At 51.5% G+C, this 56331-nt stretch carries 63 protein-coding genes (1 of these 63 only partly in view); 10 read left to right on the top strand and 53 right to left on the bottom strand.

The window, feature by feature from the left end:
- Window positions 1–222 precede the first annotated feature (222 nt).
- Window positions 223–372, top strand: a complete 150-nt coding sequence (locus tag KXU80_RS01810; RefSeq protein WP_219839286.1) for a hypothetical protein — start codon at window positions 223–225, stop codon at window positions 370–372.
- Window positions 373–652: 280 nt separating this feature from the next.
- On the opposite strand, the gene KXU80_RS01805 is transcribed toward KXU80_RS01810, so the two are convergent.
- Together KXU80_RS01805 and KXU80_RS01800 are read right to left on the bottom strand one after the other, a co-directional pair.
- Window positions 653–832, bottom strand: coding sequence for a hypothetical protein (locus KXU80_RS01805; protein ID WP_219836606.1), 180 nt, complete (start codon window positions 830–832; stop codon window positions 653–655).
- A gap of 220 nt (window positions 833–1052) precedes the next feature.
- Window positions 1053–1394 (bottom strand): DUF2512 family protein, encoded by a 342-nt coding sequence (locus KXU80_RS01800; protein WP_219836605.1) that lies wholly within the window; start codon window positions 1392–1394, stop codon window positions 1053–1055.
- 152 nt (window positions 1395–1546) lie between these two features.
- Here KXU80_RS01800 and KXU80_RS01795 point away from each other — a divergent pair, with 152 nt between their 5' ends.
- Window positions 1547–1693: a YjcZ family sporulation protein gene (locus KXU80_RS01795; RefSeq protein ID WP_219836604.1), complete on the top strand. Its 147-nt coding sequence runs from the start codon at window positions 1547–1549 to the stop codon at window positions 1691–1693.
- A gap of 196 nt (window positions 1694–1889) precedes the next feature.
- Window positions 1890–2240, top strand: coding sequence for an AMP-dependent synthetase and ligase (locus KXU80_RS01790; protein WP_219836603.1), 351 nt, complete (start codon window positions 1890–1892; stop codon window positions 2238–2240).
- Between the two features lie 111 nt (window positions 2241–2351).
- Here the strand turns inward: KXU80_RS01790 and KXU80_RS01785 are convergent, their stop codons facing one another.
- From KXU80_RS01785 to KXU80_RS01775, 3 genes are all read right to left on the bottom strand, one after another.
- A complete protein-coding gene (locus tag KXU80_RS01785) occupies window positions 2352–2870 on the bottom strand; it encodes a DUF3231 family protein (RefSeq protein WP_219836602.1) in 519 nt (172 codons plus the stop codon).
- A 130-nt stretch (window positions 2871–3000) separates the two neighbouring features.
- A complete protein-coding gene (locus KXU80_RS01780) occupies window positions 3001–3303 on the bottom strand; it encodes a WGxxGxxG family protein (protein WP_258171203.1) in 303 nt (100 codons plus the stop codon).
- A 90-nt stretch (window positions 3304–3393) separates the two neighbouring features.
- A complete protein-coding gene (locus KXU80_RS01775) occupies window positions 3394–4248 on the bottom strand; it encodes a manganese catalase family protein (RefSeq protein WP_219836601.1) in 855 nt (284 codons plus the stop codon).
- 182 nt (window positions 4249–4430) lie between these two features.
- On the opposite strand from KXU80_RS01775, the gene KXU80_RS01770 reads away from it, so the two are divergent.
- From KXU80_RS01770 to KXU80_RS01760, 3 genes are read left to right on the top strand one after another with little or no spacing between them, the layout of a single operon-like run.
- Window positions 4431–6107: a ribonuclease J gene (locus KXU80_RS01770; RefSeq protein WP_219836600.1), complete on the top strand. Its 1677-nt coding sequence runs from the start codon at window positions 4431–4433 to the stop codon at window positions 6105–6107.
- Window positions 6108–6159: 52 nt separating this feature from the next.
- Window positions 6160–7407, top strand: a complete 1248-nt coding sequence (locus tag KXU80_RS01765) for an MFS transporter (RefSeq protein ID WP_219836599.1) — start codon at window positions 6160–6162, stop codon at window positions 7405–7407.
- Window positions 7404–8165: an MBL fold metallo-hydrolase gene (locus KXU80_RS01760; RefSeq protein WP_219836598.1), complete on the top strand. Its 762-nt coding sequence runs from the start codon at window positions 7404–7406 to the stop codon at window positions 8163–8165. Before KXU80_RS01765 ends, KXU80_RS01760 begins: the two co-directional genes overlap by 4 nt.
- Before the next feature lie 120 nt (window positions 8166–8285).
- On the opposite strand, the gene KXU80_RS01755 is transcribed toward KXU80_RS01760, so the two are convergent.
- The 3 genes from KXU80_RS01755 to KXU80_RS01745 form a co-directional block, all read right to left on the bottom strand.
- Window positions 8286–9422, bottom strand: coding sequence for an alpha/beta fold hydrolase (locus KXU80_RS01755; protein WP_219836597.1), 1137 nt, complete (start codon window positions 9420–9422; stop codon window positions 8286–8288).
- Window positions 9423–9489: 67 nt separating this feature from the next.
- Entirely contained in the window at window positions 9490–9828 is a 339-nt protein-coding gene (gene ytxJ / locus KXU80_RS01750) for a bacillithiol system redox-active protein YtxJ (RefSeq protein ID WP_219836596.1), read from the bottom strand.
- A 27-nt stretch (window positions 9829–9855) separates the two neighbouring features.
- Window positions 9856–10326: a DinB family protein gene (locus tag KXU80_RS01745; protein WP_219836595.1), complete on the bottom strand. Its 471-nt coding sequence runs from the start codon at window positions 10324–10326 to the stop codon at window positions 9856–9858.
- A 390-nt stretch (window positions 10327–10716) separates the two neighbouring features.
- Here KXU80_RS01745 and KXU80_RS27750 point away from each other — a divergent pair, with 390 nt between their 5' ends.
- Complete coding sequence (locus tag KXU80_RS27750) at window positions 10717–11298, top strand: CGNR zinc finger domain-containing protein (RefSeq protein ID WP_258171202.1); 582 nt, start codon at window positions 10717–10719, stop codon at window positions 11296–11298.
- Between the two features lie 28 nt (window positions 11299–11326).
- Here the strand turns inward: KXU80_RS27750 and KXU80_RS01735 are convergent, their stop codons facing one another.
- The 8 genes from KXU80_RS01735 to KXU80_RS01700 form a co-directional block, all read right to left on the bottom strand.
- Entirely contained in the window at window positions 11327–12496 is a 1170-nt protein-coding gene (locus tag KXU80_RS01735; RefSeq protein ID WP_219836594.1) for an MFS transporter, read from the bottom strand.
- A 90-nt stretch (window positions 12497–12586) separates the two neighbouring features.
- Window positions 12587–13465: an alpha/beta fold hydrolase gene (locus KXU80_RS01730; RefSeq protein ID WP_219836593.1), complete on the bottom strand. Its 879-nt coding sequence runs from the start codon at window positions 13463–13465 to the stop codon at window positions 12587–12589.
- A 299-nt stretch (window positions 13466–13764) separates the two neighbouring features.
- The gene (locus tag KXU80_RS01725; protein WP_219836592.1) at window positions 13765–13968 is read right to left on the bottom strand and encodes a hypothetical protein; all 204 of its coding nucleotides are present in this window, start codon (window positions 13966–13968) and stop codon (window positions 13765–13767) included.
- 5 nt (window positions 13969–13973) lie between these two features.
- Entirely contained in the window at window positions 13974–14741 is a 768-nt protein-coding gene (locus KXU80_RS01720) for a GerAB/ArcD/ProY family transporter (RefSeq protein ID WP_219836591.1), read from the bottom strand.
- A gap of 149 nt (window positions 14742–14890) precedes the next feature.
- Entirely contained in the window at window positions 14891–16120 is a 1230-nt protein-coding gene (locus KXU80_RS01715; RefSeq protein ID WP_219836590.1) for a Ger(x)C family spore germination protein, read from the bottom strand.
- A 6-nt stretch (window positions 16121–16126) separates the two neighbouring features.
- Window positions 16127–17566: a spore germination protein gene (locus tag KXU80_RS01710; protein ID WP_219836589.1), complete on the bottom strand. Its 1440-nt coding sequence runs from the start codon at window positions 17564–17566 to the stop codon at window positions 16127–16129.
- Between the two features lie 453 nt (window positions 17567–18019).
- Window positions 18020–18496, bottom strand: a complete 477-nt coding sequence (locus KXU80_RS01705; RefSeq protein WP_219836588.1) for a MarR family winged helix-turn-helix transcriptional regulator — start codon at window positions 18494–18496, stop codon at window positions 18020–18022.
- Between the two features lie 257 nt (window positions 18497–18753).
- Complete coding sequence (locus KXU80_RS01700; RefSeq protein ID WP_219836587.1) at window positions 18754–18900, bottom strand: YjcZ family sporulation protein; 147 nt, start codon at window positions 18898–18900, stop codon at window positions 18754–18756.
- Window positions 18901–19172: 272 nt separating this feature from the next.
- On the opposite strand from KXU80_RS01700, the gene KXU80_RS01695 reads away from it, so the two are divergent.
- Window positions 19173–19367: a hypothetical protein gene (locus KXU80_RS01695; protein WP_219836586.1), complete on the top strand. Its 195-nt coding sequence runs from the start codon at window positions 19173–19175 to the stop codon at window positions 19365–19367.
- Window positions 19368–19608: 241 nt separating this feature from the next.
- On the opposite strand, the gene KXU80_RS01690 is transcribed toward KXU80_RS01695, so the two are convergent.
- From KXU80_RS01690 to KXU80_RS01680, 3 genes are all read right to left on the bottom strand, one after another.
- The gene (locus tag KXU80_RS01690; protein ID WP_219836585.1) at window positions 19609–19806 is read right to left on the bottom strand and encodes a hypothetical protein; all 198 of its coding nucleotides are present in this window, start codon (window positions 19804–19806) and stop codon (window positions 19609–19611) included.
- Window positions 19807–19944: 138 nt separating this feature from the next.
- Window positions 19945–20940, bottom strand: a complete 996-nt coding sequence (locus KXU80_RS01685) for a glycosyltransferase (RefSeq protein WP_219836584.1) — start codon at window positions 20938–20940, stop codon at window positions 19945–19947.
- Window positions 20941–21092: 152 nt separating this feature from the next.
- Window positions 21093–21860, bottom strand: a complete 768-nt coding sequence (locus tag KXU80_RS01680) for a glycoside hydrolase family 73 protein (protein WP_219836583.1) — start codon at window positions 21858–21860, stop codon at window positions 21093–21095.
- A gap of 189 nt (window positions 21861–22049) precedes the next feature.
- Between KXU80_RS01680 and KXU80_RS01675 the strand changes: the two genes are divergently transcribed.
- Window positions 22050–23447 carry a hypothetical protein gene (locus KXU80_RS01675; RefSeq protein ID WP_374987735.1) on the top strand — a complete coding sequence of 466 codons (1398 nt, stop codon included), beginning with the start codon at window positions 22050–22052 and terminating at the stop codon, window positions 23445–23447.
- A 215-nt stretch (window positions 23448–23662) separates the two neighbouring features.
- Here the strand turns inward: KXU80_RS01675 and KXU80_RS01670 are convergent, their stop codons facing one another.
- The 25 genes from KXU80_RS01670 to KXU80_RS01550 form a co-directional block, all read right to left on the bottom strand.
- Complete coding sequence (locus KXU80_RS01670; protein WP_219836582.1) at window positions 23663–24640, bottom strand: aldo/keto reductase; 978 nt, start codon at window positions 24638–24640, stop codon at window positions 23663–23665.
- A gap of 147 nt (window positions 24641–24787) precedes the next feature.
- Window positions 24788–25150 (bottom strand): hypothetical protein, encoded by a 363-nt coding sequence (locus KXU80_RS01665; protein WP_219836581.1) that lies wholly within the window; start codon window positions 25148–25150, stop codon window positions 24788–24790.
- Window positions 25151–25172: 22 nt separating this feature from the next.
- Entirely contained in the window at window positions 25173–26177 is a 1005-nt protein-coding gene (locus tag KXU80_RS01660) for an ROK family transcriptional regulator (RefSeq protein WP_219836580.1), read from the bottom strand.
- A gap of 205 nt (window positions 26178–26382) precedes the next feature.
- The gene (locus KXU80_RS01655; RefSeq protein ID WP_219836579.1) at window positions 26383–27093 is read right to left on the bottom strand and encodes a DnaD domain protein; all 711 of its coding nucleotides are present in this window, start codon (window positions 27091–27093) and stop codon (window positions 26383–26385) included.
- Window positions 27094–27145: 52 nt separating this feature from the next.
- A complete protein-coding gene (asnS, locus tag KXU80_RS01650; RefSeq protein WP_219836578.1) occupies window positions 27146–28441 on the bottom strand; it encodes an asparagine--tRNA ligase in 1296 nt (431 codons plus the stop codon).
- 51 nt (window positions 28442–28492) lie between these two features.
- On the bottom strand, window positions 28493–29692 hold the full coding sequence (locus tag KXU80_RS01645) for an acetate kinase (RefSeq protein ID WP_219836577.1): 1200 nt from the start codon (window positions 29690–29692) through the stop codon (window positions 28493–28495).
- Window positions 29689–30522, bottom strand: coding sequence for a 3-hydroxyacyl-CoA dehydrogenase family protein (locus KXU80_RS01640; RefSeq protein WP_219838813.1), 834 nt, complete (start codon window positions 30520–30522; stop codon window positions 29689–29691). Before KXU80_RS01640 ends, KXU80_RS01645 begins: the two co-directional genes overlap by 4 nt.
- A gap of 127 nt (window positions 30523–30649) precedes the next feature.
- Window positions 30650–32167, bottom strand: a complete 1518-nt coding sequence (locus KXU80_RS01635) for an AAA family ATPase (RefSeq protein ID WP_219836576.1) — start codon at window positions 32165–32167, stop codon at window positions 30650–30652.
- On the bottom strand, window positions 32160–32696 hold the full coding sequence (locus KXU80_RS01630; protein ID WP_219836575.1) for a hypothetical protein: 537 nt from the start codon (window positions 32694–32696) through the stop codon (window positions 32160–32162). The genes KXU80_RS01635 and KXU80_RS01630 overlap by 8 nt, the downstream gene beginning before the upstream one ends.
- 149 nt (window positions 32697–32845) lie before the next feature.
- Window positions 32846–33367, bottom strand: coding sequence for a cell wall elongation regulator TseB-like domain-containing protein (locus KXU80_RS01625; RefSeq protein WP_219836574.1), 522 nt, complete (start codon window positions 33365–33367; stop codon window positions 32846–32848).
- On the bottom strand, window positions 33367–34668 hold the full coding sequence (locus tag KXU80_RS01620; RefSeq protein WP_219836573.1) for an amidohydrolase: 1302 nt from the start codon (window positions 34666–34668) through the stop codon (window positions 33367–33369). The genes KXU80_RS01625 and KXU80_RS01620 overlap by 1 nt, the downstream gene beginning before the upstream one ends.
- Window positions 34649–35305 (bottom strand): redox-sensing transcriptional repressor Rex, encoded by a 657-nt coding sequence (locus KXU80_RS01615; protein WP_219836572.1) that lies wholly within the window; start codon window positions 35303–35305, stop codon window positions 34649–34651. Before KXU80_RS01615 ends, KXU80_RS01620 begins: the two co-directional genes overlap by 20 nt.
- Complete coding sequence (dinG, locus tag KXU80_RS01610; RefSeq protein WP_219836571.1) at window positions 35302–38199, bottom strand: ATP-dependent DNA helicase DinG; 2898 nt, start codon at window positions 38197–38199, stop codon at window positions 35302–35304. Before dinG ends, KXU80_RS01615 begins: the two co-directional genes overlap by 4 nt.
- 24 nt (window positions 38200–38223) lie before the next feature.
- Entirely contained in the window at window positions 38224–38982 is a 759-nt protein-coding gene (locus tag KXU80_RS01605) for a hypothetical protein (RefSeq protein ID WP_219836570.1), read from the bottom strand.
- Window positions 38983–39116: 134 nt separating this feature from the next.
- Window positions 39117–39500: an aspartate 1-decarboxylase gene (gene panD, locus KXU80_RS01600; RefSeq protein ID WP_219836569.1), complete on the bottom strand. Its 384-nt coding sequence runs from the start codon at window positions 39498–39500 to the stop codon at window positions 39117–39119.
- Window positions 39493–40383, bottom strand: coding sequence for a pantoate--beta-alanine ligase (gene panC, locus KXU80_RS01595; RefSeq protein WP_219836568.1), 891 nt, complete (start codon window positions 40381–40383; stop codon window positions 39493–39495). The genes panD and panC overlap by 8 nt, the downstream gene beginning before the upstream one ends.
- Entirely contained in the window at window positions 40380–41312 is a 933-nt protein-coding gene (panB, locus tag KXU80_RS01590) for a 3-methyl-2-oxobutanoate hydroxymethyltransferase (protein WP_219836567.1), read from the bottom strand. Before panB ends, panC begins: the two co-directional genes overlap by 4 nt.
- A 354-nt stretch (window positions 41313–41666) precedes the next feature.
- Window positions 41667–42650, bottom strand: coding sequence for a biotin--[acetyl-CoA-carboxylase] ligase (locus KXU80_RS01585; protein ID WP_219836566.1), 984 nt, complete (start codon window positions 42648–42650; stop codon window positions 41667–41669).
- A gap of 26 nt (window positions 42651–42676) precedes the next feature.
- Complete coding sequence (locus tag KXU80_RS01580) at window positions 42677–44092, bottom strand: CCA tRNA nucleotidyltransferase (RefSeq protein ID WP_219836565.1); 1416 nt, start codon at window positions 44090–44092, stop codon at window positions 42677–42679.
- A gap of 26 nt (window positions 44093–44118) precedes the next feature.
- On the bottom strand, window positions 44119–45279 hold the full coding sequence (gene bshA, locus KXU80_RS01575; RefSeq protein WP_219836564.1) for an N-acetyl-alpha-D-glucosaminyl L-malate synthase BshA: 1161 nt from the start codon (window positions 45277–45279) through the stop codon (window positions 44119–44121).
- A gap of 88 nt (window positions 45280–45367) precedes the next feature.
- Window positions 45368–46066, bottom strand: a complete 699-nt coding sequence (gene bshB1 / locus KXU80_RS01570; protein WP_219836563.1) for a bacillithiol biosynthesis deacetylase BshB1 — start codon at window positions 46064–46066, stop codon at window positions 45368–45370.
- Entirely contained in the window at window positions 46066–46440 is a 375-nt protein-coding gene (locus KXU80_RS01565) for a methylglyoxal synthase (protein WP_258171397.1), read from the bottom strand. The genes bshB1 and KXU80_RS01565 overlap by 1 nt, the downstream gene beginning before the upstream one ends.
- Window positions 46441–46554: 114 nt before the next feature.
- Window positions 46555–47361, bottom strand: coding sequence for a 4-hydroxy-tetrahydrodipicolinate reductase (dapB, locus tag KXU80_RS01560; protein ID WP_219836561.1), 807 nt, complete (start codon window positions 47359–47361; stop codon window positions 46555–46557).
- Between the two features lie 5 nt (window positions 47362–47366).
- Window positions 47367–47912: a tetratricopeptide repeat protein gene (locus KXU80_RS01555; protein WP_219836560.1), complete on the bottom strand. Its 546-nt coding sequence runs from the start codon at window positions 47910–47912 to the stop codon at window positions 47367–47369.
- 54 nt (window positions 47913–47966) lie between these two features.
- Window positions 47967–48302 (bottom strand): nucleotide pyrophosphohydrolase, encoded by a 336-nt coding sequence (locus tag KXU80_RS01550; protein ID WP_258171201.1) that lies wholly within the window; start codon window positions 48300–48302, stop codon window positions 47967–47969.
- Window positions 48303–48453: 151 nt separating this feature from the next.
- Here KXU80_RS01550 and KXU80_RS01545 point away from each other — a divergent pair, with 151 nt between their 5' ends.
- A complete protein-coding gene (locus KXU80_RS01545; protein WP_219836558.1) occupies window positions 48454–49320 on the top strand; it encodes a YitT family protein in 867 nt (288 codons plus the stop codon).
- Window positions 49321–49346: 26 nt separating this feature from the next.
- On the opposite strand, the gene KXU80_RS01540 is transcribed toward KXU80_RS01545, so the two are convergent.
- From KXU80_RS01540 to KXU80_RS01500, 9 genes are all read right to left on the bottom strand, one after another.
- Complete coding sequence (locus tag KXU80_RS01540; RefSeq protein ID WP_219836557.1) at window positions 49347–50267, bottom strand: sporulation protein YpjB; 921 nt, start codon at window positions 50265–50267, stop codon at window positions 49347–49349.
- 42 nt (window positions 50268–50309) lie between these two features.
- Complete coding sequence (locus tag KXU80_RS01535) at window positions 50310–50945, bottom strand: DUF1405 domain-containing protein (RefSeq protein ID WP_219836556.1); 636 nt, start codon at window positions 50943–50945, stop codon at window positions 50310–50312.
- A 116-nt stretch (window positions 50946–51061) separates the two neighbouring features.
- Complete coding sequence (locus tag KXU80_RS01530) at window positions 51062–51943, bottom strand: menaquinol-cytochrome c reductase cytochrome b/c subunit (protein WP_219836555.1); 882 nt, start codon at window positions 51941–51943, stop codon at window positions 51062–51064.
- A 22-nt stretch (window positions 51944–51965) separates the two neighbouring features.
- Entirely contained in the window at window positions 51966–52637 is a 672-nt protein-coding gene (gene qcrB / locus KXU80_RS01525) for a menaquinol-cytochrome c reductase cytochrome b subunit (protein ID WP_090637800.1), read from the bottom strand.
- A gap of 16 nt (window positions 52638–52653) precedes the next feature.
- Window positions 52654–53184, bottom strand: a complete 531-nt coding sequence (locus tag KXU80_RS01520) for a Rieske (2Fe-2S) protein (protein ID WP_219836554.1) — start codon at window positions 53182–53184, stop codon at window positions 52654–52656.
- A 251-nt stretch (window positions 53185–53435) separates the two neighbouring features.
- Window positions 53436–53855: a DUF2487 family protein gene (locus KXU80_RS01515; protein ID WP_219838812.1), complete on the bottom strand. Its 420-nt coding sequence runs from the start codon at window positions 53853–53855 to the stop codon at window positions 53436–53438.
- Between the two features lie 163 nt (window positions 53856–54018).
- Window positions 54019–54201, bottom strand: a complete 183-nt coding sequence (locus KXU80_RS01510; RefSeq protein ID WP_219836553.1) for an IDEAL domain-containing protein — start codon at window positions 54199–54201, stop codon at window positions 54019–54021.
- 297 nt (window positions 54202–54498) lie between these two features.
- Window positions 54499–55746 (bottom strand): hypothetical protein, encoded by a 1248-nt coding sequence (locus KXU80_RS01505; RefSeq protein WP_219836552.1) that lies wholly within the window; start codon window positions 55744–55746, stop codon window positions 54499–54501.
- 141 nt (window positions 55747–55887) lie between these two features.
- A protein-coding gene (locus tag KXU80_RS01500) for a histidine phosphatase family protein (RefSeq protein ID WP_219836551.1) crosses the window boundary here: on the bottom strand, window positions 55888–56331 show its 3' portion. Its footprint extends 144 nt past the window's final position; 444 of the gene's 588 nt are visible here — the last part of the coding sequence; the start codon falls outside the window, past its right edge; it ends in the stop codon at window positions 55888–55890.

Raw genomic sequence — 56331 nt, 5'->3', positions numbered from 1 at the left:
AAGCGTTGCTTCTTGCGCGTTCATTCTGGTCAACGTGTATTATGATTATTCTGCCATCTGGAAAATGACCGTGGGGGTGACTTCCAAATGAAGTGCGTTTATTGTGAAAACATTCAGCAAATCAAGGGAATGAAACATAAATGCTACATTTGCTCAATTATTAATCGTTAAGAGCGTGACTTCGGACACCTAAATCCTCATCAATTTAAGGAGATGATATCATTGAAAGAATGTGAAAAGGAAGAACCTACAATCGCACCCGGAATGAACACTCACGACCCGCTTGAGAAGAAGGCTACGGAAGAAGAAATTGAAAAAGGCGACTATACTTCGGTAACGCGACTTTTCCTGGATCGAACACTAGAAGAATAAACAGGTGTCGATTGATGTTCTTGACCTCCTCATCCATGGATGAGGAAACTACATAATTCCCTCGTGGTTGACAATGAAAAAGGAGTCATCTGTTAAGATGATCTTGACGTTGTTAATCGAGGGGATTTTTTGTCTAAAGAGAAACGGAAAAACAAAATGTAAGCCGAGGAGTTAAACGCTGCGGCGGTGAGGTTGCAAACTAAAACGACCGCTCCCCGGTAGAATACCGGGAAGCAGCCGCTGCTTAGAAGCCTATTTATGGGTGGTTGTTTACTGACAGCTAGGCAATCTGGGTTGGTTTCTTTCGTATGCTCGTGAGCTCGAAAGCCTCTTTAGGAATCCCTAGTTCTTGGGCCTTCTTCTTCTTAATAACCATGGCCTGTTGTAAGCTAGTGGCTTGAAATTCAATGGTGGTGCCCGAAGGATCCTCAAATGCGTAGTAGCTTTTTTTATTCGACATTAAACAAGCGCCTCTCCATCTTATTCTCGAATGATTTTATGCGGCCATGTTCTTGAGTTGAGCGCATTTAGATCAAAAGTAAACCCGTACCACGGTGGCCAATAATGGTACGGGTGTTAAGAGGTTGCGGATGCAGATCTTTTTACCTCTTGCGAGAATTTTGCCCATTTGTGGATTCGCTATTCGTCATTAAAAGAAGTTGCAGAAAATTTTTCGCTAATCACTTTGCCCTAACAGATAACTCTTCCTGAAAAACATATCGATGAATAAACCATTCTGCAATTCCCAGGATAACCGCAATAACCAAAATTTCGCCGCCGTTTAAATCCCAGTCCATTTGATCCGCTGCAAACCATAAAATCAGATAAGCCAGCACGAAATCCGCTAGTGTCGCCACCATGTTATTGGTTGATCGCAAAATAAGCTGATCACCCACAAAATAAGCAATTAACGTCAATGCCGTGGCAGTAATGGCTGCATTCCAAAAGGAGACATCCGCGTAATACATGAGCAGAGACACGACGATTACGCCATTGACCAGCCACTTTAAAATAAATTTCATTATTGTCACCTCCATTTTGAGTCAGATATTAATGTTTACTTACGTGAATATAAATATTCAAATGGACATATGCCCCTTTATGAGAATAGCCCATGCAAAATAGACCAATTGACATATACTGCGGTGTACCTAAACTTGAAGGAGATGAACACATGGGTTACGGAATGAGTAACGTTGGTGGTGTAGGTCAAGGTTATGGCCCTGGTTGCGGCGGCGGTTATGGTGCTGGCTTCGGTGCCGGAGGAATACTTGTACTGTTCATATTATTGGTAATCATCACTCGTTCCTGGCTGTTCTAAGAATAATCGCAGCAACTTAATCAGTTGGAACTAGCCTCCCAGTTCCATAATGTGCATATAAAGAAGGACCTGCTAACCGGACGGCAGGTCCTTTGCATTATTTCATCCAGTGTTAAACTTTATTTGAATAAGTTTCAAGGTACGTCTACATACTACGTTTGTTAGAAAAATACAAAATTAGGAGGCACAAAAAAGTATGCAATCGAATTACACTAACTTTACGCAGCCGAACCAGGTCCTCGCACAGTGCGAACGTTTGATTCAGCAATTAACTAATCAGACGCAGCAAGCATCCATGCAGTATGAACAGCTAATGAGACAGGAACAAGAAAACGCCATGCAGCTGGAACAACTTGCCCAACGGGAAAAACAAGCCGCCCATATTATTCAAACCGCATTGCAAGGCCATCAAATGGCGATTCAACAGCTGCATCAAATTTCGAATGCTTGTAATCAATTAGTAAATACGTCGAATACCTTCGCTACGAATATGATATCGCAGCAGCAAAATAATCAAACGAATGATTTTCTTAGAACTCAACATTAGAACACAACGTCAAGAGCCCTTTTGAACGAGCTTGGCATCATTCGTTCGAGCAGATGTTTTCCATGACAAAAAAAAAACCGTCGACATATCGACGGTTTTTTAAATGGGAAGTTAAGCATGCACGGGTTCGGGTCTCTTGATCTGCAGAGGAGGAGGAATGAGCCAACCTTTTTCTTTATTCATTTTCAGTATTTTAAGTCCAATTGCTGTCAACGTCATATGGTACTTAGCGAATAAAGCACCAATATCTTCTCTGACGGACATTCCAATCGCTTGACTGCATGCAACTAACCCTAATGACACGTCTGCCGCTATTTTTGCAGCCATTTCGGGATCAGTGAATCTGGCGCCGACAGGTATATCTTCTAGCTTTACTGGCGGTCTCTCTGGCATTACTGGCGCTGGCGCTATTCCATTCTCAACGAGGATTTTATCCAACTCTGCAATTTCAAGCTCGGCTTGATTAATTAGGTCGCCAAGCACTTTTTGTAACTCTTTGTCTCCAGAATGGTTCAAGTACGTTTGGTAACAAGACACAGTACCTTTTGCCATTGAAGATGCCGTCCATACAGTAAATATTTCACCGTAATGCATGGGTTCTTCTTTTGATTTACCGCTTAAAATACCCATTTAAAAAGCCTCCTTCAATTTTCAACTTAACGACTTATTTATTTTGTCCAAACGTATATCATTAAAGTACATTGCAACTCTGGAAAATTTAACATAAAAAAAGTCCCTCCCGAGGGACTTTTTTTTGTATTTAAGCACGGTCACGGTCTTGGTTACGCGAGCGATTCCTCGCACCAGCTAATCCGATCAAACCTAAAAGGCCCAGCCAGCCCCAATCGAAGTCATTATCATTATCATTAGCTGCCGTTGCCCTGTAGTTTCCTCCTCCAGTGGTTGAGGTCGCATTGTAACTATTCGTCGAACGGTTGTCATAAGACTGGTTACTTTGGGTTGAAGGTGAAGTCATGTTGCCTGCTGCACTCAACATTCCTTCGCTCATCATTATCGACAAGCAACTTAGCGACAGTATTGCTAGTGTTCTCAGTTTTTTCAAGTTGTTCAAACCCCTTCACTAGTAAATTGCAAGCATATATGGTTTTCCCCCTGAGGATATAAAATATGCGTATGGCCAACTTTGGCTATATTATTGCATCATATCGACTAAGCCTGGGCTGTGCTCATTAGGCATATCCGGGAGCTGAGGCACCATATATCCAACGGGTGGAGGCGTTACAGTGAACTCTTGACCATTGCGGCTAGGTGACTTGCCATGAAGCACTTCGCCGATACGGGTCTGATCCAGCCTGAAATTAAACTGAACATTATGAAAACCCATGTCTACGTATTTGCGGCATTCCGGATATTTGTTGATGTCGTAATTCGGTACCGGAAACAATTTGCCCCAATCTACCCCTAATGTCTCCAACGCTTTGGCGAAAGCATTCTGATGCGCGTTGTCACGGACGATCAGGAAACCTAGCGTTTCTCGGAACGTTTTGTTTGCGCTCATTTCATAAATCCTTGTTTTCTGCAGCACACCCGTTGATTCTAGAACAACGTTGTTCAGCATATCGCTGATTAAGTTGCCATGACTGTACACCCAAGAACCATTCCATGGATTGCCCCCGGCATCCACCGGAAGTGAGCTTTTCGCCCCCATAATGAAATGATGCGGGTTCGCATGCTTAATCGCTTCGTCCAGCGGCGCGGCATCCACACCTGCGTTCCCCGGCGCAGATTCCCCCGCTCCGTTCAGCAGTTGGTTAATCGTGTTTTGAACGAGCTCGACATGTGCGATCTCCTCCAGGAAAACACCTCGCAGTAAATCACGAAATTGTTTCTCTTTCCCTCTAAAATTGGAGCTTTGGAAAAAATATTGCATCATCGTTCGCATCTCGCCAAACTGACCGCCAAGGGTTTCTTGCAATACTTTCGCTGCTGCAGGATCGGGTTGGTCCACTTCGATTTTGTTGATTAATTCTTCTTTGTAATAATACATATCAAGATTGTCCTCCTAATGGGTGGTTGTCCTTCTCTTTACATTTTCCTGCATCTGAATCCACTATTCGGAGGGTTTATACATTTTTGTTCCAAAATTGTAATGGATAATTCCCACTATCACGAGCAACATTATACTCGTTCTTGCAAGTTCTAAAACTTGTTGCATCAGGGGGTTAACTTGTGAACGTTAGGGCAGATCAAATCTCAATCGCTGCACTAGGTGGCGTGAATGAAGTTGGCAAAAATATGTACCTGGTTCAATTTAACGATGACATCATTGTCGTGGACTGCGGATCGAAATTTCCGGATGAAAGCTTGCTTGGTATAGATATCATTATTCCGGACATTACCTTTTTGATCGAAAACCAAAACAAAATTCGGGGTTTGGTTATTACCCATGGGCACGAAGATCATATTGGCGGAGTCCCTTACATTATAAAACAGCTGAACATGCCGGTTTATGCAACTCGTCTAACGCTTGGTCTGATTAAAGGAAAACTTAGGGAGCATGGGTTAATTGGCACCACAGAACTCCATGAAATCGATTCGAATTCTGAACTTACGCTTGGGTCGATGCAAGTACAATTCTTTCGTACGAATCACAGCATTCCCGATTGCCTTGGGATTGCTTTTCAAACGCCGCTAGGAACGGTTGTTCATACCGGAGATTTTAAATTTGACTTGACCCCGGTAAATGAACAATATGCAGATATTCATAAGATGGCCGAAATTGGGAAGAACGGCGTTCTGGCGTTATTATCGGAGAGCACGAATGCGGAACGACCCGGGTTTACCCCTTCCGAACGGCAAGTAGGCGAACATATCGAGGAGGCTTTCAAGAAGGCTAGAGGAAAAATATTCCTCTCCACCTTTGCATCCAATGTACATCGGGTACAGCAGGTTATCGACGCTGCCGAGAAGACGAACCGCAAATTAGTTCTGCTTGGCAGAAGTATGGTCAACGTTGTCGACATTGCCTCGTCCCTCGGTTACTTGAGATTGCCGAACGGGATGCTTGTAGAAGCCTCAGAAAGCAAAAACTTTGCGCCGCACGAATTGGTCATACTATGCACAGGAAGCCAAGGGGAACCCATGGCTGCATTAGCACGGCTAGCGAACGGAACCCATAGACAAATTCACGTGGATGCTGGTGACACTGTTATTCTTGCCTCATCCCCCATTCCAGGCAACGAACGCAACGTAGGGCATATCGTGGATAATTTGTTCGAAAAAAAAGCACTGGTTATCTACGGGTCAGGCACTGTGACGGGGATGCACGTGTCAGGACATGCCAGCCAAGAAGAATTAAAACTCATGCTTACATTAATGAAGCCAAAATACTTTATTCCGATACATGGAGAATATCGCATGCTTCACCAACATCGCCAACTGGCAGAAGCAGTAGGTGTGGAACCCAGCCATATTTTCATCATCAATAATGGGGATGTCGTAGACATTCAGGCTTCCGAGGCTCGCAAGAATCGCAGAATTCCAAACGGGAATACACTCGTTGACGGTTTAGGAATCGGAGATGTTGGTCATATCGTCTTGCGAGACCGTAAAGTGTTATCGGAGGACGGAATTCTGATCATCGTCGTGACCATTGCCAAATCGGATAACAAAATCGTTAATGGCCCTGATATTATTTCTCGCGGTTTTGTCTATGTACGGGAATCAGAAGGTCTTATGGGAGAAGTACAGCGAGTAGCGCGTTCTACCATTACTCAGCTTCAAAGTACAAAATCAAATGCCAATTGGAATGACTATAAGCAAACGCTTAAAGAATCAATCGGAAAGTTTGTGTATGCTCATACGAAGAGAAGGCCCATGATTCTTACGATTATCATTCAAGTTTGAAATCGTTTGAAATTACTCGGTTTAGCAGAAGCTGCATGAAGGAGCGCCAATAATGAAAGAGAAAAAGAAATTGGATCTGGCAGCGTTGTCGTCCATACCCTTAATTATGACGCTTGCGAATTCCATGCTGATACCGATTCTTCCTTTGATGCAGCGGGAGTTGAAAATTTCCGACTTGCAGACGAGCTTAATTATAACGGTGTATGCTGCCGTGTCGATCGTATGTATTCCGATTGCCGGGTATTTATCGGATCGCTTTGGCCGGAAACGCATTATTGTCATTAGCTTAATCGTTGTTGCGGTCGGCGGATTGGTCTCGGGACTGGCTGCATGGTTAATGAGTATGCACAGCAGTTATTATGTTATTTTGCTGGGGCGGTTCATCCAAGGCGTAGGAGCCGCCGGAGCTTTTCCGATTGTAATCCCCTTGGTCGGAGACATGTTTGACAGCAAAGAAGAAGTGAGCAGCGGGCTCGGCATGATCGAAACCTCCAATACGTTTGGCAAAGTAATAAGTCCCGTATTGGGCTCGGCCCTTGCTTTGGTTTTATGGTTTCTGCCGCTCGCCGTTATTCCGTTGATTTCGATCTTCTCGATCCTGGCTGTGATCTTCTTCGTGAAAGCCCCCGAACCTGGCGATTCCGCTGCTGAACAGGATTCGAACACGGATAACCGCTTCCGGTCATTTGTGCATCATACCGTTTCATTATTAGCCGAGAAAGGACATTGGCTTTATGCGATTTTCGCTATCGGCTGCCTTGGCATGTTCATCATGTTTGGTTTTCTATACTATCTTTCTTCTGTACTTGAACATCATTACCATATCGACGGCATAAAGAAAGGTCTCTTGTTGGCAATTCCGCTGAGCGCTATCTGTCTAGCCTCTTATATCACGGGCAAAATCGTGGGCGAAAATAAGCTCCGTATGAAGGTATTCAGCGCGATCGGGCTTATCGTACTAACTGCTGCCATGGTGACCTGCGGCCTAGCCAACACGAAAGGTTTGTGGTTTCTCATCTCGCTCATGTTCGTTAGCGGCGGCGGAATCGGTTTGGTCCTCCCAAGCCTTGATGCACTGATTACGGAAGGCATCGAGAAGAAGCAGCGCGGGACGATTACTTCTTTGTATAGCAGTGCCCGGTTCATTGGGGTTGCATTAGGTCCCCTGATTGCATCGGTCATGTTAAAGAGCGAGGCGTGGTTATTCTACTTATTCGCCGGTTGCGCGTTACTCTGTTCCATTCTTGCTCTGTTTACAATCAAGCCTAATAAAGAAAAAAAGGAGCACTTGAAATCATGAACCGATTACCTGAGGATATTGATTACTTACGGACAGCAATTGCAAATGTCGTGTTTGTCGGTGTTCCGGGCAGCAGCGATTGGGTATTAATTGATGCAGGTATCATGACCTATGGGGACAATATCAGAACTGCAGCCGCCGAACGATTCGGTCCGAATAAGCCTCGCGCCATTATTTTGACACATGGACATTTCGACCATGTTGGCTCTTTGAAAGATCTGCTTGAACACTGGGACGTTCCGGTTTACGCACATCCGCTTGAAATGCCTTATCTGAATGGGCAGGAAGATTACCCGCCTGCTGATCCTTCCGTCGGAGGCGGACTAATGGCCGCATTTTCCCCGGTGTATCCGCATAAGGGAATTGATATTCACCAGTTTGTGAAGGAACTGCCGAACGATGGATCGATTACCGAGCTTCCGGAATGGCGGTGGATCCATACGCCAGGGCATACAAAAGGACATATTTCCTTATACCGCGATCGCGATCGCATGATCATTGCCGGAGACGCATTTATAACGGTCAAGCAGGAATCGGCTTGGGCTGTGATAACCCAGGAAGAGGAAATTCACGGCCCGCCTGCTTACTTTACATTCGACTGGCAGCACGCTTGGGCTTCGGTGAGAACAATCGCTGAACTGAATCCGCGGTCAGCTATCACCGGGCACGGCCATCCAATGTACGGAAACGAACTGCAGATCGGCTTAAGGCGCTTGGCTGAGCAGTTTGATCAGTTGGCTATACCGGTTAAAGCATGAGCTGCATCAACTCATGCGTACCGACCACAACGAAGGCTGAAAAAGCTGCTTCCGGTAGCAGAAGCAGCTTTTAGCATAGGTTTATTGGTTTATTTCATTGCCACATAAGGGCCATTGGGATTAGCGGAAAAATGCCTTGAACAGTTTAATGGTTTCCTGCGGATTCTGCTCTGCGATCCAATGTCCGGTTTTATCGAGCTTGACCATCTTTACGTCAGTCGCATATTGATGCAGGAACAGATCAAGCGTATGCGTCGTAGACTTATGGCCGCCAATGCCAAGTACAGGCATGGACAGCTTTTTGTACGTTTTCAAATCCTCGATATCTTGGCCGAACGTATTATACCACCCGCTGCTGGCGCGAATCGCTTCAGGGGTTGCATACGCTGAATAATAAACTTCTTTTTCCTCTTTAGTCATCGGCGCTTTGTCATAAGCTAAATAATCGAAGAGCCAATTTTGATAAGTGCTCATCTGTTTGCCCTGCAGCAATTGCTCCGGTAATCCGGGCACGGAGTTGAGTGCGAACCACCACGGGAAAATCGGACGACCTTCTTTATCGCTCGAATCGTACGTGCCCGGAGGCGCCAAGAGCGGAATATGCAGGAAGCCTTCAAACGGATGCGGAACGTCCAGCACGGCCAGCTTTTTCGTCGCGTCCGGGTATCCGGCCGCGTAAGCATAAGCAACTTGAGCTCCGATATCATGGCCAGCCATGTTGACTTGCTTATAGCCAAGCTGTTTGACCAAGGCGTGGATATCCGCGGCCATCGTTTTCTTATCATAGCCAGTCTGCGGCTTGCTGGAAGTGCCCATACCGCGGTAATCTACAACGTAAACGTGATAGTTCTTGGCCAGCTCCGGCATGATTTTGTGGAACGCATACCAGTTTTCCGGCCAGCCTGGAAGCAGGAACAGCGGTTCGCCCTTGCCGCCCTCAACATAGTGCAGCGTGACGCCGTTTACTTTTTTGAAGCCGTTTTTGAAGCCTGGCAGCTTCTTGACGAGTGCATCATCGGAATACGGTTTAAGCGTACCCGCATTTGCCGTTTGGACCGCCCCTTGGCTTACCTTGTAATCTGCCGTTTGAAGCCCAATCGGGTTGGATGCTTGGCTCGTCTGCACCGCTGCGTTCCGGGTGTTATCGGATACATTGCGCTGATCGGCGGTGCTTGCTCCGCAAGCAGATACGAGAAGCGTAAACGCGGCAATCGCCGTAACCGAGCTCAATTTGACGAATTTTGATTTACGAGACAATACATATCCCTCCATGGTGAATATTCATAGTTGTGTTTTCATAGGGGTACCTGATTAGTAAGCTGTGTTAATCAAGTACGGCCGTCATGTGCGCTTTCGTGACCGACCAGTGCGTTGCCGCCCAATATTTGGACTTGTTCTGGATATAAATCATTTGCGGCGATTCGTGTTTGACATTCAAATCTGCGGCAATCTTGTCCGATACCGGGCGGGATTCGATGACTTTGACAAGCGTGTAATCGATATCTGGATTCGGTTCGGCTTCCAAATACGCCTCGTATTCAAGGAGTGCGTTTGTGCTGACCGGGCATGTCGAGCTGTATTTTAAAATCACTTGTCCGCGTTCCGACGATTTATCCATGATTGCATGCCACTCTTCAAGCGTCGTGATTTCATTCCAATTCATCGAGGTTTGCCTCCCTTGTCCAGCTGATTATTTTTGCAGTACTTGCAGCATGGCGGCTACGACCCCGTTATGATTGGACAAATGCGCGCCCGTCGTCAGAATCAATTCGCCGAAGCTCTCGGCTTTCTTGAAGTTCTCCGGCACGGCCTCTTCCAGGCGGTCCTTTAACGTGTTATAGATCCGTTCGCGCTGTTCCTTCAACTGTTCAATCAAAGTATCCCACGCCGGCAGCTGCGCCAGCTGCTCTTCCGTCCAGCCCTTCGCGCTCGTTCCGTAGTGGAACAGGTCCTTATATTTTTCCGGAAGCGACATCGTTTGCTGCGACAGTCCGTACACATGGAATTCCGTGATCCGCACTACATGACCCAAATGCCAGTACAGGCTGGTGTTAAATCCTTCAGGGATAGCCGTACGTTTATCCTCCGGGCATTTGGCGAGCAGCTTCATAAAATTATCATGCTCTACGTTGTACAGATGAAATACGAATTCTTTTCTCATTTTTGTTGGTCTCCTTAGATTTATTTTTCATGAATATCCAATATTAGCCGAGGCTTGCGGCCTCTATGGTTGTCAACGATACGATATCCGATGCCCTCTTGCGAATTGAAGCTCCGCGCTTCTTCCCGCATGCCCCAATCCTGCGGCGATTGCATCGTACATGTTTTAACACCTCCTAGTGTTGTCCCATCCATAAGGCAATGTCCCGATTAGGTTCATTCCCTCCCGCCCAATAAGTAACTGTCTAAATGTTATTTAACTCGTTACATGAGGCATTGTATCATGCGATTTTTTCCCCGTCAAGCGATTTCATGATACTAGCTATTGGCAATTTTGAGTGTTACAATAAAGGCATCTTTTCGGACACGATAGTAAAGGAGATAGGGCGCCATGTTATGGGATTCATTTCTTAGAAGCAACTATTACTACGGGAAAAGCATGACGAATCCCGAGGATCGTATAGATAATCCAGTCTGGCTGGACGAATGGCTGGCTGAACAAAAGCTGCCCCATCCGGGCGCTCCGTCAGCGAAAGAAATGGAATCGTTGAAGCGATTGCGGGGGCATATGCGTCATATCGTCCTTAAGCTGTCGGCAGGCGAGTCCGCGGACCCTGCCGATCTCGAAGGGATTAACCGGGCGCTGCTCGACGGACCTATGATCCTGCGCATTGAACAATCGGATTCGGGCTATCATATGGCTTCCATGCCGGCACAAGTCGCCTGGTCCGGAACCGCAGCCGCCGTAGCCGCTTCCTTCGGACACGTCCTCGCGGAGGGCGACCCCTCCCGCTTTCGCATATGCGAAAACACGGAGTGCATGTCGGCTTACTACGATGAAACCCGAAACCGCTCCAAACGGTTCTGCCATGAGAAATATTGCGGCAACCTGATGAAGGTGCGCAGGTTCCGGGCACGCCAAAAAGCCGCTGATTCCAGCGGCTCTTCGACGCACGGCGACTCTGAAATTTGATTCTCAGCGCGCGTATGGTTATGACTTATTACTGCGATGTCAACTTCGCATAGTAACGTTGAAACGAAACGGAATAGATCAACACGTAGATCACGATCAGTGCGGCAAACAAATTGATGATGACCAGCGACACATTCAAACTAAAGAACAGCGTCAGCACGCCCACGGCAACCGGGGGAGCGATAAACCCGGCGTACGCGCACATATAAAACGCCGAAATGACGCGCGGACGTTCTTCCGGCTTGGGCAGCTGGCCTGCAAACCGCAGCGCGACTTGGAACGTCCAGCCTGCGCCAATGCCTTGAATGAAAATACCTGCCCAAAGCAAAGACAAGCTCTCTGTCTGACCTGAGAAAACAATGAGCCATGAGCCGGCGGCAAGCGCGAGAATGCTAATGCGCATCCGCGTAACGGGATGACGCGGCCATGGGAAAAACTGCATGAGAGCCCCTCCCCCCAGAAGCAGCAATATCAACAGTCCCGATATCGATAGATTGCTGGTATGAAGCACATTTTTCACGAAAGATGGAATAAGCGAGAACACAATTCCGCCTAACGTAAATAGGGTGAAGATCGGAAGACCGATAAACGACCAGAATGGCGTGCGCATATTGTGCGGAATGCCAAGCGAAATCTTATGCTTCTGCGCGTTCGGATCCTCGTGCTTCGGAAGCAATTCCAGCACGATCAAGGCTATCAATAACATGCCCAGCAGGATCCAAAACGGCAGACGAAGCGGCTGCACATGCAGGTATTGCAAGATCAAACCCGAGATGGCCGGTCCCAAGCCAAATCCGATGTTGACCGTTACCCCGGATAATTTAAGTGCCGTTCCAACTTTATCGTGAGCGGTTTGTTTGAGCAGAAAAGCACTTGCAACGCCTGTGAAGGCGCCGTACGCGATGCCTTCCAATATCCTAGACGCATAGAGCATCCATATGTTGGTGCTGAAAATAAAGAGCAGCGTCGACGCAATGGAGATCCAAATACTGTACCGAACCACCTTTTTCAATCCCCAGTAGCTTCCTCTCGCTCCAACGACCAGCAACGTTGGCAGCAGAACCGCGGCATACACGGCGAATAAAATCGTAATTTCCAAACTGCTGAGCTTATAATGCTCCCCATAGACCGGGAACAACGAAGAAATATACGTAGCCCCGCAGGACATCAACAGTACAATCAACAGCATTCTTCTCATGCAAGATCCTCCTTTTCAATTGAGCTTCATTCGTCAACTTTAACCGGAGCGCCAATTACTGCCGCTCCGGTCGGTAAGGATATAATGAACTTATACCTTTTCTAACATCACTTTAGCGACTTGGTCCGGGATATCGACTTGCAGCCAATGACCGGCCGGCAGCACGTGCAAGTGAGGTTTTTTCAACAGCGTTGCAAGATGCCGTGCGATGCCATAGTTGAGGTACGGGTCGGTTTCGCCCCATATCAGTTTGACCGGAACGTTCAGCTGCCACATCTTGTTGATGCGTTTCGTGTTTCTGGCAAGCTCATCGAAGTGCTGCGCCGTCATTTGCGCGAACGCCGGACCGGAGCTCGGCTGTTGGCGGAAGTTGGCATCGATGATCGGTCCCAGGAACTTCGAATAGTATTCCTTTTGCTCCTCCGTCAGATGAGATTGGAATTGATTCCGTTGGAAGTTGAGCACCCAAGCGAAATGCTCCGGGCTGCGCAATATGGCCGTCGTGAGTGCCTTCAAGCTCGTCGTCGCGAACAGCTCGATGAACTCCGGGTATTTCGCCGTCGGCGATTCCATATAGAAGGCGTTGAGTACGCAGACGGAATCGACGTGCTGCGGATACTCGATCGCATAGTTGATGGCTGCCGGACCGGAGGAATCATGTCCCACCGGAATGATTTTATCCAGACCCAAGCCTTGGACTACTGCGTGGAGATCGCCCAATTGCTGCTCGAAGCTGTATTTTGCGCCTGCCGGCTTGTCGGAAGCGCCGAAGCCGAGGAAATCGAATACAACGACTCTTCGACCGCCTGCTATAAGGTGAGGAACCAAATCGTCGTAAATATGCAAGTTGTCGGGATAGCCGTGCATGAGCACGAAGGCCGGACCCGTGCCTGCGTAATCACGGACGTAGATGCTGCCTTGACCGCGGTCGATGCGATGCTCGTGGAAGTTCGTGTTCGTTTCTGTCATTGTTTAACCCATCCTTTTTGGTTGTATTATTTTGCTTTAGTATGTCCTACTTAATCGACGAAACATCACATAAACAGTCTTATATGCCCCTATTAGTTATAGGCAGATCGACGATGCCGAAATCACCGTCGATCTTCGGCAAATCAGTTTCTTCAGTCCCGTCCCCCGTCTCTGCCAGGCAGGTATCATGGAGGCGCAAAATATGACGTTGTGCGCGGTGAATCATCTTGCTAAATCAATTTTAGTCTCATATGCCCCTAAATGCAAGTGGGAAAATTTTCCTTATCTCGTCGGCAATTTCACGGCTTGGAGGCTTCAATTAGCATGGCAATGTAATGCGGCAGACTGAAAGGCTTGTTCACTAGAATGGAGATCCAGATGAACAGACCTATTGTTGTTAGCAGCACATAACCGATCTTCTCTTGTTTTGTACTTTTTAATTGATGCTTAAGCACCAACGGTGCCGCTATGGTGAGCATGTACACAACGATGACGCCAACCATGCCGGTCACCCGCCTTTTCGAAGTTGTTTCATTTTCGTTGCCCCGAGCAGCAGAATCGGGATGAGAATGGCGAAGAACTGCATGTAGATAAACATATAGTGCTGGTCCCACTCCCAATAATCGATGTAGCTCTTATGGCTGGATAGCGCCAATCCAGAGATCACCCAGATGAGGGGGATGGCGATCATGGGCTTGTTTGATAACTTGAATAGAGTACTGATTCCCAGCACGATGCCATAGAACACGATGCAAAGCTTTAAGAACTCGATATACAGCCAAGCAATAGAAACAACGGCTTCAACATGCTCAATATAGGTATAGATGCGCACCTCTTGAAAAATCGTGAATAATGGAAAGGTCAAATGAGATGCCCGGGTTACCCCAAGCGCGCCGATCATGATAAATAGCAGCAGGCTCGTAAGAAAAGCCGTCGCCGCAATGCCGCCGAACACCGACTTTAGTTTCGAAGACGTACTCAGAATCGGGAAAAGCATGGCCAAACTAATGGAAATATCCATGAACGGAAACGCAAGGACATTGGTCGTTTTGCTCATCGTTTTCACGACATCCATTCGAAAGGACGGTATGAACCGTTCCCAGTTCCATTCTTTGATGATCGCGGCATACGTCAGCCAAAACAAGAGAAACATGAGCGGAGCCATCAGCTCGTTGACCCTGGCGATGGTTTTCCCGAAGACCCGCGTATTGATTTCGACCAGATTAAGGCCCTTGTGCAAATACGACAAGTACATCCAGAGCGCCGCAACGATCATTCCGAAGATCCCCGCCCATAAAGGAATGATCCAAGCATCCTGCTTCCCGGCATCCACCAATAGGGTCGGTCATTGAAAAAAAGTAACGGCGCTGGTATACGACAAAACCAGCAGAAAGGTTTGCCAGCCTGTTAAGCGTTGCTGCACGCCTACTCCTCCTTGTAATGCAATAAATACGGTTTCGTCAGCATTCCTCCTGTAACCAGGTTCGACTGCACCTTAACCTCGTATCGGGTCTTCGTCCATAAGGCCGGATCCTTCGCCAAAGCCTTCTTCCACGCCGCAGCTCTCTTATAAGCGATTTGATCTTGAAGGCCCAATACGTCCCAGCGCTTCGCAGCAGCCATGTTGATGAAAGCTACGGCTTCTTTCTCCGCTGTTTCATTGAACGCCTTTTCGATCAGATGAAGCGTATCCTTACCCATCTGCCTGGGCAGATTGTTGCTGCGCATTCTTAATTCAGCGGTAATATGGAAGTCAAGCGCCGGAGCTCCGTTCGCAAGCTTGAAAGACTTCTTCACCTTGACATGGCCGGCTTCTACTTCGATCGAATAACCCTCCGGCGCAAGCGGTTGGAGAAAGGCATCCGCGTTTCCCGTCAGGAAGGCGTACCACTTGATGTCGTTGATGGACATCTTCCCGACCATTCGATCCTTGACGAAAACAGCTCCCCCGTCCAAAACAAAGCTCTGCCGGTAGGCGTCGATCTTCTCCAAATTCTTCGTCGTACGATCTGTTTTCGGATCATACACGCGGATGGCATTAATGACGGTTGCCTTCGTGCTTGCGGTATGTTCGATCAAGTCTTTGAACCTGGAGCGTTGGACCGCCCGTGCAGAGCCCTTCGCTTGAATGTCAATGATTTGCGTTAGCGATTTTCCCGGAATTTTCTCAAAAGGAACGTAGGTATTCATTACGGAGCTCATCGGCGAATTCGTGATGACCAAGTCGACGTTTGCCCGGCGATTCATCTGCAGCTCGTACGAATTCAGCAATACCGTCATTCTCTTTGGATTGCGGGCGAAGGTTTCCGAAAGGACGATCGCCTGCAAATGTTCGGGAAACACTTGCCTTGGAAGAATGTCCGATACCTCGTAGGTTGAACTCGCGTGAGGGACCTTTCCTACGACTTTATAGGTATAGACGGGCGAAATCGTTCCCCCGCCCTGCTTCGACCCGAATCCGGAAGGATTAATGGTCTGGTAATAATACTCGAGCGTCGGGTCATCCGGATGCTTGTCGATGCCGAGCATGTTGATAATAGCCAGCTGGTTCATTTCCTTCTGATCCCAGCAGCCGCTAAGCCCGATCAGAATCCCTAAACATACGGCAATTGCCGTTCCCGTGCGAACGCGAATTCGCCCGAACCTCCTGCGCATCGAAGATCACCTGTTTTTCCGTTTGGTTTGCATCGCAGCCGGGAACGTGCGCATCCGCTGCAGAGGGGCACGAATCAGCGTATCTTTCCAGTCGGAGACCGTCGTCGGCGCGAAAGGAGACAAATACGGGACGGAGAAGGAATGCAGCGAAGCAAGATAAAGCAGCACGAATAGGACGCCGCATAAGATGCCGAACAAGCCCATGAATCCGGCAAGAAGCATGAACCCGAACTGAATCAATCGCTGCGCAATGCCGAACGTATAAATCGGCGTCACGAAATTCGCGATGGCCGTTAGCGAGACGACGATTACCATCGCTGCGGACACAAGCCCGGCTTCGACTGCGGCTTGTCCGATGACCAAGGCGCCGACGATCGAGATGGCCTGCCCCGCAATCCTCGGCATCCTCAGCCCCGCTTCGCGCAGAATTTCGAATACAAGCTGCATGAGCAGCGCCTCCACAAAGCCGGGAAACGGTACGCCTTCTCGTTGCGCGGACAAGCTAATGAGCAAGGATGTCGGAAGCAAAGCTTGGTGAAACGTAATCACCGCAATATACAGCGCCGGCGTAAAGCACGCGAGTAGAAACGAGACAAATCGCACGAAACGGATTAAGGTGGCGATGCCTGCTTTTTGATAATAATCCTCGGGCGAGCTGAAAAATTGAAAAAAGGTAACCGGCCCGATGAGCACCATCGGTGTACCGTCCGTAAAAACGGCAATGCGTCCCTCGAGTATGTTGGCCGCCACGATATCCGGCCTCTCGGTATTCAGCATCGTAGGAAACGGGCTGGCGTCGCCGCCTTGCATCCATTCCTCTAGATAGGCGCTTTCCAGGATGCTGTCGGTATGTATGGATTGAATGCGTGTTCGAAATTCGCCGACAATGTCGTTCGACGCGAGATTCTCGAGATAGAGCAGGACGACTTGGGTTGAGGTACTCTCACCGATTTGATAGGATTCCAGACGCAGCGCTGGATTTTTTATACGCTTTCGCACCAGTGAAATATTAATCATCAACGCTTCCGTAAACCCTTCCCGCGGTCCACGGATGGTTGCTTCGGTTTTCGGTTCGGAGATGCTTCGGTGATTGACCTTCAGAACGTCCAGCAGGAAACAGGCATTTGACGCTTCCCCAAACGTGAGCAGGCATTGTCCGTTCAGCAGTCCGTTAATGCATGCGTCAGTGTCTTTAGCTTCAGTAATGTCGGGGATCGGGATCAAATTCTTGATTCCTGCCAAATCGAGCTTCGGCTGAGACTGTTCGCCAGTGCGGTTCGCTGCAAGAAGCGAACGAAGAATAAGACGTTCAATCTTGTCTCTGTCCACAAGCGTTTCAATAAAGAGGCAAACCGCGGATTCTCCATATTGGGGCGGCAGCTGATACACAACGAGATCGGTTGGATTTCCCAAGGCAAGAACGACGTCCTGGTAACAGTCCTGCATGAAATCGGCCCCCATGGGAACAAGATGAACACTCTGTAGTCGTCTGCTTCTTCCGGGAAATGCTCCTGAGGCCAGACTACCATAAGCCAAAGTATAGACAAAATTCGCCATATCCATACAAATACATCACGCCGAACAAGCCTTCCGTTCGGTGTTATTGGCAAGATTATGCCATTTGGAAATGACTAATCTTTTGCGTGTTTTCGATGAGAATGATATCACGTTGTTTATGGGAATTAGCGTATGCGGAGTTTTCTCGTGAAAAGTTCAGGCTGCTCCCACGCGGTGAAGCGGCCGCCTTTGTCGAGCGCGGAGTCTTGGGGGCGGCGGGTTTCCTGCCTTAAGTGCGTCAGCAATATCAGAAGGAACCGTACCAGGCAAGTTGGTGTGCTTGCTCTTGCATTCACGCAATACGCCTTATGCCTGAAGAAGATCGACGATGACGACGACTCATCATCGTTCTTCGGCAGACCAGCCGGTTCGTGAGTCGGTAAAGGAAAGGCTAACGACATCGTCCATCATATCCCTCATTGACTTTGCTTGTTCAGCGCCGAACTGCCTTTCGAATTCAGCTTGAGCTCGGTCCCATCCAGGCCTTCCGATTTCGACCCGTCTAAGACCTTCATCGGTAATGGATACGATACGGGCGCGCCGATCGGAATCGCTCACTTGAATACGTACCAATCCATCACGCTCGAGCGGCCGGAGATTATGTCCGATCGTGGCACGATCCATGGTCATCAGCTCTGCGAGTTCCACCATCGTCCTCGGTCCCTCTTGTTTGAGATAACCCAAGATGGAGAATTGAGTTCCCTTCAGCCCCGCCCCCGTCTCTGCAAGGCAAGTATCATAGAGGCGCGAAATATGACGTTGAGCCCGTCTCAATTTCGTAGAGTTGCATATCGCCGGAATATTGATGTCTTGGGCCATGGTTTCTTCACCTCCATAACTTCAGCCTTATTGTGCGCGGCGGATCATCTTGTTAAACCGATTTTAGTCTCGCATGCCCTTAAATGCAAGCGGGAAAATTTTCTTAACTCGAATGGCAATATTACGGCTTGGAGGCTTCACGTTCATCTATTCGCATGTAAAAAAGACCTGCTGTCCAGTCCAGAGCAGGCCTTCTTAAATCACACTATTGGAACCAGGAGGGCAGCGCCTAGAGGGATAACAGTTCTCCGATTATTCTAGAACAGGACGGAACGCGTAATGATTACCAATAAAATGAACAATACGAGAATACCCCCTGCGCCAAATCCAGCACCGTACCCGCCACCGTAACCAGGGCCGCAACCTTGACCTGCACCGCCTACATTACCCATTCCGTAACCCATGTGTTCATCTCCCTTAAGTTTAGGTACACCGCAGTATATGTCAGTTCGTCTATAATGCATGGGCTTTTGTCAGAAAGGGGCATATAACCATGAAGTCTATTAGCCTGTGGATTCAGCAAGTGAACCCTATGGCATCCAATAGAAGAAATGTATGAGCCACTCAAATTTCTCTTCGATAAAACCAGATAAACGATCATGGCTATGTTCCGTCATCCATTAAGAAAACATTAACTTTAGTTCCTGAATATAATGTCTGCGAGGAGGCGCAGGAGATGAACGAGAAGCTGATTATTTCGGCGCGCAAGAAGAGGGAGATCGCAAGCGGCAATAACCGAGCTGTATATGACCTCTCACATAATTCGGTTCTGAAGCTGGCTCTTTCCAAGAGCGGTGTCAAGAGCAATAAAACCGAAGTGAAGATTTATAAATACGCCCGCAAGCTCAGAAAGTATCTAGGCGAGATCTAGAAGTATGATTCGAAGTACCGATGGCTGGTCATGAAGAAGTACAAGTCCAAGTTCCGAAAAACGAAGAGCAATGAGCGAAACTTGAAACGGTTAATTAAAAAGTTTAGAAAACACAAAATTAAAGCATTTGACCCGATGTCTAAGAAAGGGAAAATGAATCGAAGAAATTTAGCCGTCACTAGGAAGAAACGAATCATCGTCATCGATTACGGCAAGTTCAAAATCCGCCGCTAACAAGGAATTAACCCGCATGCCGCTTCAAGCGCTCCACTGCAAGAATATGATCAGCTTTAAAGACGCGAGGGGCCCGCTTCTCCAGGTCGAACGCCTTCACGATACCTTCCTGCACGGCATCAATGCGAATCCGTCGCTGCGAGAACCGCCCCTTATTATCCATGTAAATGATACTCACCGTCTGCCCGATATCCTTATCCGTCATGGCAATCCACTCCTCTGTTCGGTTAGTTTGAGTATAATATGGAACACTTGTTCGTATCAATATCAATTTATGCCAGCAGCAAAAAAGCCGTGACCATCAAGCGCCCGGCTTTCATACGTAATCCTATCGATGATGCACTTAAAGCCAATTCTCAAAAAACCGTTCATACCCCTGCTTCATTACCGTGTTCGAGAACATATGGAACGCATGCTCCCTGTTATCGTCCGAAGTGACCGTAGAGGAGGCCAGCGCCATATTAACGATCTCGGGCCAGTTCTTCTCGTTCCCTGCAAATGTGTGGCTGGAGGAAATATGCCCATAGCAGGGATGCTCCGGCTTTACGACAATCTTACCCATTGCCATCGCCTCGGACAGCGGCATCGCGAACGTATCGAAGACGGAGCTGCTCCAATACACCTTCGCCGAGTTCATCAGCTCGAAGATCTCGGGCCGGCTGAGTGCAAAATGCATCTTCACGTTAGAAGGAATCTCGTATTTCTTCATGCTCTCCTTGTACCGCATTCCTCCGAAGACCATGACGACTTCGACATCGGGATTGCTGCGCGCATAGGCGAGCGGCAAATCCGGTCTCCGATTCGGCTCATCCCGGCCGATCCAGAGCACACGGTTCCCCACGACCTGAGAAGGATCGTAATGCTCCAAGGCAAGACGCTCCTCGAATCCAATCGGAATAACATCTACATCCGTCACGTTGAAATCATCACGGAAGCTCTGCTTTAAGTAGTCCGTATGCACGATGGCTTTATCGACAATATCGTAGAATGGGCGCATCATCTCATGTCCTGTCAGGCTTGGATTCGGGTAGGAATGAGGAAACAGCACGCTCTTCTCGAAAAACAGCTTCAGGAACGAAAACCCGGAAACCGTATAAATGACATGCTCAATCTTCTCTTGCTGCAGCTTCTCGATGACGACGTCGTAATTGCACAGATCGCCTTTCTCATACTCGAAGCCCTTCTCCTGATCGTAATCGCTGACGTAACGGTCCGGCGAAATGAAGACAACTTCCACGCCCAGCTCGCGGCCGATCGTCTGCAGACGCTCTGCGAATACGCGGGGACCTTGCGCCTCAGCAAATTGAATCTTTCTCATAACAAGTCCTATTTTTTTCAAAACTCCCAATCTCCTGCCCCGTAGAAATCGATATATTACGAAATTTGTCGAAAAAGATATTCATAGTGTACACCTCATCTCCGGGCAGGACAATAACAGTTAACCCCAAAATCTGTCGCATGCCACCCGCAAGGATGGACAAGAGCGGCCGTTTACAGCAATTTGGCCCGATGCAGCACGGTCATCATTCGGTAAAAATCATAGCTGCCGTTCTTCGGCGAGTCGAGCAGATGCTTGCTCACCGCGGAGTCCATCGCTTCCTTCGCCCAAGCCGGAATCACGTCCAGCTTATGGAGCGCCTCCAGTTGAATCGCTTGCACCTGCAGCGCTTGGATCGTAATCAATTGGCTATCCAGGTCGCTTCTCAGTGCTTCATTGTCCGCTGCCAAGCTGCTTACCGCCGCTTTTAATTCGTCAAAAGCTTTTTTCTCGTCTGCCGTCATTGGCTCCTCCTCCTCCGCACGTAAGTCATAACGCATCAATCCGCTTGCATTTAAAATCTGAATGATTTTATCGGCATAATCCGGATCTGTCGCATAGCCGCTGGCTTGAAGCATGCGCGCCTGCTCCACCGGCGTTCCCGCCGATCTTACCGCTGCATAGCGTTTGCCTGCAAACAACAGGTCCTGGTCCTTGTAAAAATCGTAGATGCTGTCGTACGCACGAAAGGCCGTCACGACTGTAATACGCTTACCGTCGATGACTTCCCACGTCCTTTTGTTCACGACCGTGCCTTTCCAGTACCCGTTCGGCACGCCGCTTCCCGGCTTATATCCCCCCAGGTTGTTCCAATACGGAATGTTCCCTCCGGTTTCCAGCCAGCTTTGCGCGAGCCGCACGGAAGGAAAGAGCGGCGAACCTTCAGCTTGAAGCTGCTTGACGATCGGAATCAGCATCTCGAAAAAGGCCTGTCTGTTCATCTCCCTCCACCTCCTCTGCTGACATCATGGTGAGACGAGCTGCCCCCTTGTATATATATGAATCCAGCCCGCGATCGGCTACCTGCAATTTTACCCCGCACTTGCGCGGATACGCGGCGAACGCCTACTCTCCGGCCCGCATATGATGCATAACCATAGATGTATTCTATGCCAAAGGGAGGGTTTCAAGTGGAATTTCAACTCGTTCCGCTGCACTGGGTTTACCTTGCTTTTATCGTCCTAATCCTAGGGGTATTGATAAAGCGAAGAGATACGACGCTCGTCTGCGTGGTCGGCATCTTCGCGCTTGGATGGCTGGCGACGGAGAGCTTGAGCGGTTCGGTCAGCGGCATATTCAACAGCTTTATCTACGCGACGAAAGAGCTGATCGGTACGATATTCATCATTTCCATCATCGTGGCGATGAGCCGGGTTCTCATCAAGACAGGCATCAATGAAATGATGGTCGCGCCCCTAACGCGCTTCATGCGGACGCCGACACTCGCTTTCTGGGGCATTGGCCTGATCATGATGGTTACGTCCTGGTTCTTCTGGCCGTCGCCCGGCGTCGCGCTGATCGGCGCAGTGCTGCTTCCCGTCGCTGTACGCGTCGGTTTGCCTGCACTTGGCGCCGCCATGGCCATGAATCTGTTCGGACACGGCATTGCGCTGTCCGGCGATTATATTATCCAAGGCGCGCCTAAGCTGACAGCCGATGCGGCAGGATTGCCTGTATCCGCCGTCATGGAAGCGAGCGTTCCGCTCGTCATCGTGATGGGCGTCGTCACGACCGCAACCGCCTTCTGGATGATGCGCCGAGACATGGCAAAGGGCAAATGGCGCGACGGTCTGGTCACGGAAGCGAGCCCAGTAACCGCAATGGAGGAAGCGCGCATCGAGCTGCCTTTCCTATGGAAGCGCGTCCTTGCCGTGCTCATTCCGCTGCTGTTCGTCGTCGACGTTGTCGCCATGTTCGTCTTGAACCTGCAAGGCGGCGATGCTACGGCGCTTGTCGGCGGAACGGCCGTCTTCATTCTTCTGCTCGTGACCATGCTCGCGCATCGCAATCAAGGCTTAGAGCAGACGACCACCTATCTGATTGAAGGCTTCCAGTTCGGATTCAGGGTGTTCGGTCCGGTCATTCCGATCGCTGCCTTCTTCTACCTCGGCGATTCTGCCTTCACGGAGCTGTTCGGCAAGGTACTTCCCGAAGGCTCCCACGGCATCGTTAACGATCTCGGCGTGGCGCTGGCCAATCACGTTCCGCTGAATCAAGCGATCGGTGCCGTAACCTTGACCGTAACCGGTGCCATAACAGGCTTGGACGGCTCCGGCTTCTCCGGCATCTCGCTGGCGGGCTCCATTGCCCAGCTCTTCGCATCCGCCATCGGCACAGGCGCAGCGACGTTGACCGCTCTGGGTCAGGTTGCCGCAATCTGGGTCGGAGGCGGCACCTTGATCCCGTGGGCGCTTATACCAGCCGCAGCCATTTGCGGCGTCAGCCCGTTCGAGCTGGCGCGCCGCAACCTCAAGCCCGTCTTAATCGGCCTGAGTGTTACGACCGTCGTGGCGATGTTTATCATCTGACACGCGCTTCACTTGATCGCAATAGCGTCGGCAGCAGCCTAGCTGATACCGGCGCTATTCGTCATGATTACGGAACACTTCTAACGCTGACTCCCCGCGAATAGTGCTGCTTGGATGTACTCCCTTGCTGACAGCCCCTTCCCGCCGCTTTGGACTGTCGAATTAATGAAGAAGCGTCCATTTCAAAGAACTGAAATGGACGCTTCTCGCTAATCTTAAGAGCCTTGTATGATGCTGCGAATGAAGGCCGTTTCTTCGGCGCTCAGCGGGTTGCCGGCACCTTTTGCGTTAGACTCGACCTGTCTTTCGTTCTTGAAGCCGGGGATGACGCAAGCATTCGGCGATTGGGCGATGGCAAATTGAATTGCGACCCTCACCAGATCCTGCACCTCCGCGCCGAACCGTTCCTTAATCGGCCCTAGCTTGCGGCGAATCTCCAGCAGCCGCTCCTTTGTATACGCGGTGTTCGTTGCCCGGATATCGCCTTCGCCGAATTTCGGCGGATGCTCCGGATCGAATTTGTCCAGCAGCAGCCCTTGGGCAAGCGGTCCGAACAGCACGATTCCCAGATTCTGATCATCCGCCCACCGGAACAAATTCGTACCTGGCTGATCGAAGGCATTACCGAACGCGTTATAGTGGAATTGCAGCACATCAGGGCGCGTAACGGGACAGACACGAAGAAAATCCTGATAGCCGTAGCCCGATTGCCCGATTACGCGAACTTTGCCTTCTTGCTGCAGTTGGCGCATCATGTCGGCCGCTTCCTCCAAATAAACGTCGTTCGGTCCGAAATTCGTATTATGGAAATAATGAAGATCCAAATAATCCGTACCTAAATTCATCAACGATTGCTCCAGCTGATGCCGGATATGGATCGGCTGCATGGCATTAGGCGCCGTTCCGCGGAACCAGCCGACTTTGGAAGCAATCACGACTTTATCGCGAGGCACTTCCTTCAGGAAGCGTCCGATAACGCGCTCCGAATGCCCGTCTCCATATACATCCGCCGTATCAAAGTGATTAATGCCCAGCTCAAATGCGCGTTTCAAGCCGGTAACGGATTCGTTATCGTCATTGCCCGTCCAACCGACCGGTTCGCCGTCGCGCCATGAAGGCCCGCCGATCGCCCAACAGCCCAAGCTTACCTCGCTTACCCGTAATCCGGAACGTCCAAGCACTCTGTATTCCACTGCGACCACTCCTTCAATTTGTACATGATAGCGTCTGCATATGAAACTATAACCAATAATAGAGCGGTTTGGAAGTACGCAATTTAAGATTACCTACTTACCTGCATGTAACTATTGTCTTGATGCACGGCTTTGGCGTCTTCCTGCTCAGCCCGTCACGGCATCGCCGCTCGACCACTCGACCGCGCCGTTCGCGCCGACAGGTCCGGCAAACACTTTCAAATAAGAAGTGTGATCGAAGACCACGTAAATCCATTCTTTCGCGTCGGGATCAGGAATAACCATCTCTTTGGGCGGCATTCGGTAACCCTTGGCCGCAATGAGCTTCCCGCTCTGGTTGCCGCCGGCGAGAGAAATCCGGCTGTACTGCCTGGCATAGTCGTCCACCTTCGCAACCAGCTCTTCGTTCCGTGATACGGCTAGAAGCACCTCGCAGTTAAGCGTCGTTTGGAAGAGCGCTTTGACTTCCTCATGTGCGGCAAACCATTTCATTTCATGATGCTGAAGCATTCGTGTTACCTCCCCTGTGCGATCATTTTACGCTTCCTGAAGCAAGCATGTTGCGAACCGTCAAGCACTGCAAACCATGCAAATAATCCGGCTCCCACTCGCTGGGCTCAAGCTTGGGCAGAATCGAACGAGGTACATAATGCCCGCTTCGCGTGACAATGTCTTCCAAGCTGAGCCCGTCCATTTGCTCGCCGGAGAAAATGACGCGCGACGGATTAATAGTTGCGACCATGATGGCAACGAGACGGCTTAGCGCATCCACGATCAAGGACGGCTCACGGACCGCCTGCAGCAGGCTTTTCTCATCATAGAGCGGCAGAAGCGAGATTTCGCCCGAGAAGAACGTGCTTCCGCGCACGATCTCGCCATTCAACAGGATGCCTGCACCAAGCGCTCGCCTGCCGAAATACACATAGACAATGGATTCGTTCTTGCCCGCTTGAAGCAGGTCCTGATAGCCCACTACCGCTGCATTCACGTCATTCTCCACAAGCACATGCTTGTTGAAATGGCCTTCATAATAGGATTTGAAATCAAAATCCTTGAACGCGGCAAAGGATGGAATATAGAACGATCGGCCTTCGTTGACCGCACCCGGAACGCCGAACGTCAGCGTGTGCAGATTCTCATACCTCTGCACGAACGGAGCGATTTGAGCCGTTAAGGCATCCGGGCCCTCTGTCATCACGCCGGGCAGCCGCTGCCGCTCTATCAATTGGCCGTTATAGTTAATGACGGAATAGACAATGAAATCCTTCTCCAGATAGACGGTCAAGCCGATTCGGTATTCCGGATTCAGCGCATAGGTTTTCGGCCGCCTGCCGCCGCTTGACGTCGCAAGCCCGGTTAGCAGCACTTCATGCTGCTCGTTCATTTCATCGATTGTTTTGCTGATTGTCGGAAAACTAACGCCGGTCATGCTGGCAATCTCGGCCGTCGTGGAACCGGGCTTGGCGTGAAGCGCGGTGCGGATCTGCCTGCGAATCGCCTCTCCCATCGATTTGGGCGTTACAAAAGGAATATCCATCGGAAATGCCTCCGATACTTTTTGAATTTCTTTTTAAGGTACTTTAATTAGTACTCAGCTTATCATAATTTGCCGCCCGCGTACATAGCCAAACAGAGAGACCGCAGCACAAAAAGACGCCTCCCCCGTGGCCGTGGAAGACGTCTTTTTGCTACCCTATAGACTGCGGCTGCGGCTCTCTTACGAACTGACGCCCGCCGTTCCTTTACGAACTGCGCCCGCCGCGAAATTTCTGCGTATGCGCTTTGGCCTCGTCGGTATTCGTCACCCGGTTGCGGCTCCATTCAATCAAGATCCGGTCAATGTAGCGAAAATGCAGCTTGCCTGCGAACACCGCTTCCTTCAATGCGAAGCGAATGAGCTCATCGGGATAGCGGTCTTGATCCACCCAGGCGCTGATGGTTTCACATTCCATCGGAGACAGCGGCCGGCCGAACTCCTGCTCGAACGCCGTAAACAAATCGCTTGCTCTCTCGGCCGGCTGTGCCGCTGCTGCGCGCGGAACAGCATGCTGCGGCTTCGCGCGTTCTTCTTCGACAGACTTCCGTGCTTCCTCGGCGAGCCACTCCGCGCTGCGGATCATAAAGCCGGTCCAATTGTACCGTTCTACGCGCATGGCGCTTTCCGCATCGATTTCCTCATCGATGGTCAGCAGCCCTTCCTTCATCAGGCGCCCGAGCAGCTGATGCGCGGCGTTTGGCAGTATGCCAAGCCGCTCTGCCAATTGCTCCGGCGTCGGAAACGCCGTCTCTTCCACCTGCCGAAACAGCATAAGCTGCATAAGCAGCATCATTTCGGTATCGCTGAGGCCAATGTTTCGGTAAGCGCGCAGCAGACCGGCCGGGACAACGACGCTGCCGCCATTCATCGCAGCCGCCATCCCGCGCGCATAAGATTTCCACATTTCGTTTTTCACCGGTCAGTTCTCCCCTCTGCCTGGCTACTTCCCAGGCCTTTCCTGACCAACCTTACGGATACAAGCGATACAGCAGACGCGGGAACGGAATCGTCTCCCGGACATGCTCCAATCCGCAAATCCATGCAACCGTCCGCTCCAAGCCCAATCCGAAGCCGGAATGCGGGACCGTACCGTACTTACGCAGGTCGAGATACCACTGATAAGCCTCGGTGGAGAGCTCATGCTCTTGGAACCGTTCAGCCAGCAGCTCCGGATCGTCGATCCGCTGCGACCCGCCGATAATTTCCCCATAGCCTTCCGGCGCGATCATATCTGCGCACAGCACGACTTCCGGGCGATTGGGATCAGGCTTCATGTAGAAAGCTTTAAACGAAGCGGGATAATGCGTAATGAACACGGGACGGTCATAGCTCTCGGCTATCGCTGTCTCATGCGGCGCTCCGAAGTCTTCGCCCCACTGAATTTCATGCTGCCGCTCCTGCAGGAACGCGATCGCCTCATCGTATGTAATACGAGGGAACGGCGCCTGAATCGCTTCAAGCTTGCTAATATCGCGGCCGATCGTTTCCAGCTCTTTGCGGCAGTTCGCGACCACGTTCTGCACGACGAAGGAAACGAAACGTTCCTGCACGCGCAGGTTCTCTTCATGGTCGACGAACGCCATCTCCGGCTCGATCATCCAGAATTCGATCAGATGACGACGGGTCTTGGATTTCTCCGCGCGGAACGTCGGGCCGAAGGAATATACTTTACCAAGCGCCATCGCAGCTGCTTCCATATAGAGCTGGCCGCTTTGCGTCAAATACGCATCCTCGTCAAAATATTTAATGTGAAATAAATTCGTCGTCCCTTCGCTTGAGGACGGCGTCAGAATCGGCGGATCCACCAGCGTAAAGCCATGCTCATCGAAGAACTGCTGGATCGAGCGTATGATCTCCGCGCGGATAACAAGAATGGCGCGCTGCTTGGACGAGCGCAGCCAGAGATGGCGGCGGTCCATAAGGAAGTCGACGCCATGCTCCTTCGGCGTAATCGGATAATCCTGCGTCAGCTGGATGATTTCGATATCTTCCACGGTCAGCTCGTAGCCGGACTGGCTGCGCGGTTCTTCGCGAACCGTTCCTTTCACGTACAGCGAGCTCTCCTGCGTCAGCTTGCCGGCTGATTCCCATACGGATTCCGGCAGCTCGCTCTTGACGGCAACGCCCTGCACGTAGCCGGTTCCGTCGCGCAGCTGCAGAAACTGGATTTTACCGCTGGAGCGCTTGCCGTTCAGCCAGCAGCCGATCCATACGGACTGCCCTGCTGCGTCTTTCAATTGACTGATTGTCGTTAATTTTCGCATCGCTATGATCCGTCCCTTCGATAATGGGAGCTGCCCTCATAGGCAGCTCGTTTAGGCCTTCACTAATTGATACGTATCGCGCGCGATTAATAGTTCCTCGTTCGTCGGAACGACCAGCACCTGCACGCGGGAGCCGTCTTTCGTGATGAACCGCGGTTCTTTAGAGCGGATCTGGTTGCGTTCCACGTCCAATTCAATGCCAAGGAAGGATAATTGCTCGCAGACCGCCCTGCGAACTGCGACAGAGTTCTCGCCCACGCCTGCCGTGAATACGACTGCATCAAGCCCGTTCATGCCTGCCGCATAAGCACCGATATATTTACGCAGCCGATAGGTATACATATCGAACGCAAGCTTCGCCTGCTTATCGCCGCCCTCCATGGCTTCCACGATCTCGCGCATATCGCTGCTGATGCCGCTGATCGCTTGCAGCCCGCTGTGCTTGTTCAGCATGGAGTTGACCTCGCTGAGCGACAATTCTTCCTTGTTCATCGTAAACGGTACGATGGCGGGATCGATATCGCCGCTGCGCGTGCCCATCATCAGCCCCTCCAGCGGAGTCAGGCCCATGCTGGTGTCGTAGGTTTTACCGTTCAGGATCGCTGCGCAGCTAGCACCGTTTCCGATATGGCATGTAACCATCTTAAGCGATTCAAGCGGACGTCCGAGCGTCTTCGCCGCCTGCTTGCTCACGTAGTCATGCGACGTGCCGTGGAAGCCGTAGCGTCTGATTTTGTGGCGGCGGTAGAGCACCATCGGGATCGGATAAAGGAACGTCTCCTGCGGCATGGATTGATGGAACGCCGTGTCGAACACGACGACCTGCGGAATGTTCGGCAGGTTGATTTCGACGGCTGTAATACCCATCATGGCCGGCGGGTTATGAAGCGGCGCCAGGTCGAACAATCGGCGAATTTCCTTCTTCACTTCTTCAGTGACAAGCGTCGATGCCTTGAAACTCTCTCCGCCGTGCACGACACGGTGGCCGACGGCTTGAATCGCATCCATGGAAGGGATGACGCCATGCTCCGGGTGGGTCAGAACATCGATGACTTTGCGAACCGCCGTGTTATGATCGAGGATTTCGCTGACTTGATTGACTTCCGTACCTCCTGTCGGCTCATGCGTCAAAATGGAGGCGTCCATGCCGATCCGTTCAACCCTGCCCTGTGCCAGGACAGTCTCGTTCAGCATGTTGTACACTTGATATTTAAGCGATGAGCTTCCCGCGTTCATCACAAGAATCATCATAGCCGAACACCATCCTTATCATAGTTGAAGAAGCCGGCTCCGCTCTTCACGCCGAGCTGACCGCCTCGAACCATTTTCTTCAGTATGAAGGAAGGACGGTATTTCAATTCTCCGAATTCGCGGAACATCCGCTCGAGAGAGGCCAAGACGAAATCCAGACCGAAACGGTCCGCCATCTCGAAAGGACCGTGCTGGAATGAATAACCGACCCGCATCGCGCAATCGATGTCGGTTGCAGAAGCAACGCCTTCTTCGAGCACATGCAGCGCCTCGTTGATGAACAGGCAGATCAAACGCGTTGTGACGAAGCCCGGCGATTCGAAGACCATGACGCCTTGTTTGTGGATCGTCGACTCTACGAATGCCTTCGTCCGTTCAAACGTCGCATCGCTGGTTCGGAGACCGCGTACGATTTCTACCATATCCGCTTTGATTACGGGATATACGAAATGCATGCCGATGACCCGCTCCGGGTGTTTCGTCACGCTTGCAAGCTCCGTCATGCTTAGCGTTGACGTGTTGCTCGCCAGAATAACATCAGGACCGCAAATCGCATCTATTTCTTTGAAGACCGCAAGCTTGTTTTCCAAATCTTCGGTTATGGTTTCTATGACAAGCTCGCATTCCGCAAGCTCATGAAAGGATGATTTAGGGTGAATCCGGTTCATGATCAGCTTCTTCTCCGCGGCCGTTACCGCCCACCGTTCCATCTGCTTGTCCAAACTTTGTTCGATCAAGCCCATGGCTTGCGCGAGCTTCTCGCCGTTCTGCTCGACCATGCACACATCCAAGCCCCGTGATGCAAGCATTTCGCTGATGCCTTGCCCCATCGTACCTGCGCCTATAACGCCTACTTTACGTACTGCTGTCAACTTGCACACCTCCAACTATCTTCCTATAGTATACCGTTTTTACGCAGAAATAAGAAGGCAGACGATTGCTCTGCCTTCTTACGTATTATTGCGCCAATAACGGCTGTTCTGTTGAAAATTGCTGCAGCAACGACCGGAACTGGTCGCCGCTTAACGTCTCTTCCTGGATCAGAACGTCCAGCGCCGAGAGGAAAACGCCTCGATTCGCCTCAAGCAGCATTTTAACATCTTGCATCAAATCGTTCAAGATTGAGCCATTCACGGCCGCCCATTTATCGGGCGTCATCATCGAAGCATCGATAATGCCTAGTTCCGTAAGCCCGGATTCAACCATGGAGCGAACGATACTCATCGCCTGATCGAAATCCCCTCTGGAACCCGTGCTTCGTTCGCCGTAAAACATTTCTTCCGCCGCAGCCCCGCCGAGCGCAATCATGATCTGGCCCTCGAGAAACTGCTTCGTGTACAAATATTTGTCTTGCTGCGGATTATGGCGCACATAGCCGAGTGCCCCGCCGCGCGGCAGCAGCGCTACCTGCGAGACGCTCCCCGGCCGCACCAGCTCAGCTGCAATCGCATGGCCGAGCTCGTGGAGCGCAACCCGCTCCCGCTCTTCGTTCGTCGCTTCGCGGTCGGTTCGTTCGCCCATCATGACCTTATCAATCGCCATGGAGAGATGGCGCTGGCTGATCGTCTCGCCGTCTTCGCGCATCGCGTAGATCGCCGCTTCGTTCATCACGCTCTCGAGCTGAGCGCCGGAGAACCCGTAAGACTCTTCGGCGATCTTCTCCAGATTGACTTCGTCGCCGTCAAGCGGCTTATTGCGCGCATGAAGGTGCAGAATATGCGCGCGGCCCTTCTTGTCTGGCAAATCAACGGCAATGTGCCGGTCGAATCGTCCGGGACGAAGCAGCGCGCTGTCCAGCATCTCCTTACGGTTCGTGGCGCCAATCAGCAGTATGCGCGGCGAATCCGTCGTATGGATGCCATCAAGCTCGGTCAGCAGCTGGTTGAGCGTCTGATCATACTCGCGCTGCTGTCCGCCGTCGCGTTTCCCACCGATGACGTCGATCTCGTCGATGAAGATCACGGCGCTGTTCTTACCCTGCTTCTCCGCCTTTTGCCGGGCTTCCTTGAACAAGTCTCGAATTCGGCTTGCACCGACGCCGACATACATCTCAACGAATTCGGAGCCGGACGCCCCGAGATAGACCGAATCCGTATAACCGGCAGCCGCCTTCGCGAGCAGCGTCTTGCCCGTTCCCGGAGGCCCGGTAAGCAGAATGCCCTTCAACGGGCGAATGCCGAATTTCGATATTTGCTCCACATGAACGAGAAAATCGAGCGCTTCTCGAAGCTCCTGCTTCGCATGGTCTTGACCGCCGATTTCCTCGAAGGTCATCTGCCTTGGCACAGAAGTCTTGCTTTTGCGATCTCCGCCTACTGTCGCCAGATGCCCGCGCGACTTCGCCATAAACAATAGGCCGCCTGCAATGCAAGCGAACAGAATAAACGGCATCATGTTAATGCCGATTGCGAACTGCAGAAATAAAATGAAGACCGGCACAAATCCGATCACGATCTCTTTCCCATATTTACGCATTTGGCCACACCCCCATCGGATTCGGCGTGCGCGGCAGGACGATATGCTTCACTGAATCGCTGTCCTTCAGCGTGATATACACATTCGTTTCATCCATCTCTGAATTGGCTGCGATACCTGGAAAACGGTTCTGTACCTGCTTCATAGCCGCAGGAATACCGGCATACTCCCGAAGATCCATCGCCTGCGCAACGTCGAAGAGGGTGGATGCCCATACGTCCTCCAGCTTCTTGGAGGTATTCGTATCTTCAATATTCAATGTCAGCTCGCGGCTGCCAATAATGGATTCGCCCTGCGAAGCAATCGTATCGTAAACGTCCCGGACGTTAGCGTCTCGTTCCAGCTTGAGGTCAATGGTTACGTCGCTTCGGCCGATGACCGGCTGCGCGTCAACGACGCCCGGCGCTCCAGCTGCAATTCGTTCCAGCGGCTTAATATCTGCTGCATTTCGGTATATGAACCATCCGCCTACAAGCAATCCGGCCGATATGATGGCTGTCAACAAAGTCGGCATTAGACGTATTTTCATGGCAAAAAGCCCCCTTCATCCACAGAGTTATGCTGCACTTTCGTCTATCATCAAGCGCTATACGAAAGTATATCATAGTCTGCAGAGGCAGAGAGCGTGTAATTAAAGGGAGTCATGCCTAAAACTGCTGAGGCTGTAAACCCGTTTCATTATTGGGAAGGAAGCTTGTACATCACGATCAACGACCCGTCGCGAAACCGGTAAAAATCATAGAAGTGATTCAGCTGGCTGGATTGATTCCGGGCATAGAACACTTCCCAGACCGGCTCTCCGCCGAATAAGCCGAGCCGAATATGTGCGATTTGGGCATCCGGCTTCTCGCGCAGAAACTGCTCCTGCAGTCGTGTTTTCGTGAGACCATCCGTTGCCCGAAGCGTGATCGTGGAATCCTTCTTCAGCCAGACAAAGGTGTCCAGGTCGTTGCTATCCTTCCCTTTCACGACCCATACCGGCTCATCCCACACGTACGAATAGGAGCTTGTTACGCTTGAGAGCCCACCGCGCTCCATCGCATTGGATTCGGCGGTCTTCTCTTCGGACCAGACAGGAAGCTGCACGTAGCGGTAATACGCGTTGATCGATGCGAGTACAAGCAGTACGAACAGCACGATGAGCGTCACCCAACGTCTTGCCGTCATCAGCGGCGCGCGTTTCAATCGATTGGCGCGCATTAGCTGGATAACAGCCTTTCAAAGCAGCGCTGTGCTTCCGAGCGAATCTGCGCCTCATCCAAAAATACGCAGTCGCCGTTCTTCACGACCTGCTCGCCGTCCACCCATACATGAACGACATCCCGCCCTGATCCGGCATACACCAGATGGGAGATCATCTCGGTCCGCGGATAGAAATGCGGCTGCTCCACATTGAGCGCGATGAAATCAGCCTTCATGCCTTCCTTCAGCATGCCGATCCGTTCCTCCTGCCAGATCGCACCCGCACCGTAAACCGTGCCAAGCTTCAACGCTTCCCAAGCCGGAACGGCTGTCGGATCACCCGAAACGCCTTTATGTATAAGCGCTGCCAACCGGATTTCGTCGAATAAATCCAAATTGTTGTTGCTCGCTGCGCTGTCGGTGCCGAGCGAGACGGTTACGCCCGCCTTCAGCATGTCCGGAACGCGGGCAACGCCGCTCGCAAGCTTCAAATTGCTGGCCGGGTTATGCGACACGCTGACTCCGCGTTCAGCAAGAAGAGCGATTTCGCCGTCGGTCAAATGAACGGCATGGGCGACAAGCGCCGGACGAGAGAAGAAACCGAGCTTATCCAGATGCTCGACGGGACGGCAGCCGTAATCGTTGACGTTCTGCTGCACCTCTGCCGCGGACTCGGACATATGCGTATGAAGCGGAACATTAAGCTCCCGAGCTGCTTCTACGATGCGCTCGATGTAATCCGGCGGACATGTATAAGGCGCATGCGGAGAAAGCATCGTCCGGATGCGGCCGTTCGCCCGGCCGTTCCAATCTTGGACAAACCGTTTCGCTTCATTCAATTTAGCGGTTTGAACCTCTGGCGGGCATAAACCAATGACGCCGCGGGTCAAGAGACCGCGAATGCCGGATTGTTCCACGACCTCCGCGACAATATGCATACGGTCATACATGTCGACGAACGTGGTCGTTCCGGATTTCAGCATCTCCGCAACGGCAAGCGCCGTACCCCAGCGGGCATCCTCGTCCGTATATTTACCTTCCATCGGCCACATTTTCTGTTCCAGCCACACCTGAAGCGCTTCATCGTCGGAATATCCCCGAAGCAACGACATCGCAGCGTGCCCGTGCGTATTGATCAAGCCGGGCATGAAGACAAACCCTTCGCCGTTCAGCCTATCGGCGCCTTCGGGCTTCGGATCCGGCTCCTGCTCGCTTAGGTATAGAATCGTATCCCCTTCAATGACCATATGGCCCTTTACGATCGGACGATTGTCATCCATCGTCACGAAAGTGCCGTTCTCAATCCACAACCGTTTCATTGTCGTCGACTCCTTCTTCGTCCAAATAATAGGCCAGGCTCATCAGCTCGGTTGTGAAGTTTGCATAATGGATTCGCACTTGCTCTTGCACGCGAAGAATCGTCGGAGCGAAATTGAGAATGCCGTCAACGCCTGCTTCGACAAACTGATCCGCAACATGCTGTGCCTCGAGCGCCGGCACGGTAATAATGCCGATGCGGATGTGCCGATCCAATATGGTTTCCTTCAGCTTGTCCATCGGGAGGACGGTCAGTCCGTTGATGGCCGAACCCACCATCGTCGGGCTGACGTCGAATACTGCCGTAATCTTCATATTGTCTTTCAAATACATATTATAATTGCATAAAGCGCGTCCTAAATTCCCGGCGCCGACGAGCGCAACATTAAGCGGCTGATCGAGTTTTAAAATCTGTCTGATTTTCTCAATAAGGTACGTGACGTCGTAGCCGATGCCCTTGCGCCCGAAATCGCCAAAGTAAGCCAAATCCTTACGAATTTGGGCTGGATTCAAATCCAACTTGTTCCCAAGCTCCTGTGATGAAACCGTCTGTACATCCCGCATGCTCAAATCGTTCAGAACTTGAAGATAAACGGGGAGTCTGCGAACGACCGCTTCGGATATTTTCATCGGTTTCATGTTTCCACCCTTTCTTCACTTGGTGACAGCCATTCATGCATGCGCGGGACAATCTGATCCAAATGCATGGTTTCAATCTTCGGTCCCGGCAGCGAATAGAGAAAATATTTGCCGTAGTACGTATCGATAATGCGAGTATCATAAATGAGAACAATACCGCGGTCTTTCCCTGTCCGAACCAACCGCCCAAAGCCCTGCTTGAACCGAATCACGGCCTGCGGTATCGACAGCTTCATGAACGGATTCTGCTTCTGCTCCTGCAGCAGCTCCGATTTGGCCTCGACAAGCGGATGGTTTGGCGGCTGGAAGGGGAGCCGAACGATGGCAAGGCAAGTGAGCGCATCGCCGGGGATGTCCACACCTTCCCAGAAGCTGCTCGTTCCAAGCAGCACGGATGCTTGCGTCTGCTGGAAGCGCCTTGTCAGCTTGCTCCTGTTGCTGCTGTCGATGCCTTGACCTAACACTTGAATGTCCTTCTGAACCAATAGTTCCTTGAGCGGATCATACACCTGCTTTAGCATCTTGTAGGATGTAAACAGCACCAGCATTCTTCCCTTGGTCTCGATAGCCGCTTCCGATAAGGATTGAACCAGCATCTCGTTGAACAACGGATCTCCGGCGGCACCCTTAAGCACCGGGAAATTGCGCGGTATAATGACTAGTGCCTGATCCCTGTAATTAAATGGCGATGGCAGCTGCACCGTCTTTAAGCGGCCCGCTTCCTCCTCCCCCATCAAGCCTAGCTGCTCGCAAGCATATTGGAAGGACTTCTGTACCGACAATGTCGCCGATGTCATAATGACGCTTTTCTTCGTTTCGAAGAAATACGTCCTGAGCTGACTGCTTACGTCTGCGGGTACGGCATAGAGCTGAACAGATTTGGCTCTTGAGTTGCTATTTGCTTCGAGCCAGTAGACGGTGTCCGATTTATCGGCTTTCATAAACTGGCGTAAATCATCGCGGGCACGGGACAAGTCTTTGAGCGTTCCGCTTAAATCCGTTACCAATGCTGCGATCCCGGGATCGTCGAGTTCTTCTTTGATCGCAGCGAATACTTTATCAAGCGGCCGAATGATTTGGCTCAGGTAGCCGTTAATGGCTTCCTCAACGATCTGAGCTTCCGACCACTGGTCAGGCAATTTCCCGCCGCGGAGACGCAGCACGAATTGCCCGATTTCCCCGCCGCTCCCACTGTCCAAAGCGCCGGACTTAGCTTGATTGCTCGCGCTCATGAAGCCATACAGCATATCGAACAAGCGGTCCCATTCATCTCGAAGCTCGCCGAATACGGGAATAACCTCGTCGATTTCTTCCCGCCACTTCTGCGTCTGCTCCACGTTTTCGTTCGCCAGCCGGCTCTTCAGCACGATCAATTGTCCATTTCTGGCATCCTTGCACAATCTGAAAATCGGCTGCTGTACGGAATAGTAGGAAACCTGCGTACCCAGATGCTTGCCTGCCACCTCTTCCAAATGATGCGCTTCATCCAGAATGAGATGCTCGTAACCGGGAAGAAGGCGATGATCTGCGCGAATGTCTGTAAACAGCATGGAGTGATTCGTTATGACAACGTCCGCGATGTTGGCTTCCTGCTTCGCGCGATGGTAGAAACAACGCTTAAACCAAGGACAGCTGCGGTTCAGGCAGGAATCCGCGTCACTAGCTACCGTGCTCCAGAAATCAACGCCGCGGTTGCCGAAATTAAGCTCCTCCTGGTCGCCGTGCATCGACTCGCTGAGCCAGACGACCATTTGCGAAGCGGTAATGCGGTCTTCGACCGGCGAGCTGAAATCCTGCACATTGACCTTACCCTCGAATTTGCGCAAGCATAGATAATTGCCGCGTCCCTTGAATACCGCCGCTTTGAACGGATAAGGCATCACTGCTTGCAGCAGCGGCAAATCGCGTGCCCGAAGCTGCTCCTGCAGATTAATCGTATGCGTGCTGACGACTATCTTCTTATTCTGCTGGATACCATAGTAGAGCGCGGGGATCAAATAGCCCAGCGATTTCCCGGTACCTGTTCCCGCTTCAATAAGCAGATGCCGCCCTTCTTCAAACGCATCGATGACTTCCTGGAACATCATATTCTGGGGCTCCCGCTCCTCATAGCCATCCACGATGCCGGCAATACCTGTTTTAATATGCGCGAGAAACTGATGAAACGTCCAATCCGCGACTGCTGTTGATTGCTCTTCGTCGCTGCGCGGATGCTGCTCCTCGGTCCAATCGCCTGCCTTCATTGCAAATTGCCGGAAATAAGTGTAGGCGTCAAGATCGATGGAGGTTTGCGTTTCCTTACGGAGCGCAAGCTGCGAGACGAACCAGCCCAAGTCGTCGAGATCGCCGCCAAGAAGCAAGGCCAAGCGCTGCAGCGTCAGCAGAGGCAAGGTTTCCATCTTCCGACAGCAAGCAGCGAACAGCTCCGCCGTTGCCATGGCGTCGCTGTCCGCGCGGTGATGCTGATCATGTTCAATGCCGAACAATTCCGTTACCGCGCCCAGCTGGTAGGTCGTTAGGGTGGGGTACAGAATGCGAAGCATATCAATGGTGTCCAGTCTTCTTCCGTCGAAGGGCACGTATCCGCAGCGGTCGAGCGCTGCGCTTAGGAAGCCCGCATCGAATGCGACGTTGTGCGCCACCAGAACGGCGTCGCTCAGCAGCGGTATGATATCGATGAGCACTTCTTCAAGCTCCGGCGCCTCTTCCACCATGGAAGCGTCGATCCCGGTTAACCCCGTAATAAATGGGGGTATGGGGATGGTCGGCCTGACGAACGAGCTGTAAGAATGAATGACCTTCAGCGATTCATCCAGCAGCACAAGACCAACCTGTATAATATCATCGCCGGCACTGTGGCCGGTCGTTTCCAAATCCAGTACGGCATAATTCATCCGGTACGTATCCTCTCCACAGATCTACAGCTGTCCGCTCCCGAAATAAAGCGATAAATGTCCTTCATGCTCCTGACAGGATTTCATGTTGGATAGGGGGTCGGTAAAATTAGGATCAGCTTCATGCGCCTTCTCAAAATAAATGGCGGCTTGCTCCAGGTTCATCCTTACGGCTTGGATGCAGCCAAGCGCATTCAAACCAAGCGCTCTCCATTTGGGATGCTCCGTCACTTCCACCAATAATTGAAAATGCCGCTGCGCTTCATGCCATTCCTGCAAGTGCATATAAGACATACCCAGGAATAGTCGCGCATGGTTAAAATCGGGAGAAATCGCAATCGCCTGTTGAAAATGTCCCGCCGCTTCGCGGAACATCAATAATTTAAAATAGCCTTGTCCTTGCGACATTGCCTGGCGCAGCTCCGCATCGGAGATGCTGTCCATTTCATACGTAACTTCAGGCTTCGACGTCGAATATGACGCTGGCGTCTTGGAAGCCGACTCAGCCGGAACTTCTGATATGGTCTTCGGATAGCCGGGTACAGGCGGCGGAGCGGAACAAGCATGCATGGAGCCGCCATGCAGGCATTGCTGCTGCAGCTCGCGGAAATCAGCCATCTTTTCTTCGAACTGCAGCCATTCTTCAATGAACATGTCGCTGAACTGCTTCAGCTTGATCAACTGGTCGTCGAGTGCTTTACGGTCGTTATCGTTCGCTTTCGGATAATGAATAATGATGTCCTGAAGAATATCCTGCATCGTTGCAAATATATGCTTGAACATAATGCACACCCACCCTCACGCCGTTGTTGTGGTGATTGAAGTGAATTGTTATGCTCATTCTTTGCCCCGGCATGACTTTTCATACTTCATCCCAGACGTTTCACAGCGCTGGCATTGCGGGTGCTGCCGCTTGGTTACAGGATCGTTGCGTGAAGCTCAGCGTCCATCGTTTGAACCGGTTTATTCGCAGCATCCAAAATAACGATTTTCGGTTTGTAGCTGCGCGCTTCTTCTTCCGGCATCATGCCGTATGAAATAATAATAACATTGTCTCCGGGCTGCACAAGCCTTGCGGCGGCACCATTCAAACAAATGACACCAGAACCCCGCGCACCAGTTATTACATAGGTTTCCAGCCTTGCACCGTTGTTGTTGTTCACGATCTGCACTTTCTCGTTGGGCCAAATATCCGCCAGCTCCATCAGGTCCTCGTCAATAGTGATGCTGCCTACATAATTCAAGTTCGCTTCAGTGACGGTTGCCCGGTGCAGCTTGGATTTCATCATGGTTCTAAACATTGAGGCCACCTCCAGCCGATTGAAGTAAACGGTTATCGATTAGCCGCGTGCCGCCAAACTTGACGGCAAGCGCGAGAATTAGGGTCTGGTTCATCTCCGTCAGCAGCTGATCGGGATCAATCGGCTGCAGCGAGGGGTACGTGAGCAGCTCAGCATAGTCGATAACTGCGAGCGGTGACGTGCGGATCGAAGCGGCCGCTTCTGCAGACAGCTTCCCTGCCGTCATTCCGGGCTCACGCAGCATGCGCTCGGCTTGCTGCAGCGTGCGGGACAAGATAACCGCCTGCGCCCGCTCATCGCTGCTCAAATATACGTTGCGGGAGCTCATCGCTAAGCCGTCTGCTTCGCGCACCGTTTCGCAAGGCACGATATCGACCGGCGTATTCAAGTCGTTAACCATTTGCTGGATAACCGCGACCTGCTGCGCGTCCTTCATACCGAAATACGCGCGGCCCGGCTGAACCAAGTTGAACAGCTTCGTGACGACGGTTCCGACACCGTCGAAATGGCCGGGTCTTGAAGCGCCGCACAGCCGGTCCGCCACCTCGTTAATAAGAATCTTGGTAAGGGGCCGGGTGGGATACATTTCTTGCACCGACGGCGCGAACAAGAGGTCAACGCCATGCTTCTCGGCAAGTGCCGCATCCCGCTCCAAATCGCGCGGATACCGGTCAAAGTCTTCGTTCGGCCCGAATTGCAGCGGATTCACGAAGACCGTCAATACCGTAAATGCGCATTCGTTCACGGAACGCTGCATCAGACTAGCATGCCCGTCGTGCAGGAAGCCCATCGTAGGCACAAGTCCGATCAAGCCGTCCGGTGCCTCGCCGCGCTGCCCGTTCAAGATGGTACGCAGCTCGCTGATTGTCGTACAGATGATCATGATTGACCGCCTCCCTTGCGGGCATCCGCGGACGCGGCACCTTCCTGCTCCGTTTGCGGAGATTGGCTGCCTGCTGCTTCTGTCTTCGTTCCGCCGTATAGCTGGCGCAGCACCTCTTGCTCCATGGGGAAAACATGGGCTTGCTGTGGAAACTCCCGCGACTTCACGTCGGACACGTAACTGCTAATGGCGCCGCGGATCGTAGTCCCGATATCCGCATACGTCTTCACGAAGCGCTTCTCCATATAAGGCGATGCATATTGCAAAATATCATGATATACGAGCACTTGTCCGTCACAACCGCGTCCCGCTCCGATTCCAATAACCGGGATCGACAGCGAGGATGAGATCGCCGCCGCGAGCGGTTCGGTTACGAGCTCAAGCACGATGCTAAATGCCCCTGCAGCCTCCAGCGCCTTCGCATCGTCGATTAGCTGCTGTGCTTCCTTCTCCAGCTTGCCCTGAACCCGATAACCGCCAAGCTGATGAACCGACTGAGGCGTGAGGCCGATATGCCCCATAACGGGTATGCCCGCTTTCACGAGTGCTGCAACTTCTTCCGCTACTTCTGCGCCGCCTTCGAGCTTAACGGCATTCGCATGACCTTCCTGCATTAATCTTGCCGCGTTGCGCAGCGTCGTCTCTTTGCCGAGATGGTACGTCATGAACGGCAGATCGGCGACGATGAATGTATGTGCTGCTCCGCGGGCAGCAGCCCGCGTGTGATAAACCATATCGTCAAGCGTCACGGGAATCGTCGTGTCATATCCGAGTACAACATTGCCGAGCGAATCCCCAACGAGAATAATGTCAATGCCTGCCTCCTCCGCGAGCTTAGCGGATGGGTAATCGTAGGCCGTCAGCATGGAAATCGGCTCGCCGCTCTGTTTCATTTTTTTTAGCTTCGTAATAGTCAACGGTTGTTTCATTGCTCCGTCCTCCTTTTGGATTGGAAGGTCGGCCGCACAAACGCGAGCAGCTTTCCTTTAAGCTTTCGCGATGAGGGGACCTCCTATGTGATCAACGCAAAAAAAACCTTCTAGCGCCGCTAAAAAGGTTCCAATCCAAAAAGGAACATCCTGGCTAAAGCGGGCTTCCTTCTGTCTCGGTCCCATAACGGCTCAGAGCAGAATGCGCACTGCCTTGCAGCTGACAACCAAACGGTTATCGGTGCACGCTCTTTCTTCATCGAAGGTGCAGTTCGCCGGCAGCGATACCGCCCTCAAATAAGCATGACTAGTAAGGCGATTATACCAAATAATAAATGCTCCGTCTATGAACGGTTATCCCGCCGGCGGCACCTGTTCTGCGGAGAATAATGGTACCCTCGTCCCGTCTTCCCTCTGTACAATCAGCGCTCCCTGCTCGTTCAAGCCGATCGGCGTGCCAATGGTCTCTTTACCTCCTATAATGAGCTTTGTAGGCTTGTGCAAGGTGACGGACAAAGCTTCCCAGAGTGTTTGAATCGGGGCGAAGCCTTCCTTCTGATAGATGGCATAAAGCTGCTCAAATTGGGCAAAGAAGCCGGCAACAATCTCGGCTCTGCCCAGCGGCCTGCCCAGCTGGATTTGCAGGGAAGTGGCGATATCCAGCAGCTCCTGCGGAAAGTCTTCCTTTGTCAAATTGACGCTGATGCCGATTCCGGCAATGACGTAGCGGAGACGTTCTTCCTCTGCTGTCGATTCCAACAGAATGCCGCTAATTTTCTTGCCGCCGATGAGCAGATCATTCGGCCATTTGATTCCGATATCGAGCGGTGCTGCTGCAGCACGCAATGCGCGGCAGAGCGCGACCGCCGTAAGCAGCGTGAGCTGAGGAGCAAAATGAATCGGCATGCCCGGACGAAGGATGAAGCTCATCCAAATGCCTTTGCCATGCGGAGATACCCATTTGCGCCCCATGCGGCCGCGGCCGTTCGTTTGCTGATCCGCAATAACGAGCGTGCCTTCCGGAGCGCCATCTTCGGCAAGGCGCTGCGCGATGTTTTGCGTCGAATCGACGGCGTCGAACAATCGGATGCCGTGAATCATGGACACTTGCTTCTCCTGCAGCTTTAATCCAAGCTCCTGCATCGTCAGCTTGGACGGCCGCCCCATCAAGCGATAACCGAGCCTGCGGGACGCTTCAATCTCGTACCCCGCGGCCTCCAGCTTCTTAATCTGCTTCCAGATCGCGGTTCGGCTGATCCCAAGCTCTTGGCTGAGCAGCTCACCCGATAAGTAACTGCCGCCCTGCTTCTCCAGCAGCTCAAGAATACGATTGTTCATCTTTAATTCCCCTCATTATGCGGCACTTAGCCAGTTATGGCGGCCAGCCGTTTGGCCACTTCGCTTAGTAGATGTTCTTTCTCGTTCGGCAGCTCGCCAAGCGCGGTTTCCAGCAGCAGTTCTGCAAGCAGGATTCCAAGCCACGGCCCGGATGGTTTCACCTGCAGACCGAGTATATCCTTGCCCTTCACGGCCAGCTCCTTCAAGGACGCCGCCGGCAGCTTGTCCAAGCTTTGCTGCAACATATCCAGCAGTTTGGGCAATTGTTCAATCGGACAATCCTCAGCAGACGGTTCAGCCAGCATCGGAATGTTTCGGATGAGTTGGATCCAACATTTCGCGGCGGGCTTGCCATGCCGCAGAATTAATGAAATCCACTCCCTATGCATCTCTTGTCTCCATGTAGACCGAGTATGGGGATCGATCTGTTCGTCATCGCACATGCCTAGAAGAGCTTGCTTCATCGCAATATGAATTTCAAGCACGCCAACCAGCCGAATGCTCCTTAATGTCGCATATTTAAGCGCCGCAAACATCTCGGATGCTAGAGCTGTATCCATCGACAATGCAGCGCACAGCGCCGCCCAGCGGTCCTCGGGTTCTCCAACCTTGCCTAGCTGCTGCATCATTGCTGCCATTGGCCAGCCTGGCCGTCTGACATACGCTTCGTGTATATTCTCCGGGAGCGAAGCAGATGCCCTTTCCATTCTAGCCTGCATATACGCATCGACAGCCGCAGTCATCGCTTCCGGTAAAGCTTCCTTCGTGAAGGAAAGCATGCCGCTTGCCGCCAGCCAAGCGGCCGCTCGCTGCGGATCGCTGACGGCGATCATTTTGTCAAACTCCAGCCCGATTCGCTCCATTGCGATATGAACGAGCAGATGATTATGGCGCTTGATCGCCCGCCATGTGCGGTGCGCGATGCGCAGGTCATACGCCGCAGCGAATCGAATGGCGCGCACTAAACGCAGCGCGTCCTCCTGCAATCTGGCATCCGGGTCGCCAACGCAGCGCAGTATCCCATTCCGGAGATCCTGAAGCCCGCCGAAGGGATCGACAAGCGTGCCGTCGCTTCGCAGCGCCATGCTGTTGATCGTGAAATCTCTGCGAAGCAAGTCGGCCTCAAGGCTGTTAACGAACTGCACTTCGGTTGGCCTTCGATGCTGCTCGTAGGCCGACTCGGTCCGAAACGTCGTCAGCTCGTAAGTTTCGCCTTCAGCGACGACCGTTACCGTTCCATGCTGCAATCCCGTCGGAATCGTATGCGGGAAGATCGCCATGACTTGCTCAGGCGACGCCGCCGTTGCAATATCCACATCTTTCAGCGGTTTGCCGAGCAGCGTATCCCGCACGCAGCCTCCGACAAAGACCGTCTCGAAGCCTCGCTCCTCCAATGCATAAAGCAAAGGGAGCGCCCTCGTCAGCGGTTCGCTCCATGACATGGCTCTCCCTCCCTTCTATATCCTGCTTAATCGCAAATCGGCACTGGAATATCCGCTTCAATGCCGAGCGTTTTGTAATAAATACGCTCATATTCCGCCGTAATCCGCTCATTGCAAAATTCATGCGTGGCCCGGTAAAGTCCCGCTTCACGGAACTTCGCATACAGTTCTTCATTGCGAAGCAGCTTGATCGCGTTATAGGCCATATCGTCCGTATCGCCGATCGGCGACAGGAACCCCGTTACGCCGGACGTGACTAGCTCCGGTATACCTCCGGCATTGGAGCCGATTGTAGGAACGCCGCAGGCCATTGCTTCAAGCGCCACAAGACCAAAGCTCTCCTTCTCGGAGGGGAGCAGCATAAGATCGGCGATCGAGATCACTTGGGCAACGTCATCCTGCTTGCCAAGGAAATGAACGCGATCCTCCAAGCCGAGCTGACGGATCCGTGCTTGAACCTTCGGGAAATCCGGTCCTTCGCCGACAAGCAGCAGCTTGCTTGGCACTTCCTTCACGACCTTATCAAATACGTCGATGACATCCTGCAGCCGTTTAACCGGTCTGAAGTTCGAGATGTGCATGAGAATTTTCTCGTCCTTGGTCACAAAATCGCTACGAAGCGAGCTGCATTCCCTCGGATAATAGATGCGTTTATCGACAAAATTATACGTCAGCTCGATTGGCTTATCGATATCCAGCAGCTCACGCGTCTCGCGGATAAGATCCATGGATACGGCCGTAACGGCATCGCTCTTGTTAATCCCCATCCGGATCAGATCCTTCAGCGATTCGTCTTGCGCGAGTACGGTAATGTCTGTGCCGTGGAGCGTGGTAACCGTCCTCAGGCCGTCGCCGACCATTTCCTTCGCCAGGTACGCGCACACGGCGTGAGGTACGGCGTAATGGACATGCAGAATATCCAGCTTCTGCATTTTGGCGACCTGCGCCATTTTGCTGGCAAGCGACAGATCGTAGGGCGGATAACGGAAGACATAATAATCGTTCACTTCGACTTCATGATAAAAAATATTTTTTTGAAATTGTCCCAGCCGAAAAGGAATGCTGTGTGTTATAAAATGAATTTCGTGCCCCTTCTCCGCAAGCATCTTCCCAAGCTCGGTCGCTACGACCCCAGATCCGCCCAGCGTCGGGTAACACGTAATTCCGATTTTTAATCGTTTTGCCATGCGTTTCACCCCCAGTAGTTCCATATATATGCCGATACGCGATGTATTCATGGCTAATCATTTGCGCAGCGGCCGAATGAATCCGATTCTAAAATAAAGGTACCGCATGCGGGCGGCGGATTGCAAATCCTTCCGCGTACGCCCAGCCGCGCGTTTGGCCAAGCAGCATGTCCCGCGCTTCGACCCGTTGAATATAGCGGTCCGTAAGCGGCGTTTGCACGCGATCCTCTCCCGGTGCAGGTGGTGCGAATTGCGAACGGTAGGCTTGCAGTGCGGCAATCTTCGTTTCCATGTGTGCACTGATGTCAGTCACGAGGCTGACGTCACTGCTGTCGTTTATGTAATAGAAATAAATCTGTTCGACCTGAACGGGCGGCAGCTCCGGCAAGTAATTACGAAGCTTTGCGTTAAATACCGCTTCCTCGATCAGTCTGCTGCAGCTCACATGGTCAGGATGACGATCGTTCCAGTAAGGCGCAAATACAAGCCTCGGCCGCAGACGGCGAATTTCCCCGACGATGGTCTGCAGCTGTTCACTCGACCCCGTCAACCCTCGGTCAGGCAATCGCAGCACGGAACGATGAGATAGACCAAGCACCGCGGAAGCTTCGGCAGCTTCCTGCCGCCTCGTTTCCACGGTGCCATTGGAGGACATCTCCGCCTCGGTCAAATCGCAAATCGCAACGCTGTAGCCCTGCTGAACATGCTTGGCGATCGTACCGCCCATACCGATTTCAACATCATCCGGATGGGCGCCGAACGCCAGAATATCTACTGATTCCGTCATTACACTTCACCCGGCTTATATTTATGTACAAGCTCCCGCCACGCGAAATCTCCCCGCTGCAGCGCCCTTACGAGGAGCTCGCCCGTCGCTACGTTCGTCGCAACCGGAATGCCTTGCACATCGCATAAGCGAAGCAGCGCAATGATGTCCGGTTCATGCGGCTGCGCCATAAGCGGATCGCGAAGGAAAATAATCAAATCCATTTCGTTCTGCGCAACCATCGCGCCGATTTGCTGGTCGCCTCCCAGCGGGCCGGACATATATCGGTGAATGCTTAGACTCGTCTGTTCCATGATGCGGGTGCCTGTCGTGCCCGTGGAATATAAGTTATGGCCTTGAAACACGTGTTCGTAAGCAATAACAAAGTTAACCATTTCATCTTTCTTCCGATCATGTGCAATAAACGCGATGTTCAACCTCGCCGCACTCCCCTCTTGTATGTCCGAACGTTCTCTCAGTTGGACAAGCATCGACCTGCCGAATTGTCGTTAATCGATCAAATGTTCAAAACCATAAATAAGTCCGGTATAGGTAACGACTTTCTTGCACGCCACGCTTACGCCCGGCATATAGCCTGAGCGTTCATAGGAATCATGACGTACTTTCAAGGTTTGGCCGTTGCCGCCAAAAATAACTTCTTGCTGGGCGAACACGCCTGGCAATCTTACGCTATGTATGCGAAATCCGTTATAATAGCCGCCGCGCGCGCCTTCGATGATCTCTTCTTCCTTGGGATTGCCCTGACGCAGCTCCTGCCTCGCCTCCGCGATGAGTTCAGCTGTCTTGATCGAAGTTCCCGAAGGGGCATCCAGCTTCTGGTCGCCATGATATTCGATAATTTCGACATGAGGCATATATTTTGCCGCTTGCGCTGCGAATCTCATCATGAGAATCGCGCCTATGGAGAAGTTCGGGGCGATCAAGCCCCCGATACCTTTCTCTTTGCACAGCTCGTCCAGCTCTTTGATCTGCTCCGGCGTGAAGCCTGTGGTTCCGACTACAGGACGAACACCGTGCGCGATTGCCGTGCACGTATTCCCGTAAACAGCCGCCGGTACTGTGAAATCAACCAGGACGTCTGCATTTGCGCTAGCGAGGGCGGCGCTCAGGTCATTTTGGACCGTGACACCGCAAGCCGGAAGTCCGACGAGCGTTCCCGCGTCAATCGGACCTGCGGACTGGGCGATAGCTGCTGCCAGCGTCAGCCCATCATCTTGTAAAACCATCTTCACGACTTCGCGTCCCATGCGGCCGCTTGCACCCGCAACTGCGACTCGAATTTGCTCTGCTGCCATGCGAATCACCTGTTCCTTTTCCGTTTGGTTCTAAGTCCGTACGCGCGAAGCGCTCTGCTCTTCCTCTTCAGCTCGGCGAATAAACGCCTTGCTGCGGCATGCTCGGGATCCAGCCGAAGCGCTTCTCGCGCACATGCGGCACCTTCTTCATAACGCCGCAGGGAGGCGAATACGGCAGCAAGCAGCAGCAGGGCTTCCATGTTCAGCGGATCAAGCCGCGACGCCTCTTTCAGCAGCACAAGTGCTTGATCCGTGTGAGCAGGTGACTGCGACAACAGCTGCTCTGCTTCGCTCACCATTCCTCTTGCTTTGACTGTCTCGAGATGATACTGATATTCAGCGTGCTCTGCATCAAGCAGCACGGCCTGTTCTGCATAATGGAGCGCCTTTTGCCATTTCCCGCTGCGGGCACACGTAATGGAGCACTTGTAATAAATCGCACCATTCTCCGGTTCCTGCGCAATCGCTTCTTCAAACCGCAGGATTGCCTGTTCAAAATCGCCGCTTAGGATGGCTTCGTAAGCCTTCTTCACGCTGCTTTCTACGTCCATCCGCCCATCCTCCTTGTACACAGGGTGATGGTACAGCATATGTAAGGAGATGTATTACGGTTCGACGTTTTTTCGCGTCCAACGATTCGCATCCCGCGTATTGAACTTATGCATGACGCGGTCATGTGCTTCGGTCAAATCAATGCCAAGCGAATTCGCGAAGCAGATAACGATGAACATTACGTCGCCGAGCTCCATCTCTACGGAATTGTCCGCCTCATCTGATTTCTTCGGTTTCTCGCCGAAACGATGATTCACCTCACGGGCCAGTTCACCGACTTCTTCGCTCATTCTAGCTAGCATAGACAAGGGACTGAAGTACCCTTCTTTAAACTGTGATATGTAAGCATCTACTTCTTGCTGAATAGCTGCAAGTGATTTCTGGGACAACGATGCTGCTCCTCTCTGTGCATGAGGTTTCCCTACATATGTTATATCAAAGCGTATCTGAAAACAATGCTTTTGACAATCCTCGCAAAGAGACATACTATGTTATAGCCTTCATCTTGTCCATTCCGCCGAATAGGAGCTGAATCCGCTTTTGAAAACGTCCGCTTCGCAGTTGCTTCGTACCCTGCCGCTTGTCGCGCTAGGGACAGCCATTTATGCATTTGGCTTGCATTATTTCCTGATTCCCAATCAATTGATGGAAGGCGGCGTAACGGGGATTGCGATCCTGCTGAATTACGCCTTGGGATGGCCTCTGTCGATCTCCACACTCGTGTTAAACATCCCGCTCTTCTTCGTCGGCTGGCGGGTGCTGGGCCGCTCCCATACCGGGTATACCGTCTTCGGCACGGTCTCGCTGTCGGTGTTTTTGGCGCTGATGGAGAAGCTGATCCACCTTGGCTGGATTGTTCCTTTTCGGACCTCCAACGACTACATATTGGCAGTACTCTATGCCGGAGTGACGCTTGGCGCCGGGCTTGGCATTGTCTTCCGATTCGGCGGCACAACCGGCGGCGTCGATATCCTCGCGCGCATCGCTGCCAAGCTGAAGGGCTGGAGCATGGGTCAAGTCATTCTGTCGCTCGACATCATCATAATCGGTGTATCGCTGCTTTATATTCCGAAGGAAAAGGTGCTGTATACGCTCGTGGCTGTTTTTATCGCATCCAAGCTGATCGACTTTATCCAGGAAGGCGCTTATTCGGCTAAAGCCTTCTCAATCATTACCGAATTCGGAGAAGAGGTCGGCCAAGTCATCACGCAAGATTTGGAACGCGGCGTTACATTGTTCCCTGCCAAAGGCGCTTATTCCGGTAAGCCGAAGCAGGTCGTGTACTGCGTCGTCGCCCGCCATGAAATCAGACGTATGAAAACCATAGTCCGCAGTGTCGATCCGCTTGCATTCATCATTATTTCGGATGTGCATGACGTCCTTGGAGAAGGATTCAAACAAGAATAGCCGGCGCGCTTCGCACCGGCTATTCTTTATTTGAATCGATCGGAGAATGACGTCCCCTGCGTTTGGCCATTTCGATATTTGCGCCAGCCGGCAAACCCAAGTACCGCCATCACGAAAGCGGCAATGAACAATTCCGCAATCTGTGAACCGCCTCTTCGCTGCTCGCCAATGGATAGGCCGGGCGGAGTCGCATCGGTCAGAGCCGCTTCATCTTCGGACTCCGCTCCTCTGAAAAGGCGGGCTGACGCAGATTCCAAACTTGCGAGCGCTGCCGGAACTTTATCCTGGCGAACCTCTCCTGCATCTGCAGCTCGTACGAGACGTTCCAGATAAAGCAGCTGTGCCTTGATTCCATCTATATCTGTGCGGTCACGCTGCATAAGCGCCGCAACCTCCAGACGATCCACATGCTCTTCATAGACACTGATTGTGGCTTGTACGGCCTTAAGCCGTCCTTCCGCTTGAGCCGCCCACGTTGCTCGAATCCTCTGCGTATCATCCTTTAAGACGCCTTCATATTGCAGCCAAAGCGGCGCAGCCGGCCTTAGGAGCGCATCGCTTGCAAGCTTCAACCTCGCAGTTTCCGTATACCATACTTGGCTTGTCCCTTTTTGCGGCATAGCTTGAATAGCCCTTTGAATGCTTCGCTCGAATGCCTGCCATCCGGCCTGCGTCCCCATCTTTCGAATATCCCCATCCGCAGCCAGCGATTCCATACGTTGAAGCAAGAGGAACGCCTGTTGGCGATTGGAGTCATTTGCGGCGTTATACAGCTGCTCTGACCAGCTATATAATTGATTAAGCGACGATGATTGCCGCTGCCCATCAATCGGAGCGTCTGCCTGTATCGAATTCATTGTAAAGCCTTGACTATTCAAGCTGCAGCCGGTTGAGAGCCACAGCAGTACGACGCTGCCTAGCAGCGCGAATACCGTTGATGCTTTCACGCGCATCCCCCCTATTATCATCCTATGGAGGGATGTCCCATCTTAGACCTTACGGAACGAGATGAAGAGCCATGTGAGAAGCAAGCTGACCACCGACAGCCCCATTGTAAACGATTGGATGGCAGATAGATCGTCCTCAAGTACGTCTGGCAGCCACGGGTACACAAAGTACGTATAATCAATCGTATCGTTCAGCAGCAGCCATATGAGCGCCAGAAATGCGGCAAACCGCCCCACAATCATAAACCGGACGAACAGCAGCGCCTCGACAGCCATGCCAAGGTGGGAAACAATCAGCATATAATGCTCCCACTGCAGCGAATCGCCCTGCGCCGCGCCTGCCAGAATCATCGTGACTGCCCATACGCCGTATTTAATGGAAGTGACGACGCCGAGCGATTCGATGATCGCACGTACGCCTATGTACACCGGAGTCGGCTTTGCCAATACAGGAAATAGCAAAAATAGCAGCGATAACGTAAAAAACAAACTGGCTGTCGGACTGTCCGGCACGAATATCACGCGCCAGAACGGATGCTGCGCAACGGTATACTTCATTTGATCGCCGTACCAAATGTAACCGTATACAGTACCAGTTGCGTTTACGATAAAAAGCAGCAATAAATTGATGCGATTCGTTAGAAAATCTCGACTCCACGGAAGAGCTGCAGCCTTCACCAATTACCCTCTCCTTAAAAACTCTCACTCGCATGATGACCGATGCTAATCCTAGCGTCGCCCGAAATTCAGTTAAAAAAACCTGATCGCATCGAAACGATCAGGTTTTCATCTCATTATTCTGCTTTTTTCTGTTTCGCCAGCCAAGTCGTTAATTGATCGATTTCCTCGGTAGTCAACTTATCCTTAAAGGAAGGCATGTTGTTCTTACCGTTCGTAACGATGTCAACCAGCTGTGCCTTATCGAATTCATCGCCGATTCCGTGCAGAGACGGAATACCAGAGCTTTCATTACCCTTTAGATCCGCACCGTGACAAGCTACGCACTGCGCTTTCTGAGTAATGGCAACTGCAGGATCTTTCGGATCGACAAGCGGAGTTTCCGCTGCCGGCTGAGCTGGTTCCCCGCCAGATTCTGCGGCCTTCTCAGCAGCTTCGCGTGCTTTCTCTTCACGAAGGATATGCTCCGGAATCGTGTTGGTCAGCTTCAGCTCGTGCTGGTAGTGATCCCACGATTGTTTCGTCAGGTAGAAGACAGAGATAAGCGACATGAACATAAGAATCGAAGTAATTGGGCGTCTATAGAATCGACGCTCTTTGCCCGTATCCAGAAACGGAGCCAGCATAAGTGCTCCGAATGCTACGCCCGGAATGCCGACCGTACCTAGAACGACATAATCCTTCGAGACGTATTGCAATTTAAGGAATTGATACAGGAACAGGAAGTACCAGTCCGGCATCGGAATAAAGGCAGCATTGGTAGGGTCTGCCGGGTAACCAAGCGGAGCCGCTTCAGAGATCGTCAGGACAAGAAACCCAACGAGAACCACGACACCAACCATCCATTCTTTAAGCAGGAAGTTCGGAATGAACGCTTCCGATTTACCTGGGTAAGACGAATAGTCCGGTGGAATAACTGGGCCTGTTACCGTTTTTTTACGAACCCGCGAGTCACCAACGAATACTACTTTTTCGTTCGATTTGTGGCCGTGTGCCATTCGCAAAATGCCTCCTTTCGGCTTATAGTGGGCCCGAAATACCTTGCTTCCGGATCATAAAGAAGTGTGCCGCAAGAAGCGCCAGAAGCGCGCCCGGCAAGAAGAAGACGTGGATTGCGAAGAAACGGGTCAATGTTTCGGCGCCTACGATCTCTCCGCCTTGCATCAATTCTTTGATATATGTACCGATCCACGGCACGGATTCAGCGATTTGAATACCAACCTTCGTGGCAAAGTAGGCTTTGTTATCCCAAGGAAGCAGATAACCCGTGAAACCAAGACCCAGCATAATGAAGAAAATCAACATGCCGACAACCCAGTTCATTTCCCGCGGTGCCTTATAGGAGCCCGTGAAGAAAACGCGCAGGGTATGAAGGAACATCATAACGATAACGAGACTCGCGCCCCAGTGGTGCATACCACGGACGATACCGCCGAATGCAACTTTATGCTGCAGGAAGTCAACGCTCTTGTAGGCATTGATGATATCTGGCACAAAGTACATCGTCAGGAACATCCCCGACAAAATTTGAATGACCGTGATGAAAAACGTCAGTCCGCCAAAGCAATACACAAAAGCGGAGAAGTGATGCGCAGGGTTAACGTGTTCCGGTACTTCGTGATCCGCAACGTCCCTCCACATCGGCGTAATATCAAGACGTTCATCAATCCAGTTGTAAATACCTTTCATCATCTGATTTTACGCCTCCTTATACCCGTGTATTTGCTTTGATTGGACCAAGATAAACCCAACCTTTTTCAATCTTCAGATCGTATTCATCGAGCGGTTTTGGTGCAACAACCAGGTTTTTACCATCCTTGGTGTAGTGGGCACCGTGACAAGGACAAACATATTCATTGTTTTTCTCCGTGTTCCAGCCGATCGTGCACCCCAAATGCTTGCATACCGGGGAAAGAGCGAAGGCTTTGCCCGACTGATCCTTGGAGATCCATGCCGTCAGTTCGGGATCGCTTACGTACCAGCCGTCAACCTGGTGAATTTTGAATTTAAATTCCTGAGGGTCACCAGTCAGTTTGGTTTCTTCGACGACCTTAATCCATGTACCTTTTGCTTTTTTCGTCAAAATCGGGTCGACCGCAAACCGGATCATCGGGAGAGACATGCCCGCTGCCATGAAAGCGCCAGCGCCTCCGAGCGTGTACGACAAAAATTGACGCCGGGACATTCCGCTCTGTTTAACCGGACCGTGCGTGTTTTCGTGTTGTTCATGGTTACTCATCTTCTGTTCTACCCCCTTTGCTGAGCCATATCTTGTGTTCTGCCGCAGAGGCAAAACAAACGATGAACTTGGACATTTCCTATAATAGCCTAGGTGATTTGGAGCGTCAAGAATATGGCAAACAATTTGCTGGACAGTTCAAAATGGGATTTAGCATTTGTTATCATTTTGTCACAATTGACCTTCTCTGGCATATGTTTTTCCCATTATGATGTCACCTTATGCAGAGGCTGTCCGCATTTCATCTGAATCTAAGGGCGTCCGAGCCATAGCTTGCGAACGGATTCACTAACTGCTGCAGCTTCAGGCAGACTGCCGTCGTCCGCTGGGCCAATCATCAAGTCGGCGTTCGGTTTCGCCTCAGATAAAACCGGAACAGCCGCGGCAAGTATGACATATTTGAAGCCGATTGTTCGGAGATTGTTACAAACCTGGCTCACATGAGCTGCGATTTCATATGTCCATGGCCCATACTGCACTGCCGGATAGGTAACAATTCTTCCCTTAAAGGGCTGTTCAATCATGTCCAGCACATCGCGAAGTCGTTCGAGCTGCTCGGTTACTTCGTACGGCATTTCCATGCCCGTCAATCCGGTTACAGGGAGCACTGCCGTATCCAGATAAGGCTGGAGTTCAGCCCACTGCTGCGCGCTTAATTCACTGAACTTCATTCTTGTCACCTTTCCTCCATCGATAGCATGTACTTAACTTAAAATTTCCATTCTATTAATATACCATAGATTGCCTATACTTAAATCAAAAAAAAGCCTGCAGCATTCGCCGGACTCTCGTCCGGGTGCCAGCAGACTTTATTCATGCGGATCTAGCCGCTTACTAAGCATGCAGTGATTTCAACTCGTCCGTCAATCGGCGGAATGTATCCTTGTCTCCGGAGGCAAGCGCCAAATCGATGGCTTTGTACAATTTATCCGTTCGGAATTTAAGTACAGCCTCATCCAGCATCATCTCTGCGGCAAGTCCGAGCATCACTTCGTATGATACTTTCATCTTATCCATAGGATACACCTCCAACACAGCGTTTAAGAGATCCTATATTCCTTTCCTTACGCCAATCGCTTCCTAATCGTCTTCGTTTTCTCCGTGCCAATCGTCCAATCCGTCAGCCTCTGACGACTCCCGCAGGCGAATAAGTGAAAGCATATAGGTGGGTTTCATCTGTGTATAAACCCCATTGTGAGCGAACCGGCTCTACTAAATTATATTCATCGCAATCAACGAAGCGAAGGACGTTGGCCCTGCTGGGTCATTGAATGTGCTTATACCCATCGTTTGCAGTGTGCCGTTGCCTAAGGATTAACTGTTCAATACAATCGCCTCGTCATCCAAGCTTAATCCCGAGACAATCGTTCGTCCGAGCGGCGTCATTCGAATGACTTGTCCATGCTCTGCATGCTCGCCTATGCGAAGCAATCCTAGATGCAGCATCATGCCAATCAACCGCTGCTCCAAAATCGTTTCCGCCTGATCATAATAGAAAGGTTTGACGTAAGGTGTTAATGTGTGCAAAATCGTATCGGCCTGCACCCATTTGCTGCCAAGCTTGTCGATCCAGTGCACCAGTGCGCGTATGTTGGGAATCGGCCCTTTATAGAGGCGCAGCCAGAATTGGTACAGCTTATCCGGCGGTTCCGGCCTCTGCTGGGCTTGTCGCTCCTTGCCTGCAGGCGTCAGCTCCAAAATCTCGTTGTGCTCTGCGATCCAGCCCTTGTAATAGCAATAGTCATAGATAAGCGACAGCCTGCTTGGATAATCTTTGATCTTGCGTCCATAGCCGAACCGCCATTCACCTTTGCCTGGAAGCGGCTCTTTCACACCGAATAGCTCGAGCAGCTGCAGCAGCGTCCGTTTATACATCGTACCATCGGTCGTGAGCGCGACCACATTCTGATTAATATAGGTAAGCAGCTGCGAAACATCTTCCCCGATAAGCATCTGTTCGTCGCGGTAAGCATGAGGCTCGTCTCTCGAATAAATCACTTCCGATGCCAGCCGGCGCTCCATCGATTCCTTGAAACGTTCCTTCAGATCGCTCGGTACTTGGAACAGGTACCGTTCGGGACCAGCATAACCATTAAACAGCCAACCATACTGCTTAAAACGTGATATCGTGTCGCGTGGTCCATAGACAGGTGCCGGCTTTTCCTTAGACGCTTTTGGTTTGGCAGCTGTCTTGGTCGTCGTTTTCTTAGCTGCACGGCTTTTCTTGGCTGTTCCAGGCTCCTCGGCTGTTGTTTGAACGGAACCCAGTACTACTTGCGACTCATCCGGCGACTCACCGAACTTGCTTTGCTGCACGCGGGCAATTAATTCCTCCAAGCTGAAGGCGTCTCTTGCATCAAATAAGAGGGAATTGATAAATCTCAAATCCTCCAACTTCATAGCGCCGATTTGCGCTTCGAACACGTCCCTGCGATTAACCGTTGTTAATATCGACTGAATCAAATCATTCTTCGAATTTCCATTGCATTCGCATTGATAGGTTGAAGCAATACGGCTCAGTTGACCGATATCTGCATAGCTGAGCATGTCCGCTAATTTCATATGCCGCCCTCCGTTCCCCGGTCCCTCTTGCAGGTTTACTACCATTATGGGAACATTGACGGATTTTATAACCTGGATACACAAAAAAAGCCGATTACCCGCATATACGCGAGTAAACGACTTCAATTAGTCCTTGGATTGTTAATGCTGCACACGCTCCAGATGAAGCGTGCAATTGTGAAGCAGCGGCGTCCATCCCGAGGCTTCGCGTTCCATAATCGAGAAGGACAGATTGTGAATCGGCTTATCTGTTAATTCACTGCACATGGCCTGCAGCAGCTGCGCCAGCAAGCTGCCATGGGTGACCACTAACAACTGCTTCGCCGGGACTGCGGCGGCGGCTTCCTCGACAAACGATAACGCTCGAGAACGAAGCGCATCATCGGTTTCCTGATCGAGCGCTTGCTGCTTCCATTCGGTGCCCCAGCGCTGCAGCCGCTCTTGTTCCGTTGTACCTTCGACTTTACCATAGAAGCGTTCCCGGAGCCGCTCATCAGGTGCTAGAAGCGGAATACCAAGTGCCCCGGCGAGAATCTCCGCCGTTTGAAGGGCCCGCTTCAAATCACTGGAGATGACGGCATCCCA

The sequence above is a fragment of the Paenibacillus sp. R14(2021) genome, from assembly GCF_019431355.1.
In the GTDB taxonomy this organism is placed as follows: domain Bacteria; phylum Bacillota; class Bacilli; order Paenibacillales; family Paenibacillaceae; genus Paenibacillus_Z.
This window is presented reverse-complemented; position numbering and strand designations above follow the sequence as displayed.

Bases quoted from the DNA above. Each gene is read 5' to 3' on its own strand.
- dinG (WP_219836571.1), bottom strand. From the start codon at position 38,199: ATGAATTATGCCGTACTGGATTTGGAAACGACCGGCCACAGTGCCGGC.
- KXU80_RS01510 (WP_219836553.1), bottom strand. From the start codon at position 54,201: ATGGATAAGATGAAAGTATCATACGAAGTGATGCTCGGACTTGCCGCA.
- panB (WP_219836567.1), bottom strand. From the start codon at position 41,312: ATGAAACAACCGTTGACTATTACGAAGCTAAAAAAAATGAAACAGAGC.
- panC (WP_219836568.1), bottom strand. From the start codon at position 40,383: ATGATCATCTGTACGACAATCAGCGAGCTGCGTACCATCTTGAACGGG.
- KXU80_RS01580 (WP_219836565.1), bottom strand. From the start codon at position 44,092: ATGTCATGGAGCGAACCGCTGACGAGGGCGCTCCCTTTGCTTTATGCA.
- KXU80_RS01645 (WP_219836577.1), bottom strand. From the start codon at position 29,692: ATGATGATTCTTGTGATGAACGCGGGAAGCTCATCGCTTAAATATCAA.
- KXU80_RS01565 (WP_258171397.1), bottom strand. From the start codon at position 46,440: ATGGTTAACTTTGTTATTGCTTACGAACACGTGTTTCAAGGCCATAAC.
- KXU80_RS01605 (WP_219836570.1), bottom strand. From the start codon at position 38,982: ATGTTCAAGCATATATTTGCAACGATGCAGGATATTCTTCAGGACATC.
- KXU80_RS01745 (WP_219836595.1), bottom strand. From the start codon at position 10,326: ATGAGAAAAGAATTCGTATTTCATCTGTACAACGTAGAGCATGATAAT.
- KXU80_RS01695 (WP_219836586.1), top strand. From the start codon at position 19,173: ATGAACGAGAAGCTGATTATTTCGGCGCGCAAGAAGAGGGAGATCGCA.
- bshB1 (WP_219836563.1), bottom strand. From the start codon at position 46,066: ATGACGGAATCAGTAGATATTCTGGCGTTCGGCGCCCATCCGGATGAT.
- bshA (WP_219836564.1), bottom strand. From the start codon at position 45,279: ATGGCAAAACGATTAAAAATCGGAATTACGTGTTACCCGACGCTGGGC.
- KXU80_RS27750 (WP_258171202.1), top strand. From the start codon at position 10,717: ATGTTATGGGATTCATTTCTTAGAAGCAACTATTACTACGGGAAAAGC.
- KXU80_RS01530 (WP_219836555.1), bottom strand. From the start codon at position 51,943: ATGGCACACGGCCACAAATCGAACGAAAAAGTAGTATTCGTTGGTGAC.
- KXU80_RS01730 (WP_219836593.1), bottom strand. From the start codon at position 13,465: ATGACAGAAACGAACACGAACTTCCACGAGCATCGCATCGACCGCGGT.
- dapB (WP_219836561.1), bottom strand. From the start codon at position 47,361: ATGGCAGCAGAGCAAATTCGAGTCGCAGTTGCGGGTGCAAGCGGCCGC.
- KXU80_RS01795 (WP_219836604.1), top strand. From the start codon at position 1,547: ATGGGTTACGGAATGAGTAACGTTGGTGGTGTAGGTCAAGGTTATGGC.
- KXU80_RS01630 (WP_219836575.1), bottom strand. From the start codon at position 32,696: ATGAAAATACGTCTAATGCCGACTTTGTTGACAGCCATCATATCGGCC.
- ytxJ (WP_219836596.1), bottom strand. From the start codon at position 9,828: ATGAATTGGAATGAAATCACGACGCTTGAAGAGTGGCATGCAATCATG.
- KXU80_RS01625 (WP_219836574.1), bottom strand. From the start codon at position 33,367: ATGCGCGCCAATCGATTGAAACGCGCGCCGCTGATGACGGCAAGACGT.
- KXU80_RS01725 (WP_219836592.1), bottom strand. From the start codon at position 13,968: ATGGTTGGCGTCATCGTTGTGTACATGCTCACCATAGCGGCACCGTTG.
- KXU80_RS01700 (WP_219836587.1), bottom strand. From the start codon at position 18,900: ATGGGTTACGGAATGGGTAATGTAGGCGGTGCAGGTCAAGGTTGCGGC.
- KXU80_RS01790 (WP_219836603.1), top strand. From the start codon at position 1,890: ATGCAATCGAATTACACTAACTTTACGCAGCCGAACCAGGTCCTCGCA.
- KXU80_RS01800 (WP_219836605.1), bottom strand. From the start codon at position 1,394: ATGAAATTTATTTTAAAGTGGCTGGTCAATGGCGTAATCGTCGTGTCT.
- panD (WP_219836569.1), bottom strand. From the start codon at position 39,500: ATGTTTAGAACCATGATGAAATCCAAGCTGCACCGGGCAACCGTCACT.
- KXU80_RS01680 (WP_219836583.1), bottom strand. From the start codon at position 21,860: ATGAACAGACAGGCCTTTTTCGAGATGCTGATTCCGATCGTCAAGCAG.
- KXU80_RS01735 (WP_219836594.1), bottom strand. From the start codon at position 12,496: ATGAGAAGAATGCTGTTGATTGTACTGTTGATGTCCTGCGGGGCTACG.
- KXU80_RS01710 (WP_219836589.1), bottom strand. From the start codon at position 17,566: ATGCAGGACTGTTACCAGGACGTCGTTCTTGCCTTGGGAAATCCAACC.
- KXU80_RS01785 (WP_219836602.1), bottom strand. From the start codon at position 2,870: ATGGGTATTTTAAGCGGTAAATCAAAAGAAGAACCCATGCATTACGGT.
- KXU80_RS01705 (WP_219836588.1), bottom strand. From the start codon at position 18,496: ATGGCCCAAGACATCAATATTCCGGCGATATGCAACTCTACGAAATTG.
- KXU80_RS01615 (WP_219836572.1), bottom strand. From the start codon at position 35,305: ATGAAACCGATGAAAATATCCGAAGCGGTCGTTCGCAGACTCCCCGTT.
- KXU80_RS01640 (WP_219838813.1), bottom strand. From the start codon at position 30,522: ATGGGGCAAGGCATCAGCGAAATGCTTGCATCACGGGGCTTGGATGTG.
- asnS (WP_219836578.1), bottom strand. From the start codon at position 28,441: ATGCGAAAATTAACGACAATCAGTCAATTGAAAGACGCAGCAGGGCAG.
- KXU80_RS01515 (WP_219838812.1), bottom strand. From the start codon at position 53,855: ATGAAGTTCAGTGAATTAAGCGCGCAGCAGTGGGCTGAACTCCAGCCT.
- KXU80_RS01805 (WP_219836606.1), bottom strand. From the start codon at position 832: ATGTCGAATAAAAAAAGCTACTACGCATTTGAGGATCCTTCGGGCACC.
- KXU80_RS01720 (WP_219836591.1), bottom strand. From the start codon at position 14,741: ATGATCGTTGCGGCGCTCTGGATGTACTTGTCGTATTTGCACAAGGGC.
- KXU80_RS01585 (WP_219836566.1), bottom strand. From the start codon at position 42,650: ATGAACAATCGTATTCTTGAGCTGCTGGAGAAGCAGGGCGGCAGTTAC.
- KXU80_RS01635 (WP_219836576.1), bottom strand. From the start codon at position 32,167: ATGCGTAAATATGGGAAAGAGATCGTGATCGGATTTGTGCCGGTCTTC.
- KXU80_RS01715 (WP_219836590.1), bottom strand. From the start codon at position 16,120: ATGCGCAGGAGGTTCGGGCGAATTCGCGTTCGCACGGGAACGGCAATT.
- KXU80_RS01690 (WP_219836585.1), bottom strand. From the start codon at position 19,806: ATGACGGATAAGGATATCGGGCAGACGGTGAGTATCATTTACATGGAT.
- KXU80_RS01555 (WP_219836560.1), bottom strand. From the start codon at position 47,912: ATGGACGTAGAAAGCAGCGTGAAGAAGGCTTACGAAGCCATCCTAAGC.
- KXU80_RS01660 (WP_219836580.1), bottom strand. From the start codon at position 26,177: ATGGATATTCCTTTTGTAACGCCCAAATCGATGGGAGAGGCGATTCGC.
- KXU80_RS01620 (WP_219836573.1), bottom strand. From the start codon at position 34,668: ATGAAACGGTTGTGGATTGAGAACGGCACTTTCGTGACGATGGATGAC.
- qcrB (WP_090637800.1), bottom strand. From the start codon at position 52,637: ATGATGAAAGGTATTTACAACTGGATTGATGAACGTCTTGATATTACG.
- KXU80_RS01760 (WP_219836598.1), top strand. From the start codon at position 7,404: ATGAACCGATTACCTGAGGATATTGATTACTTACGGACAGCAATTGCA.
- KXU80_RS01765 (WP_219836599.1), top strand. From the start codon at position 6,160: ATGAAAGAGAAAAAGAAATTGGATCTGGCAGCGTTGTCGTCCATACCC.
- KXU80_RS01505 (WP_219836552.1), bottom strand. From the start codon at position 55,746: ATGAAATTAGCGGACATGCTCAGCTATGCAGATATCGGTCAACTGAGC.
- KXU80_RS01520 (WP_219836554.1), bottom strand. From the start codon at position 53,184: ATGAGTAACCATGAACAACACGAAAACACGCACGGTCCGGTTAAACAG.
- KXU80_RS01665 (WP_219836581.1), bottom strand. From the start codon at position 25,150: ATGCTTCAGCATCATGAAATGAAATGGTTTGCCGCACATGAGGAAGTC.
- KXU80_RS01775 (WP_219836601.1), bottom strand. From the start codon at position 4,248: ATGTATTATTACAAAGAAGAATTAATCAACAAAATCGAAGTGGACCAA.